The sequence below is a fragment of the Ottowia oryzae genome (genome assembly GCF_003008535.1).
Taxonomy (GTDB): Bacteria; Pseudomonadota; Gammaproteobacteria; order Burkholderiales; family Burkholderiaceae_C; genus Ottowia; species Ottowia oryzae.
This window is the reverse complement of the sequence record NZ_CP027666.1, coordinates 2697626-2752788: the sequence shown is the minus strand read 5'-3', so window position 1 is coordinate 2752788 and position 55163 is coordinate 2697626. Positions and strand designations below refer to the sequence as shown.

Genomic DNA, 55163 nt, shown 5'->3' with positions numbered 1-55163 from the left:
CTTTCACCTGAGCGTGGCGGCCACCGTGGGCAAGGGCATCGTGCAGCCTGGCGTGGTGGACGTGCACGTGGTGTTCGGCGCGCTGATCGGCGCCATCTCGTGGAACGTGATCACCTGGTACTACGGCATTCCCAGCAGTTCGTCGCACGCCCTGATTGGCGGCGTCGTGGGCGCGGTGATGGCCAAGTCGGGCGCCAGCGTGCTGATTGCCGGCGGCATCCTGAAGACAGTGGCATTCATCTTCATCTCGCCCCTGCTGGGCTTTCTGTTCGGTTCGCTGATGATGGTGGCCGTGGCGTGGATCTTCCGACGCGCCCGCCCCAGCAAGATCGACAAATGGTTCAGGCGACTGCAGCTGGTTTCAGCGGGCGCCTACAGCCTGGGCCACGGCGGCAACGACGCGCAAAAGACCATCGGCATCATCTGGATGCTGCTGATCGCCACCGGCTATTCGGCCGCCAGCGACACATCGCCGCCGCTGTGGGCCATCGTCTGCTGCTATGTCGCCATCGCCATGGGCACCATGTTCGGCGGCTGGCGCATCGTCAAGACGATGGGGCAGAAGATCACCAAGCTGAAGCCAGTGGGCGGCTTTTGCGCCGAGACGGGTGGCGCGATGACGCTGTTCATCGCCACGGCGCTGGGTGTGCCGGTGTCCACCACCCACACCATCACTGGCGCCATCGTGGGTGTGGGCTCCACGCAGCGTGCCAGCGCGGTGCGCTGGGGCGTGGCGGGCAACATCATCTGGGCCTGGGTGCTGACCATTCCGGCCAGCGCTTTCGTGGCTGCGGTGGCGTACTGGATCAGCCTCTGGCTGTTCTGAGGGCGGGGCCGTTCGCAGCGGGTTTCGGCCAACCCGCCCTAACGCACGGGGTTCAGACGACGGAGTGAGCCCGGCGCGGGCCTAGGCGCGAAGCTGCGGGCTTGGCACCTCTTGCGACGATATTGCCATTAGCTTCAAATTTGATAGCTGCCAGCGCTGATCCAGCGGGCGCTAGAGGCGCTGTTGACTCAAAATGAGCGGCTACTGCGAAATCTTGCGCGCCTCTTCAATCTGGTATTCAAAGTACCGCTGGAAGCTGAACGCCAGCGAGGCCATCAGCACCGCCGTGCCCACCATCAGCGCGGTGGCAATGCCGACCACGGTGAACCAGTTGGTGCGGCCGGGCAGGGCTTCAGGGTCGGCGCCGGGGTTGAACCGGGCGTTCCACTTCTCGGGCGCCATCAGGCCGTAGATGATGGCCATCAGCGCGCAGCCTGAGATGGTGAAGCCCACCAGCGGAATCAGCCACCAGCTCCACATATCGTCCTGGCCGAACTGCTGCACACGCTCGATGCCATAGAGGCCCAGGGCGGTGGGAATCGGCAGCAGCCAGCCCAGCAGGTCGCCGAAGCCGCGCAGGTAGAAGCGGTGCAGACCCAGCGGCCCACCCAGAAACGTGAGCCAGGTGGCGACGGTTTTGTTCTTTGGTTTCATACGATGGGAGGCTCGGGGTTGGGGCGTTCGGGGGGCGGCGCTGAACGCGCGATCAGGCGGACGGCGCGCCTTCAGCAGGTGGCTGCGAGGTACCTGGGCCGAGCGCTTTTTCCATCAGCACGATGTCCAGCCAGCGGTCAAACTTCCAGCCACAGCCGGTGATGACGCCCACGTCTTGAAAACCGACGGAGCGGTGCAAGCCGATGGAGCCCGCGTTGGCCGAATCGCCGATCACCGCGATCAGCTTGCGCACGCCGCGCGCCTGCGCCTGGCGCTCAAGCTCAGACAGTAGGGCGCGGCCCAGCCCTTGTCCTTGCGCTTCGGGGTGCAGGTAGATCGAATCCTCGGCCGAAAAGCGGTACGCCGCCCGAGGCTTGAACCAGTTGCAGTACGCATAGCCCAGCACGCGGCCATCGGCGCCTTCGGCCACCAGCCACGGCAGGCCGCGCGCCAGCACCTCGCGCCGTCGCTGCGCCATGTCGGCTTCGGTGGGCGGTTCGGTCTCGAATGTGCCCGTGCCGTGCAGAACGTGGTGGGCGTAGATCGCCTGCACGGCGGCGATGTCTTGTTCTTGGCTGGGGCGAATGAGTGGCATGGGGGCAATGAGGGGATCGGTACGGGGCAGCGCTGCGGCCTGTTAACCTAGGCCAAATACGCCAAACAACACGCCTTCGCCCGTCGAACTGTGGCGATTCGACCCCAAAAAAAGCGGGAAATGCAGGCGATCGGCTATGGCGGCAGCGGTTGGGGCGCAAGCGCAGCCTATAATCATAGGCTTTTCGGTGTGTCGCTGGCCGGGTGGCTATGTCGCGTGTCTCAACATCGGAAGAATCAGGCGCCCAAACCTTGGCCCCAACCCGAGGTAAACGGTGCCGACTCACCACCCACAGGATACTCAACACATCATGGTCGTTATTCGTCTCTCGCGCGGCGGCGCCAAAGCCCGTCCTTTCTACAACATCGTCGTGGCCGACAAGCGCGTTCGCCGCGATGGTCGCTTCATCGAGCGCGTGGGTTTCTACAACCCCGGCGCCGTTGGCGGTGCTGAAGGCCTGCGCGTCTCCCAAGACCGCATCGCCTACTGGACCGGCGTGGGCGCCCAGGTGTCGCCTACCGTCGCGCGCCTAATCAAGCAGGCCGCCAAAGCGGTTCCTGCAGCCGCCTGATCGGTCGATGATTCCCGGCGCGTTGGAGCCGGCCGAGCTGCCACCCGATGCGGTGGAGGTTGGCCGCGTACTGGACGCCTGGGGCATCAAGGGCTGGTTCAAAGTCCAGCCCTACAGCGCCTCACCCGAGGCGCTTTTTTCATCCAAACGCTGGTTCTTGCAGCCGCCCGACCGTGGCGCGCGGCACTTCTCCGGCACCGTCGGCCTGTCGATCAAGCAGGCGCGCGAGCACGCCGACACCGTGGTCGCCACCGCGCACGAGGTGCCCGACCGCACTGCAGCCGAAGCGCTCAAGGGCGCTCGCATTTTCATTGCACGATCGTCATTCCCCACGCCGGCTGAGGGCGAATACTACTGGGTTGATCTGATCGGCTTGGCCGTGGTCAACCGCGAAGGCGTAGCGCTGGGCGAAGTGACCGATCTCATGGCCACGGGCCCGCAGCAAGTGCTGGTGCTTGGCTACCAGGAAGAGGGCAAGTCGCTTGAGCGGCTCATCCCTTTCGTCGATGCCTTCGTGGACGACGTAGATCTGGCCGCGCGCCGCATCACCGTCGACTGGCAGCCAGACTACTGACGCGCCCCAGGCGGGGGCGTAGCCACGCGCTCAGCGCGGCGTGACCTGCACAAAGATTTCGTTGGGCTTGACCATGCCCAACTCCATGCGCGCTTTTTCCTCGACCATCCCCAGCCCCGCCTTCAGGTCTTCGACCTCCGAGCTGAGCTGATCGTTGGTGAGCTTGGCTTGCGTATTGGCCGCCAACTGCGAATCCACCTTGCGCTGCAGCGAGGTGACATTAGGCAAGCTGCCCCGCCCGACCCACAGCTGCGCATGGACGATGACCAACAGCACGATCAAAACGGCTGGAACGACGCGGTTGGACATGCGATGGGTACGGCGGGGGCAATCTAAGTTGCTATAAGTTTAATAGAACTCAGCGCAGGTTGTAAAACGCGTCGCGGCCAGGGTACACGGCCATGTCGCCCAGGTCTTCCTCGATGCGCAGCAGCTGGTTGTACTTGGCCATGCGGTCCGAGCGCGACAGCGAGCCGGTCTTGATCTGCCCGGCATTCGTGCCCACGGCGATGTCGGCAATCGTGCTGTCCTCGGTTTCGCCCGAGCGGTGGCTGATCACGGCGGTGTAGCCCGCGCGCTTGGCCATCTCGATCGCCTGGAAGGTTTCGGTCAGCGTGCCGATCTGGTTGATCTTGATCAGGATCGAGTTGCCGATGTGCTTGTCGATGCCTTCCTTCAGGATCTTGGTGTTGGTGACGAACAGGTCGTCGCCCACCAGTTGCACCTTCTGGCCCAGCTTTTCAGTCAGTAGCTTCCAGCCGTCCCAGTCGCCTTCGGCCATGCCGTCTTCGATCGAGATGATGGGGTACTTGTCGCACCAGGTGGCGAGCATGTCCGTCCATTGGTCGGCCGACAGCTTCAAGCCGCCTTCGCCCTCCAGAACGTACATTCCGTCCTTGTAGAACTCGCTGCTGGCGCAGTCCAGCGCCAAAACGATGTCTTGGCCGGCGGTGTAGCCCGCATCGCTGATGGCTTGCAGGATCAGCTGGATGGCCGCTTCGTGGTTTTCCACGCTGGGCGCAAAGCCGCCTTCGTCGCCCACGGCGGTGCTCATGCCTTTGCCGTCGATGATTTTCTTGAGCGCGTGGAACACCTCGGCGCCGTAGCGCAGCGCTTCGCGGAAGCTGGGCGCGCCCACGGGCAGGATCATGAATTCCTGCAGGTCGAGCGAGTTGTTGGCGTGCGCGCCGCCGTTGATGACGTTCATCATCGGCACGGGCAGCATGTTGCCGTTCATGCCGCCGAAGTAGCGGTACAGCGGCAGGCCGGATTCTTCCGCCGCAGCGCGCGCCACGGCCATCGACACGGCCAACATGGCGTTGGCGCCCAGGCGACTTTTGTTGTCGGTGCCGTCCAGGTCGATCAGGGTCTTGTCCAGGAAGGCCTGCTCAGAAGCGTCCAGGCCCAGCACGGCTTCGCTGATCTCGGTGTTGATGTGCTCTACCGCCTTCAGCACGCCTTTGCCGCCGTAGCGCTGTTTGTCGCCATCGCGCAGTTCAATCGCTTCGCGGCTGCCGGTGGACGCGCCCGAGGGCACGGCGGCGCGGCCCATCACGCCGGATTCAAGCAGCACGTCGCATTCGACGGTGGGGTTGCCTCGGCTGTCCAACACTTCGCGGCCAACGATGTCAACAATGGCACTCATGGTCTGGTTTCCTGGAAGTTGAAAATCTAGAAGAAAAAGGCCGCTGGCGCTGGTGCAGCAAGCGCGAGCAGCTATACAAAAAATAGCATCTATTGGCGAGCGGTGCGGCGGTTTGGCGTACCGTCAGCGTGCCCGCCCGCAGCGCGTCACATGCCTTCGACCACCACCAGCCGCATGATGGCGGCGCCTTCGCGGGCCTTGCGGGCGCGCAGGTATTCGGCCGAGTCGTAGAACGCCTTGGCGGCATCGAAGCTGGGAAACTTGGCGACCACCACGCGGTCAGGTTGCCAATCGCCTTCCATCACCTCCACTTTGCCGCCGCGCACGCAGATCTCGGCGTTGTGCACGCGAAAGGCCTCGGTAGACCACTTCTTGTATTCCTCGTACTGCTCGGGGTTGGTGACGCTGACGTTGGCAATGACATAGCCGCTGGGCATGGGGTGGGCTCCTGGGTTTTGACGGGTCGATGGGGGAAGGGTGAGGGCCGCAAGGCGCTCAGTAAGTCTGGATGCGCTCTTCGAGAAAGCCGCTTCGGCGTGCCTGCTGTTTGGTGATCTGGTCCAGCGCCATCAGGGTTTCGAGCAGCTCGCGCATGTGGCTGAGCGGCACGGCATTGGGCCCGTCGCTCAGCGCCTTGGCCGGGTTGGGGTGGGTTTCCATGAACACGCCCGCCACGCCCACGGCAATGGCGGCGCGCGCCAGCACCGGAACGAACTCGCGCTGGCCGCCGCTGCTGGTGCCTTGTCCGCCGGGCAGCTGCACGCTGTGCGTGGCGTCAAACACCACGGGCGCATCGGTCTCACGCATGATGGCCAGGCCGCGCATGTCGCTGACCAGGTTGTTGTAGCCAAAGCTGGCGCCGCGTTCGCAGGCCATGAAGTTGTCGGTGGGTAGACCTTTCTCGGCCGCGGCCGCGCGCGCCTTGTCGATCACGTTCTTCATGTCGTGCGGCGCCAGGAACTGCCCCTTCTTGATGTTCACCGGTTTGCCCGACTGCGCCACGGCGCGGATGAAGTCGGTCTGACGGCACAAAAAGGCGGGGGTTTGCAGCACGTCGACGTGCTTGGCGGCTTCGGTGATGTCTTCTTCGGTGTGCACGTCGGTCAGCACCGGCACGCCCAGCTCGCGCTTGACGTGGGCCAGGATGTCCAGCCCCTTCTCGCGGCCCGGGCCGCGAAAGCTGCTGCCCGACGACCGGTTGGCCTTGTCGAAGCTGCTCTTGAAGATGAAGGGAATGCCCAGCTCGGCCGTGATTTCCTTCAGCTGACCAGCCACGTCCAACTGCAGTTGGTCGGATTCGACCACGCAGGGGCCGGCGATCAGGAAAAACGGCTCGCGTTGGCCAACTTCAAAGCCGCACAGCTTCATGACACGGCCTTCATCAGCTTGCCAGCGGGGGCGGCAGCGGCCGATTCGGCCGGCTTGCCGCCCTCGGCCGCGTGGTGCACCAGCGCGGCCTTCACGAAGGCGTTGAACAGCGGGTGACCGTCCCAGGGCGTGCTCTTGAACTCGGGGTGGAACTGCACGCCCACGAACCAGGGGTGCACGCTTTGCGGCAGCTCGACGATTTCGGTCAGGTGCTCGCGCTGCGTGAGGGCCGAGATCACCAGCCCGCTTTCGCGCAGGCGATCCAGGTAGTTGACGTTGGCCTCATAGCGGTGGCGGTGCCGCTCGGTCACCACCGGGCCGTAGATGCTGTACGCCAGCGTGCCGGGGGCCACATCCGAGCTTTGCGCGCCCAGGCGCATGGTGCCGCCCAGGTCGGATTTCTCATTGCGCTTTTGGATGCTGCCGTCGGCGTTCTTCCATTCGGTGATCAGCGCGATGACGGGGTCTGGCGTGGCGGGGTCGAATTCGGTGCTGTTGGCTTTGGCCAAGCCGGCGACGTGCCGCGCGTATTCGATCGTGGCCACCTGCATGCCCAGGCAGATGCCGAGGTAGGGCACCTTGTGCTCGCGCGCATAGCGGGCGGTAGCAATCTTGCCTTCCACGCCGCGCACGCCAAAGCCGCCGGGCACCAAGATGGCGTCGTAGGCGGCAAGCTGGTCGACCGTGTCGGGCGTGATGGTTTCGGAATCGATGTGGTCGATAAGTACGCGGGCGTGGTTGTGCATGCCCGCGTGGCGCAGCGCCTCGTTGACCGACTTGTAGCTGTCAGACAGCTCAACGTACTTGCCCACCATGGCGATGCGCACTTCGCTCAGCGGGTGTTCCACCTCTTTGACCAGCGCGTCCCAGCGCTTCAGATTGGCGGGTGGCGTGTTCAGGCGCAGCTTGTCGCAGATCAGGCCGTCCAGGCCCTGCTCGTGCAGAAGGCGGGGCACTTTGTAGATGGTGTCTACGTCCCACAGGCTGATCACGCCCCATTCGGCCACGTTGGTGAACAGGCTGATCTTCTCGCGCTCTTCCTCGGGGATAGGGCGGTCGGCGCGGCAGAGCAGGGCGTCCGGCTGAATGCCGATCTCGCGCAGCTTTTGCACCGTGTGCTGGGTGGGCTTGGTCTTCAGCTCGCCCGCCGCCGCGATATAGGGCAGGTACGTCAGGTGCACGAACGCAGAATTGTTGGGCCCCAGCTTCAGCGCCAGCTGGCGCACGGCCTCAAGGAACGGCAGCGATTCGATATCGCCCACGGTGCCGCCGATCTCGCAGATCGCCACGTCCACCGCTTCAGCCAGGCCAATGCCGGCGCCGCGGCGCACGAATTCCTGGATCTCGTTGGTGACGTGCGGGATCACCTGCACGGTTTTGCCGAGGTAGTCGCCGCGGCGCTCTTTTTCGAGCACGCTCTTGTAGATCTGCCCGGTGGTGAAGTTGTTCGCGCGCCGCATGCGCGTGGTGATGAACCGCTCGTAGTGGCCCAGATCCAGGTCGGTTTCGGCGCCGTCGTCGGTCACGAAAACCTCGCCGTGCTGGAACGGCGACATGGTGCCCGGATCCACGTTCAGATACGGGTCGAGCTTGATCAGGGTAACTTTGAGACCGCGCGATTCAAGAAGTGCGGCCAAGGAGGCTGAGGCGATCCCTTTGCCCAGGGAAGACACCACACCACCGGTGACGAAAACGAATTTGGTCATTTCGCTAACGGACAGCGCAAGGTGTCCGCCGGGTGGGAAATTCCGATTGTAGCGAAGCGCAAGCGACGCCGGCCCGCCATCGGCTTGCCCGCGCGGTCAACCCGGCCCTGCTGGGGGTGCTCTGCTACATTGCGCGCGATGAACGATCCTGCACACACCAATGAGTTGGCCGGGCGGCACATTTTGCTTGGCCTGACGGGCGGCGCGGCTTGTTACAAGGCGGCCGAACTGTGCCGGCTTTTCATCAAATCTGGCGCCACCGTGCAGGTGGTGATGACCGAAGCGGCCTGCCAGTTCATCACGCCCGTGGCGATGCAGGCGCTGTCCGGGCGGCCGGTGTTCGTGTCGCAATGGGACGCGCGCGCCGACAACAACATGGCGCACATCAACCTCAGCCGCGAGGCCGACGCCATGGTCATTTCGCCCACCAGCGCCGACTTCATTGCGCAGCTGGCACAGGGCCGCGCGGCGGATCTGCTGTCGCTGATGTGCCTGGCGCGGCCCATTGGGCGCGTGCCGCTGCTGCTGGCCCCGGCGATGAACCGCGAGATGTGGGCCCACCCGGCTACGCAGCGCAACTTGACGCAGGTGGCTGCCGACGGCGCCTTCGTGCTGGGCGTGGCGCGCGGCGATCAGGCTTGCGGTGAATTTGGCGATGGCCGCATGCTGGAAGCGGCCGAAATCCTGGAAGAAGTGATTGCCTATCTGGCGCCCAAATCGCTGGAAGGCGAGCGCGTGGTGGTCACGGCCGGCCCCACTTTCGAGGCGATAGACCCGGTGCGCGGTATCACCAATCTGTCCAGCGGCAAGATGGGTTTTGCCATCGCCCGCGCCGCGCGCGAGGCCGGTGCCGACGTCACCCTGATCGCCGGGCCGGTGCATCTGCCCACGCCGCGCGGGGTGCAGCGCATCAACGTTGATTCGGCATTGAATATGCGCTCAGCGGCCGTGCAGAGTGCGCAGGAAGCTAGTATTTTTATAGCGACTGCCGCCGTGGCCGACTGGCGCCCGGCAGTAGCGGCAGAGCACAAGATCAAGAAGGACGGCTCTGGCCAGGTGCCGCAGATGGCGTTTGTCGAGAACCCCGACATCCTGGCCGAAGTAGCGCATTCGCCGCGCGCCGTGGCGGGCGAGCTGTACTGCGTGGGCTTTGCCGCCGAGAGCGAGAACCTGCAGGCCAACGCGCAGGCCAAGCGCGTGCGCAAGGGTGTGCCTTTGCTGGTGGCCAACCTCGGCCCCGCCACGTTTGGCAAGGATGACAACGCGCTGCTGCTGGTCGACGACGAGGGCGTTACCGAGTTGCCGCGCGCCAGCAAACGCAGCTTGGCCCAGCAACTGGTGGCCGAGATCGCGCGCCGTGTGAAGGGCACTGATGTGAAGGAATTGGAATGAAGCTGGATGTCCGCATTCTGGATGAGCGCTTGCGCGAGCAGATGCCCGCCTACGCCACGCCGGGCAGCGCCGGTCTGGATTTGCGCGCGTGTCTGGCCGCACCGTTGACCCTGGCGCCCAACGCTTGGCATCTGGTGCCGACGGGCATGGCCATTCACCTGGGTGACCCGGGCTATGCGGCGCTGATCCTGCCGCGCTCGGGCCTGGGGCATAAGCACGGCATCGTGCTGGGCAATCTGGTGGGCCTGATCGACAGCGATTACCAGGGCCAACTGATGGTCAGTGCCTGGAACCGCAGCGACACCGCCTTCACCATTGAGCCGATGGAGCGCATCGCGCAGTTGGTGATCGTGCCTGTGGTGCAGGCCGAGTTCCGCATCGTCGAAGCGTTTCCGCCTACCGAGCGCGGTGTGGGCGGGTACGGCTCGACGGGGCGCGGCTAAGGCGCTGCGCGGGGCCACGGCTGTAGGCCGATTCTTATAGCCGCCAGGCGCGCCTGCTTACGTGGGGTAGGGCTTCGTGAACGTGTTCTTACACGTCGTTTGTGGGCCCAATGGGGTTCTGATGCGTTAGTCACTCAGGCAGCCGAGCCACCAAGTTCTGGCCTGACCGGTTTCCTTTAGAACACTTCGGAGAAATTCTTATGCCTATCCCAACCCGCTTGCTTTCATCCATCGGTGCCGTGGGCGCCGCCGTAGCGATGGCAGCGTGCTCCACATCGCCTCAGCCGGTTTACCCGCAGGGCGGCGGCTATCCACAGGGCGGTTACCCGTCGGGCGGCTATCCGCAGCAAGGGCAGGGCAATTACGCGCAGTTTGGTCGCGTGACCAACGTGGAATACCTGCGCGGCGGGCAATCGCAAGGCGTTGCGGGTGCCGTGGTCGGTGGTGCGGTGGGCGGCTTGGCCGGTCACCAGATCGGTGGTGGCTCCGGCCGTACGGCAGCCACGGTGCTGGGCGTGGTGGGCGGTGCGCTGATTGGGCGCGCCATCGAACAGAATACAAACCGCGGCGGCCAAGACTTCTACCGCGTGACTGTGCAAATGGACAACGGTGGCGTGCGCACGTTTGATTACGGCCAAGCGCCCGACGTGCGCATTGGCGAGCGTGTCCGCGCCGACGGCAACCAGTTGTTCCGTTGATGCGCTGGCCCGCGCTGGCGCGGGCTTGCAGCAAAAAGGGCACCTTGAAGGTGCCCTTTTTGCTGCTGATCGGGTTGCCGTCAGTGCAACTGGTCGTTGCCTGGCGCCATAGGCTGAAGGCGGAAAAAGCCTGAGCCTACCGTTCCGCTTTCGACTTCTTCCTCGGTCGCTTCGCGCACGGCCACCACCTTCAAGTCCAGCCGCAACGCAATGCCTGCCAGTGGGTGGTTGCCGTCCAGCACAGCGTGCTCGGGGTACAGCTCAGTGATGGTCAGCAGCGCGTCGGCCGCAGCGCCTTCCACCGTCTCCTTGGGCAGAGCGCTGGCTTCGACCAGCATGCCTTCTTCCACGGATTCGGGCAGTGTGGAGCGCGGCGCCAGGTAAACGAGCGTTTCGTCGTAGTCGCCGAAAGCGTCTTCCGGCTCGAGGTTGAGGTGCATTTCAGCGCCCGGCTCGTGGCCTTGCAGGGCGCGGTCGATCGCGGGCAGCAGGTCGCCACCGCCCACCAGAAACTCGACCGGCTCGTCCAGTTCATCGAGAGTTTCGCCCAGGCTGTCTTTGAGCTTCCAGGTCAGCGCGACCACGCAAGGGGTGTGAATTTCCATCGCGCCATTGTCGCATCGCAGAAAAACGCGCGCGCGACTTGCGTATGCTTTCGGCTATGGATGTGAACCAACCTCTGACCTTGCTGGGCGGCCTGACTGCGGCCCAGTTCATGAAGCGCCACTGGCAGAAGAAGCCGCTGCTGGTTCGGCAGGCGATTCCTGGCCTCAAGCCGCTGCTGTCGCGGTCCGAGCTTTTTGCGCTGGCGTCGCAGGATGGCGTGGAATCGCGCCTGATTGCGCGCACCGATGAATGGACTTTCCGCAAAGGCCCGCTGACAAGACGCGCGCTGCCCCCGCTGACGCAACCCGACTGGACGCTGTTGGTGCAAGGCGTGGATCTGCATGACGAGCGCGTTCACGCCTTGCTGCAGCAGTTTCGCTTCGTGCCCGACGCGCGGCTGGACGACGTCATGATCAGTTACGCCAGCCCCGGCGGAGGGGTCGGTCCGCATTTCGACAGCTACGACGTGTTTCTCATCCAGGTTCATGGGCAACGTCGCTGGCGTATCGGGCAGCAGAAAGATCTGAGCCTGGTGGAAGGGCTGCCGCTCAAGATCCTTTCCAACTTCACGCCGCAGGAAGAGTACGTGCTCGATCCTGGCGACATGCTGTATCTGCCGCCGCGCTGGGCGCACGACGGGGTGGCCGTGGGCGAGTGCATGACGTACTCGGTCGGTTTTCGCCAGCCTTCGCGGGGCGAAGTGGCGCGAGAGCTTCTGGAGCGTCTGGCCGAAGAGGCCACGGATATGGTGGGCGATGCGCCGTACCGCGACCCTGGTCAAGCGGCGACGACCAATCCTGCCGAGGTGCCCGCCGCGATGCGCGATTTCGCGCGAGATGCGCTGTCACGCGCGCTGCAAGATCCTGACCTCTTGGCCATGCTGATGGGCGAATGGCTGACCGAGCCCAAGCCCGACGTGTGGTTTGAGCCCGCAGCGCAGGGCGTTCACGCCAACACGGGCGTCAGCCTCGACCGCCGCACGCGCATGATGTACGACGAGCACCATGTCTTCATCAATGGCGAGGGTTTCGCTGCGTCAGGGCGAGACGCGCAGGCAATGCGTCTGCTGGCCGACCAGCGGGCCCTGGATCAGCGTGCAGTGCAAAAACTCAGCCATGCCGCCCAGGAGTTGCTGGCCCAATGGATAGAAGCAGGTTGGGTGCACCGTGCAGAATGACGTGCCCGAATCCGCGCCGCCTGGCCGTTTTGCCGGCCGCGAGGCGTTTCGCGAGTCGATCCGCCAAGCCATCTTCGCGGCTGCTGAGCAGCGCTGGCGCGAGATGGTTTTCAGTGACGTCGATTTCCAGGACTGGCCGCTGAACGAGCGCCCGGTCGTTGAAGCGCTGGGCGCCTGGGTGCGCGGCGACAGCCGCCTGCTGATGCTGGGCAAGCGTTACGACTTGGTGGTGCGTACGCAACCGCTGTTCACCGAATGGCGCCGCTTCTGGTCGCACAAGATCGAGTGCAGGCAGGTGACGCAGGCGGATCCGCAGGATTTGCCCAGCGCACTCTGGTCGACCAATTGGATCGTTCAGCGCATGGATCTGGTGCGCAGCGGGGGCATCAGCGGCCCCGAGCCCGAACGCCGTGTGGTGTTGCGCGAGTCGATTGATGAATGGGTAAGGCGCAGCGCCAGTGGCTTTCCCGCCACGACGCTGGGTTTGTGAGACTTTGTTTATCCGTGGCGCGGGTGCATCAGGGTTTGTAGCAATTGCAGCGCCGGTCGCTATAATCGCAGGTTGAGCGAGAGTCGGCGCAGGCTCGTTTCTCGCTTTTTGATCGGTCGGGGCGCCCCAGTTTTCTGCTTATTTCAGCGTCCTGAAACCTTCTGGATAACTATTCCGATTTTTTTGAGGACTTTTGAAATGAATAAATCGCTCGTTCTGGCCGCCCTGATCGCCGCTGCTGCTCTGGCCGCTTGCGGCAAAAAAGAAGAGGCAGCACCTGCTCCTGCCGCTGAAGCGCCTGCTGCCGTTGCATCGGCTGCCGATTCTGCTGCCAGCGCCGCTGACGCTGCTGCCAGCGCTGCCAATTCGGCTGCTACGTCCGCTGCTGCCGCTGCTGACACCGCCGCTTCTGCTGCTGGTACCGCCGTTGGCAACGCTGCCGACGCCGCTGGCGCCGCTGCTGCTGCCGCTACGAGCGCTGCCGCCAGCGCCGCTGCCGATGCAGCCCACGCTGCTGCCAGCGCTGCCTCCAAGTAAGCAGGTTCGGCCTGTTCAGCGACGGGTGACCGTCGGGCGCGGGCCGCATGCTTCACTGAGAAAAGCCACCTTCGGGTGGCTTTTTTGTTGCCGGGCGTTTTTGCGCCAACGCCTGGCGGATTGGTCGCAGTCCCAGTCGCAGTCGCCCCCGCGGAGCTTGGGCGAAGCAGGGCGATGGTTTCGTGTCTGGCGCGAGCAGGTGACCGGCTGAGTGCGCTCAAAAAGACCGCCGCATCGGCCGCCGTCAAACCGTCAGCCAACCCTCGGCCATGCCGTGCCGCTCGGCCACCAGCACGTCTTTGGGCGCGCAATTGAGCGCGCTGGCCAACGCCGATCGGGCCAGCATGGGCAAGTTGTTGCGTTCGCTGAGATGGGCAGCCACCAGGGTCGTGAGTGCGTCGTGGTTCAGGTACGCCAACGCGGCAGCGGCCTGATCGTTGCTCAGGTGGCCGTGTTCGCCGCCCACGCGCCGCTTCAGAAACGGCGGGTAGCGCGATGCGGCCAGCATGGCCGGGTCGTGATTGGCTTCCAGCATGAGTGCATGGCAGCGCGCCAGCTGCCGCAGCACATAGGGTGTGACGTGCCCCAGATCCGTCAGGATGCCCAGGTCGCGCGCGCCATCCGTGCAGCGAAGCTGCAGTGGCTCGCGCGCATCATGCGGCACGGTGAAGGGGCGGATCTGCAGCGCGCCGATCGCCAGCATCTGCCCGTCCCGCGCGATGTTCGCGGGCCCTTCGTAGCCCGCGTCGCGCAGGGCTTGCGCGGTGCCCGCGCTGGTCCACAGCGCTGCGCGGTGACGCTGCGCCAGCAGCGGCGCGCTGCCAACGTGGTCGCCATGCTCGTGGGTGATGAAGACGGCGTCGACGTCGTCGGCGCTCAGGTCGCAGCGCGCCAGCGCAGCCTGTAGCTGCCGCCAGCCCAGGCCGCAATCGATCAGCACCCGGGTGCGTTGCATTCCCTCGGTGGCCTCGACCAGCGTGGCGTTGCCAGCGCTGCCGCTGGCCAGACTGCGAAAGCGCAGCACCGCAGGGGCCGCGCCGCGTTTACTTCAGTTCGTCCGCCAGCACGCGCATGATGCGCTGCGAGTCGGCCAGCGGGGCAGGGCCGCCATTGCCGTCTTGCAGCGAGACGACGCTGGCCGTACCGCTGCCGCGCACCACCACCCGGTACTTCGTCGTGGGCAGCTGCTTGCTGGCGCTGCCGAAGAGCTTGCCGAAGAAGCCGGGCTCTTTCTTCTCGACGTTGGGTTCGACGTAGCGCACGAAGTACGTGCCCTGGCTGCGGTCGCGGTCTTCCACGGTGAAGCCGGTGCGATCCAGTGCCAGGCCCACGCGGCGCCAAGCGCGGTCAAAGTCTTCGTTGACCTGCACGGCGGGCTGGCCGCCGACGGTGGCCAGGGCCGCCGTCTTGGGCGCTGCGGCCGTGGTGCTGGTGGCGGCGCTGCCGCCGCTGGCGATCATGGCCTTGGACTGCTCTTGCGAAACGCCCAGGCGCACCATGAGGCGGCGCAGGAATTCGGCTTCCAGCTCGGGATCGCGCGGGCGCGGTTGCCAGATGGTGCTGTCTTTGGCGGCCGAGCTGAACACCTCTTCCATGCCACGGTGCGTGACGTAGATGTCGGTGCCGCCGTCGGCGGTGCGCTCCAGGCGCGTGCGGAAGCGGTCGCGCTCGCCGGTGGAGTAGAGCGAGTCGAACACTTTGCCGACCGTGTTGCGGATGAAATCCTGCGGAATCTTGGCGCGGTTTTCGGCCCAGTCGGTTTCCATGATGCCGGTGTTGGCCTGGTCGGTGGCGAGCAGGAAGCCGTTTTCCAGCCAGAAGTCGCGCACGGGGCTCCACAGCTTGTCGGGCGAACGGCTGACGTGCAGCCAGCGCTCAGTGCCGTCGCGCTTGTACTGCACGTCGGCAATGGTGTTGGCCGCTGCCTGGGTGCCGGTGGATTGCGTGGCGGCCTGGCCTGCCTGGTAGCCACTGGCGGTCACTGCGCCGCCGGAGACGCTGTAGCGCGACTGGCCGGGAAGCTGGGTCAGATCGGGGGGCACTTCCAGCGACACGCCGCGGCCCGCGGTTTTGTAGTCGATCTTGTCGGGCTCCAGCACCGAGCAGGCGCTGAGGGCCATCACGGCCGCGGCGCCCATCAGGGCCAGAGGAAAACGGCTATCAGCGACTTTCACGTGTGCGATCCTTTGAAGGGAAATCGGGTTCTGGCGCAGGTGGCACCTGCGCTGTCAGCTATCAATATCAGAGTAAACCGGCGTTTTGCAAGGCCTGCTCGACCACGGCCTCGTTGGCCTTGGCCAGCGGTGTCATGGGCAGTCGCATCGTCGGGCCGCAAAGGCCCATGCGCGCCATGGCCCATTTGACGGGGATGGGGTTGGCCTCCACGAACAGCTGTTTGTGCACCGGCATCAGCTTGAACTGGATTTCCATGGCCTTCTGGCGGTCGCCTGCGATGGCGGCCACGCACAGCTCGTGCATCAGGCGCGGCGCCACGTTGCCGGTGACGCTGATGTTGCCCTGGCCGCCGCAGAGCATCAGCGCCACGGCGGTGGGGTCGTCACCGGAATACACGGCAAAGTCTTTCGGCGTCTCGCGGATGAGCCACTGCGCGCGCTCGATGTTGCCGGTGGCTTCCTTCACGCCGAAGATGCCGGGCACCTGCGCCAGCCGCAGCACGGTCTCGGGCAGCATATCGGCCACGGTGCGGCCCGGCACGTTGTACAGCACCATGGGCAGGTCGCCCACGGCTTCGGCGATGGCCTTGAAGTGCTGGTACTGGCCCTCTTGCGTGGGCTTGTTGTAGTAGGGCACCACCTGCAGCTGGCAATCGGCGCCCACCTGCTTGGCAAAGCGCGCCAGCTCGATCGCCTCGGCGGTAGAGTTGGCGCCGCAACCGGCCAGGATGGGCACGCGGCCCTTGGCCTGCTCGACCGCGACGCGGATGATCTCCTGGTGCTCCTGCACGTTCACCGTGGGCGATTCGCCCGTGGTGCCGACCACGCTGACGCAGTCCGTGCCTTCGGCAACATGCCAGTCGATCAGCTTTCGCAGCGTGGGGTAGTCCACGCTGCCGTCTTCGAACATGGGGGTGACCAGCGCAACGATGCTGCCAGTTAGGGATTTCATAGCTACCGTGAAATTCAGCGGAAAACACGCATTTTAGTGTGCGCCCGCGTGGGCAGGGCACGACAGCGGGCGCGAGGACTGGGCTTTAAGCCTCAGTTCAGTGGATAACGCTCGACCACCGGCTCTGGTGCACCCGGTGGGCCGGATGGCGCCGGTGCGCGGCGCACGGCCGCGATGCGCTGCACGAAGCGGTCGGGGCCGGCCAGAAAACCGTCTTCGTAGGCCACCACGCGCCAGTCGGGGCCGCTGCACCAGTGCAGCAATTCGCCCGGCTGCAGCAGGAAGTCGGGGCGCGAAGGCTTACCCACGGTCTGGTTGCCAGCGGCGAAGGTTTCGTAGATCAGCACGCCGCCCTCGGCCACGCTGGCGAGCACCTGCGGCATCAGCGGGCGCCACAGGTAGTTGGTGACCACCACACCGCCAAAGCGCCGCCCGGGCAGGGGCCAGCTGCCCGCTTCGATGTCGGCCAGCACGGCTTCGCCCACGTTCTGCACCACGGCGATGGCGGCAGGGTCGCGATCCACGCCGGTCATGCGAAAACCCTGCTCGGCCAGCCAGCGCATGTGCCGCCCTTGGCCGCAGGCCAGATCCAGCACGCTGGCGCGTGGCGCGATCAGCGGAGCGAAGCGGCGCACCCAGGGTGAGGGCGGTGCGCTGTTGTGAGGGTGAACATCCGGCATGGCAGGGCAGTGGTGGACTATCAAAAATATAGCTGGTGGCGCAGGTGCAGCGGGCGCCAGTCGCTGGTTTTGTTCATGAAACTTTAAGCGCCAACCAGATGACGGACTGTATTTGCATACAGCGTACCACGGCGCGCTGAGTAGAATGCGAGGTTATGGCCAAATCGACTACGACCCCGGCTTCGGGCTATTCCGAGGGTTCGATCCGCGTTCTCAAAGGGCTGGAGCCCGTCAAGCAGCGCCCGGGTATGTACACCCGCACCGACAACCCGCTGCACGTCATCCAAGAAGTGATCGACAACGCCGCGGACGAGGCGCTGGCGGGCTTCGGCAAGAAATTCAAAGTCACGCTGCACGCCGATGGCTCGGTCAGCGTGGAAGACGATGGGCGCGGCATTCCCTTCGGCATGCACCCCGAAGAAAAGGCGCCGGTGCTGGAACTGGTCTACACCCGCCTGCACGCGGGCGGCAAGTTCGACAAGGGATCGGGCGGCGCCTACAGCTTCTCGGGCGGCCTGCACGGCGTGGGGGTCAGTGTGACCAACGCATTGGCCAAGCGCCTGGAAGTCACCAGCCACCGCGAAGGCCAGGTGGCGGCCATGGCGTTTTCGGGCGGCGACGTCGTCGACAAGCTGGCGCTGCGCCCGCAGGGCGATGGCGACCGCAAGCAGGGCACCACCGTGCGCGTGTGGCCCGATGCCAAGTACTTCGAATCGGCCGCACTGCCACTGGGCGAGCTGGTGCACCTGCTGCGCAGCAAGGCGGTGCTGATGCCGGGCGTCACCGTGCAGCTGGTGGACGAGAAGAAAAAGGAAACGCAAAGCTGGCAATACAAGGGCGGCCTGCGCGACTACCTGGAGCAAACGCTGACCGCCGACGCGGTGATCCCGATCTTCGAAGGCGAGGGCTACGCCGGCAAAGACGCCGACAGCTTTGCCGAAGGCGAGGGCGCCCAGTGGGCCGTGGCCTTCACAGAAGACGGCCACCCCGTGCGCGAAAGCTACGTCAACCTGATTCCCACCAGCGCGGGCGGCACGCACGACAGCGGTTTGCGCGAAGGGCTGTTCCAGGCCGTCAAGAGCTTCATCGAGCTGCACGCGCTGCTGCCCAAGGGCGTCAAACTGATGCCGGAAGACGTGTTTGCGCGCGCCAGCTATGTGCTGAGCGCCAAGGTGCTCGATCCGCAGTTCCAGGGCCAGATCAAAGAGCGGCTGAATTCGCGCGACGCGGTGCGCCTAGTGTCGGGCTATGTGCGCCCCGCGCTGGAGCTGTGGCTCAACGAGCACGTGGACTACGGCAAGCGCCTGGCCGAGCTGGCCATCAAGGCGGCGCAGACCCGCCAGCGCGCCGGCCAGAAGGTGGAAAAGCGCAAGGGCAGCGGCGTGGCCGTGTTGCCGGGCAAGCTGACCGACTGCGAAAGCCGCGACATCGCGCACAACGAGGTCTTTTTGGTTGAGGGCGATTCCGCCGGCGGCAGCGCCAAGATGGGCCGCGACAAAGAGACGCAAGCCGTGTTGCCCCTGCGCGGCAAAGTGCTGAACACCTGGGAGGTGGACCGCGATCTGCTGTTCAAGAACACCGAGATCCACGATATTTCGGTGGCCATCGGCGTTGACCCGCACGGCCCGGCCGATACGCCGGACTTGTCCGGCCTGCGCTACGGCAAGATCTGCGTGCTTTCAGATGCGGACGTGGACGGCTCGCACATCCAGGTGCTGCTGCTCACGCTGTTCTTCCGTCACTTCCCCAAGCTGATCGAGACGGGGCACGTGTTCGTGGCGCGCCCGCCGCTGTTTCGGGTCGATGCGCCGGCGCGTGGCAAAAAGCCCGCCGCCAAGATGTACGCGCTGGACGAGGCCGAGCTGGCGTCCATCCTCGACAAGCTGCGCAAGGACGGCGTGCCTGAAGGAAAATGGGCCATCAGCCGGTTCAAGGGGCTGGGCGAGATGAACGCGGAACATTTGTGGGAAACCACGCTCAATCCCGACACCCGGCGCCTGATGCCGGTGCAACTCGGCCGCTTCGACTTCCTTGAAACCGCGGCCGAAATGACCAAACTCATGGGCAAGGGTGAAGCCGCCGCGCGGCGCGAGCTCATGGAACTGCACGGCGATGCCGTCGAAATCGATATCTGAGCGGCCGGTCACACCAGCCGCACACCGCAAACTTGCCTATGACTAAGCCGCCGTTGCGCTTTGGCGCGCGCCGGGCGCCCACCTGGCTGGCGCCCGCGCTGGCCTGCCTGCTGGCGCTGGGCCACGCGCCCGCCCGCGCCGATTTGTGGAGCCACGTCGATGAACAGGGCGTGACCCATTTCGCCGCCGAGCAGATCGACGAGCGCTATCAGCTGTACTACAAGGGCGCCGACGTCTCCCGGCTGAGCCTGACGGCCGAGACCCGGCTGGCCAACCCCGGCGCGGCGCAGCGGGGCGGCGCCGTGGGCTTGCGCGCGTCGGCCGGCAGCGGCGACCCGGCCTTCAAGATGCCGCAGCGCTTTGCGGCCATCGACGATTCCCGCGGCTACAAGGCCGTGCAAAAGCACCTGCGCGAGGCAGCCAAGCAGCATTCGGTGGATTACGAGCTGCTCAAGGCCGTGGTGGCCGCCGAATCGGGCTTTGACCCGACGGCGGTGTCGCCCAAGGGCGCCGTGGGCCTCATGCAGCTGCTGCCCACCACGGCCACGCAGTACGGCGTGGTGGCCGACAAGGGCGGCCGCAAAGACCGCAAGGGCCACCCCATCGCCGCGCAAACCGTCGAGCAAAAGCTGACCGACCCGCGCACCAACATCTTCGCCGGGGCGCGCTACCTGTCGTACCTGCTCAAGCTGTTCAAGGGCGAGACCTCGCTGGCCGTGGCCGCCTACAACGCGGGCGAAGGCGCTGTGCAGCGCGCGGGCAACAAGATTCCCAATTTCAAGGAAACGCAGGGCTACGTGCGCACGGTCATGGGCTTGTACGGCGTTTTCAAACCCGCCCAGGAGGGCGTGCGGGTGGCCGCTGGCGATGCTGCGGCCAATGCCATCCCCGGCGGCGTAGCTTCGGTGGCCCGCGCCCTGGGCAAGGCCAGTGGGCGCGTGCGCGTCGAGCTGGAGCCGGGCGGCGGCGCCAAGCCCCGCGCCGCTGGCGCTGCGCCAGTGGCCGTACTTGGCCCGTCTGGCCCCGCGGATGCTGCGGCGACAAGCAGCGACTCGCCCTGGGCACCGTTGGCTTACACACCGCCGCCGGCGGGCCTTTCGCCGGGCGAATAGTCTTTTTTCTTTGTGGTTCTCTGAATGAACGATCAAACGGTCCTCGATCTGACCGGGGCCAACGACGGGCCCGGTGACGACCTGGCCTTGGCCACCTACGCGCAACGCGCCTACCTCGAATACGCTTTGTCTGTGGTCAAGGGGCGGGCGCTGCCCGACGTGGCCGATGGGCAAAAGCCGGTGCAGCGCCGCATCCTGTACGTCATGGACCAGATGGGCCTGGGCTACGGCGGCGCGGGCGGCAACACGGCGGCCTCGCCCGTCAAAAGCGCCCGCGTGGTGGGTGACGTGCTGGGCAAGTTCCACCCTCACGGTGACACAGCGGCGTACGACGCGCTGGTGCGCATGGCGCAGGATTTTTCCCTGCGCTACCCGCTGGTGGACGGGCAGGGCAACTTCGGCAGCCGCGACGGCGATGGCGCCGCCGCCATGCGCTACACCGAGGTGCGCCTGGCCAAGATCACCCGCCTGCTGCTCGAGGAAATCGAGCAGGGCACGGTGGACTTCGTGCCCAACTACGACGGCCGCCAGGAAGAGCCGCGCCAGCTGCCGGCGCGGCTGCCGTTCGTGCTGCTGAACGGCGCCAGCGGCATTGCCGTGGGTATGGCGTGCGAGATTCCCAGCCACAACCTGCGCGAGATCGCCGATGCCTGCGTGGCCCTGGTCAAGAACGCCAACCTGGGCGACGACGAGCTGTTCGGCCTGCTGCCCGGGCCGGATTACCCCGGCGGCGGCCAGATCATCAGCCCCGCCACCGACATCCACGACGCCTACCGCACCGGCCGCGGCAGCCTGAAAGTGCGTGCGCGCTGGAAGATCGAAGACCTGGCGCGCGGCCAGTGGCAACTGGTGGTGACCGAGCTGCCGCCCGGCGTCAGCACCCAGCGCGTGCTGGAAGAGATCGAGGAAATCACCAACCCCAAGGTCAAGAACGGCAAGAAGGCGCTGACGCAGGACCAGAACCAGCTCAAGGCCACCGTGCTGGCCGTGCTGGACGAGGTGCGTGACGAATCCAGCAAGGATGCGGCCGTGCGCATCGTGTTCGAGCCCAAGAGCCGCACCGTCAGCCAGGACGACCTGGCGCGCACGCTGCTGGCGCACACCAGCCTGGAAACCTCGGCCTCGATCAACCTGACCTGCGTCGGCCTGGACGGCCGGCCCACGCAGAAGTCGCTGCGCGATCTGCTGACCGAGTGGATCGCCTTCCGCCAGACCACCATCACCCGCCGCAGCCAGCACCGCCTGCAGAAGGTGCTGGACCGCATCCACATCCTCGAAGGGCGGCAGCTGGTGCTGCTGAACATCGACGAGGTGATCGCCATCATCCGCGAAAGCGACGAGCCCAAGGCCGCACTGATCGCCCGCTTCAAGCTGACCGACCGGCAGGCCGACGACATCCTGGACATCCGCCTGCGCCAGCTGGCCCGGCTGGAAGCCATCAAGATCGAGCAGGAGCTGGCCGAGCTGCGCAAAGAGCAGGGCAGCCTGGAAGACATCCTGAACAGCCCCGCCAGCCTGCGCCGCCTGATGGTCAAGGAGATCGAGGGCGACGCCAAGCAGTTTGCCGACGAGCGCCGCACGCTGATCCAGGCCGAGAAAAAAGCCGTGGTCGAGGTGAAGGTGGTGGACGAGCCCGTCACCGTCGTCATCAGCGAAAAAGGCTGGGTGCGCGCGCGCCAGGGCCACGGGCACGACGCGGCGGCCTTCGCCTTCAAGGCGGGCGACGGGCTGTACGGCACGTTTGAATGCCGCACGGTTGACAACCTGCTGGTCTTCGGCACAGCGCAGAACGGCGTCGGCCGCGTGTACACGGTGCCGGTGGCCAACCTGCCAGGCGCGCGCGGCGACGGCCAGCCCGTCACCACGCTGATCGAGCTGGAAGCGGGCAGCCACCCGCAGCACTACTTTGCGGGGCCGGAGGGCGCCACGCTGCTGCTGTCGGGCTCTGGCGGCTACGGATTTCTGGCGCGCGTGGAGCACATGCTGAGCCGCCAGCGCGGTGGCAAGGCGTTCATCACCGTGGGCGAGGGCGAGCAGATCTGCAGGCCATCCCTGGCGGCGTGGGATTCCAAGGGAAATAACCCGCCAGCGCCCGAGCAGTCTGCGCAGGCAGCTATGCAATCCGTAGCGGCTACGCATGTGGCCTGCGCGTCGACCGGCGGGCGCATCCTCACTTTCGAGATCGGCGAACTCAAGCTGATGGAAAAAGGCGGGCGCGGCCTGACGCTGATCGACCTGGACGACAAAGACCGGCTGGCGGGCGCCGCGGCCTACACGCGCAGCGTGCGCATCAGCGGCATCGGCAGGGGCGGCAAGGCGCGCGATGAAACGCTGGAAATCCACAGCCTGAACAACGCCCGCAGCACCCGGGGGCGCAAAGGCAAGGCGGCCGACTTGGGCTTCAAGCCCAACGACGTGCAGCGGGTGCTGTGATGGGCGGCCAGCTGTCGCCCATCGGCCTGCTGCTGATGCTGGTGGGCGCCGCCATCAGTTTTGCGCTGGGCCGCTACCTGTCGCGCGGCTGGCGCGCCAAGCGGCAGCAAAAGCAGCAGGCCGCCAAGCTGGCCAGCGAAACGCGCCAGCAGCGCCGCGCCCGGGAGCGGCGCGAGCGCAAGTGAGCACCGTAAGGCGGTAGCCGCGCTGAGTCGCGCGCTGACACGTGCACGGGCATGGCGATAGGCCTCGCCATGGCTTGGCTTGCCGCTGGGCGGCTGATTGTTCGATCAGCCCCGAATCGAGAAATACTGCACGCGCGTGTTGTCTTGAAGCACTCGGCTTTGTGACGATTTGATACGCCTGCCCATATGATCGGCGCGCCCAAAGGCAGAGGGTGCGCGCCCTGATCGGGTGCCGAATAACCTCCTGGCGCCCGTACCACGGTCGCTGGCAGCTATCGAATCTGAAGTGAATCCCGTGACCTCAACGTTTCAAGCCCGCCGCGCTGCAGATGGCGTGGTGGCCGGCGCGCCCCACGCCTGCGATGACTTTCCTGCAAGCAGCCCGGCCAGCGCGCAACCCACCTTGCCTTCAGCCCGCGCGGCGTTGCTGCGCCGACTGAGCGCCGCCGTCGCCCTGTCGCTGATGGGCGCGGCCATGGCGCAAACGGCGCCCGCGCCGGCCGCCCCAACGCCTGCTTGCGACAAGCCGGTGTACCTGAGTTTTCGCACCGGCTCGATGGAGGTGGCCCCGTTGGTGGCCGTGGTGTTGAAGCGGCACAAGGTGCGCGCCACGTTCTTTGCGTCGGCCGACCCGACGCCCCAGGGCGGCGATGCGCTGGACAGCACCTGGGCGCCCTGGTGGAAGGCGCGTGGCGATGAAGGGCACGCCTTCGCGTCGCAAACGCGCGATGAGGTGCTTTGGCTGGGCGACGTGCGCGGCAAGCCGCCGGGGTTCCTGGTGCGCCCGCAATTGGGCGCCTTCGCGGGGCGCACCTTTACCTGGAGCGCGGCCAAGTACTGCGAAAACATCGACGTAACGGCCGACCGGCTGGCACATATCACCGGCGTGAATGCGATGGCGGCCTTCCGTGCGCCCGGCGACCGCGTCTCGCCCGCGCTGGTGGCGGCGGCCAAGACGTGCGGCTTTCGGCATGTGCCGACGGTGCCGGTGGCTTTCCTGGCCGAAGGGGCAAACGCCCCGCGGTCGCCCACCGACAAGCAGGTCGCGCAAACCGTGGCCCGCGTGAGGCCCGGCGACGTGCTTTTGGCGCACCTGGGCGTGTGGTCGCGCGAAGTGCCGCAGGTGCCGGTAGGGCTGGAGCCGCTCATCACCGGCCTGCAAGCGCAGGGCTTTTGCTTTCGCACCTTGAGAGAGCACCCCGTGTACGGCTCGGCGGGTTCTTAAGTTTGATTTCGAACCCAATCGGCCTCTAGCGCTCTACCAGCCTGCGCTGGCAGCTATGAAAATTAGAGTAACCCCGATGCGCGCGGTGTCACGCGTGAGGTGAAAGACCCGGCACTTCGACCTCGGTGCTAGTGAGGCGCAGCAGGGAACGCAGGCCGATCAACCCAGCAACTCATCGCCTTGAAGTAGCGTGGCGCCTGCACTGCGCCCGCAGTGCTCCCGGGGCCTGCGCGCACCGGGGCACGAATCGCGTAGCCGCGACGTCAAGCACTTGGCCGCAGCTGCCTTACCTGCCCGAAGGCGCAGGGCAATCCGGTTCCTTCACCACCGGGCAGACGGCGAATGCTTCGGGCCGCACCACGCCCTTGGCGGCGCGAAAGCCGTCCAGGCACCGGTAGGCGGCGCCGTAGCGGTCCCACTGCGCGGCGCAACTCTGGTTGCCACTGGGCGCCGCCGCAACGGGGCGGCGGGGCTGGGGCGCGGATGCGGCTGGAGACGAGGCAGGCGCGCCCGGCACCTTGGCCAACTGCTGCTCGTACTGGCTCATCAAGTCGCGCGCCTTGGCTTGTTCGGCGGGCGTGAGCGGCGGCACCTTGGCGATTTCGGTGACGTTGGCGCGCGCGCTGGATGGCGGCGGCGCGTCGCTGAAATGCACCACGCCGCGTTCGTCCACCCAGCGCTTGATCGTCGGCGCGGGTGGCTTGGCTGGGGCGCTGGCGGCGGAAGCGGGCGCCGCCGTGGGTGCAGGCGTCGGCGCTGCAGTTTGCGCCCAGGCCACCGGCGCCGCCGCCAGCGCGGTGAAGGCGGCCAAACGCGCCAGGCGCCAAGGATTCATGCGAGCGACTGTGCGCGCCCATGCAGCGCGCTTAGGCGAAGGGGCTGCCGGCGGGGGCGGCGCCATGTTGGGCGACATTGCACCCAAGAAAGACATCGGGTGCGTGGACAAAATGCGGATACGGGTCATGCCCGCATCTTGCCCGCGCGGGCAGGGCTTGCCAAGCGCTTGTCTGAGGGGCGGGCGCTTGCTGCAGATGGGCGGCGGAGGGCGGTGCCCATCACCTCGGCGTGCGGCTCCGAGCCGGTAGGTTCTATCGAGTGGCCGCGCGCTGCGGCGCACCCGGGCCGCTCAGGCAAGGCGCTGCATCGCCGTGCGCTTCAACACAGTCACTCGTTGACCAGCACCAGCTTGCCCTTCACTTCGCGCGAACCCATGCGGGCGTACGCGGCTTTCAGCTCACTCATGGGCATTTCGCGGTCGATCACGGGTTTGATCTTGCCCTTCAGGTACCAGGTGGCCAGCTCCTGCATCATTTTGGCGTTGGCCTCGGGCTCGCGCCGGGCGAAATCGCCCCAGAACACGCCGACGATGCTGGCGCCCTTGACCAGCGCCAGGTTGATCTTGATGGCCGGGATGTCGCCCGCGGCAAATCCCACCACCAGGTGGCGCCCGCGCCAGGCGATCGAGCGGAAGGCCGGCTCGGTGAACGGGCCGCCCACGGGGTCGTAGATGACGTCAGGGCCGTGGCTGCCGGTCAGCTCCTTCAGCCGCTCGCGCAGGTCTTCGGTGCTGTAGTTAATGGTTTCGTCGGCACCCAGCTGCTTGCAGAACGCCAGCTTTTCGTCGCTGGATGCGGCGGCAATCACCTTGGCGCCCGCCAGCTTGGCGATCTGGATGGCCGACATGCCCACGCCACCTGCGGCGCCCAGCACCAGCACCGTTTCGCCGGGCTGAAGCTGGCCACGGTCCATCAGCGCGTGGTGGCTGGTGGCGTAGATCATGATGAAGGCCGCCGCGTCCACCGGCGAAAAGCCCTTGGGCAACGGCATGCACAGCTTGGCGGGCGCCAGCGTGTGCGTGGCAAAGCCGCCCGTGCCCGACAGGCAGGCCACCGCGTCGCCCACCTTCAGGTGCGTAACGCCTTCGCCCACCGCCTCGACGATGCCCGCGTACTCAGAGCCCGGCACGAAGGGCAGCTCCGGCTTCATCTGGTACTTGTTCTGCACGATCAGCAGATCGGGAAAGTTCAGGCTGGCCGCCTGGATGCGGATCAGCACCTGGCCCTTGGCCGGCTGCGGCGTGGGCAGCTCTTTCCAGGTCAGGGCGTCGACGCCGATGGGGTTTTCGCAAAGCCAGGCGTGCATGGGCGGGCGCTCCTCAATGTCATGTCAAAAGGGTGATGGGCGGATGATAGGTTCGGCCCCGGCGGCAAGCGTGTCCCTGTCGTGACGGCCTGGGGCACCCCGGCGCCCGGGTGCGAAGACCATCGCGGCAACGCGCCTACAATCGGTTGCAGTTCTCCGCGCACCATGAAGATTCTGCTCAGCAACGACGATGGTTACCAGGCCCCAGGCATCGTGGCCCTGTACGAAGCACTTGCCGCCATCGCTGATGTGGAGGTGGTTGCGCCTGAGCACAACAACAGCGCCAAGTCCAACGCGCTGACGCTGCATTCGCCCCTCTACGTGCACACCGCGCCCAACGGCTTTCGCTACGTCAACGGCACGCCTGCCGACTGCGTGCACATCGCCCTGACCGGGCTGCTGGACTACCGGCCCGACCTGGTCGTCTCGGGCATCAACAACGGCGCCAACATGGGCGACGACACCATTTATTCCGGCACCGTGGGCGCGGCCATGGAAGGCTATCTGTTTGGCATTCCGGCCATCGCCTTTTCGCAGGTGGAAAAGGGCTGGGGCGAGTTGGGCGCCGCTGCTTCCACCGCCGCCGACCTGGTGCAGCGCGTGGCCGCGCAGCACTCGGGCGGCAAGCCGTGGCTGCTGAACGTGAACATTCCCAATTTGCCGCTGGACCTGCTCAAGCCGCCCAAGGTGTGCCGCCTGGGGCGCCGCCATGCGGCCGAGCGCGTCATCACCATGGACAGCCCGCGCGGCGACACGATGTACTGGATCGGCGGCGCAGGGGCTGCCGCCGACGCGGCCGAGGGTACCGATTTTTACGCCACCGCCGCCGGCCATGTCGCGCTGACGCCGCTGAAGGTGGACCTGACCGACCACGACGCGCTGGCCTATTGGTCGCAAGGGATGAAGCAGATGCTGCAAGGGGATTTGGGCTGATGGCCACGCCGCCGCAACGACCGGGCTTTCCGGCCCGCATCGACCTGGGCCGTGGCGGGACCACGCCGCCCGCACGCGCCGCTGCACCTCGGCCCGCGCCGGTGCGCGCTGCGGTGACTGGCGACGGCCTGCCCGTGGTGCCAGCGGCCGCATCCACGGTGCGCGACAGCATTCCGGCCCGCGCGCGCATGGTGCAGCAGCTGATGGCCGAGGGCATCAGCGACCCGCTGGTGCTGCGCGCCATGGGCACGGTGGATCGGCACCACTTTGTTGACGGCGCACTGGTGCCGCAGGCCTACGAAGACACGGCGCTGCCCATTGGCCTGGGCCAGACGATTTCAAAACCCAGCGTGGTGGCGCGCATGCTGGAGCTGCTGATGCAGGGCGGCCTGCGAGGCGACAACGGCAAGCTGGGCCGCGTGCTGGACATCGGCACCGGCTGCGGCTACCAGGCGGTGGTGATGGGGCAGATCTGCGAAGAGGTGTACAGCATTGAACGCCTGCGCGACCTGCACGAGAAAGCCCGTGCCAACCTGCGCCCGATGCGCATCGCTAACGTGCACCTGATTCTGGGCGACGGGATGGCCGGTTTTGCCAAGGGCGCACCCTATGCGGGCATCGTCGCGGCGGCCGGCGGCGAAGCCGTGCCTGACGCCTGGATCGACCAGCTGGCCTACGGCGGGCGCATCGTCGCGCCGGTGGCCGCGGCGCCCGGGCAGCAGGCGCTGATCGTCATTGACAAATCCCGCCAGGGGATTCGGCAGACGGTTTTGGAGGCGGTCAATTTCGTGCCCTTAAAATCAGGAGTTGCCTGACGGCATTCACGAGAAGGTATTGCTATGCAGTTCTCCGGTCGCAAGACTTGGATTTCCCTCACATTGGCCCTGGCTGCGTTGGTGACCGGGTGCTCGATGACATCCACCACCCGCGCCCCGGTGGAAGACCGCACGGCGGGCAGCAGCAGCGCGCCCCGGGTCGACCCGGCCACGTTGCCCGGCTATGAAAACACGGGCAAGCCGGGCTATTACACGGTGCGCCAGGGCGACACCATCATGAAGATCGCCAATGAGGTGCACCAGCCTTGGCGTGACGTGGTGCGCTGGAACAATCTGGACAACCCCAACCAGATCGAAGTCGGCCAGGTGCTGCGCGTGGTGCCCCCTACGGGCACCGCGGTGGCCAGCGCCCCCGTCACCGAAACGCGCGCGCCGGCGGGCTCGGCCAGCTCAGCGCCCAGCAAGCCTGCGGTGCCCGTGGCCACGCAAACCACGCCGGGCGTGCCGCCCAGCACGCCTTCCACCCCCGCAGCACCTTCGGCGGGCGCGGACGACGTGGACTTCATCTGGCCGGCCAGCGGCCCGCTGATCGCCGGGTTTGATGAGGCCAAGAACAAGGGCCTGGGCATCGGCGGCAAGGCTGGTGACCCGGTGGTGGCCGCGGCCGATGGCAAGGTGGTCTACGCCGGCGCGGGCCTGCGCGGCTACGGCAACCTGATCATCCTCAAGCACAACAACACCTTCCTCACGGCCTACGCGCACAACCAGACGCTGCTGGTCAAGGAAGACCAAAGCGTGAAGAAGGGCCAGAAGATCGCTGAAATGGGCTCGACCGACGCCGACCGCGTCAAGCTGCATTTCGAGATCCGCCGCTCTGGCAAGCCGGTGGACCCGGCGCGCTACCTGCCCGCGCGCTGAGCGGCAGGCCCGCGCCGCCGCCAACACCCCGACGGGCGCTGTCAGCAGCGCCCGTTGTCATTGGGCGGTGCGAGCTTCCTCAAAACTATGAATTTGATAGCTGCCTGCGCAGGCAGACAGAGCGCCAGAGGCCGATTTGACCGATAAAACACCCCACGACGAAGCGCCACCGCCAAGCCCGGCTGACGACGCCAACCCGGCCGAGGTCGAGGCCAGCGTACTGCCCCAGGCCGCCGCCTACCCCCGGCCCGCAGGCCTGCCCGAAGACGCGCTGCGCATCGACTCGATCGACCTGGACGCCCAGGGCATCGCCCGCCGCGCGGACGGCAAGGTGGTCTTCATCGACGGCGCGCTGCCCGGCGAATGGGTCAGCGCCCAGGTCACCAAGCGCAAGAACCAGTGGGAAGCGGCCACGCTGACCGTGCTGCACCGCGAATCCAGCCTGCGCGTGCAGCCCCGCTGCCCGCATTTCGGGCTGCACCAAGGCGCGTGTGGCGGCTGCAAGATGCAGCATCTGGAGGCCAGCGCGCAGGTCGCCGTCAAGCAGCGCGTGCTGGAAGACAACCTGTGGCACCTGGGCAAGGTCAAGCCCGAGCTGATGCTGCGCCCCATCCAGGGCCCCACGTGGGGCTACCGCTACCGCGCGCGCCTGTCGGTGCGCTACGTCGTCAAGCGCGGTGAGGTGCTGATCGGCTTTCACGAGCGCAAAAGCCGCTACGTGGCCGACATGCGCACCTGCGACGTGCTGCAGCCCAAGGTCAGCGCGCTTTTGATGCCGCTGCGCGCGCTGATCGAAAGCCTGCAGGCGCGCGAAACCTGCCCGCAAATCGAGCTGGCCGCCGGCGACGAAGTCACCGCGCTGGTGCTGCGGCATCTTGAGCCGCTGTCCGACGCCGACCAGCAAAAGCTGCGCGACTTTGGCGCCGCGCACGGCGTGCAATGGTGGCTGCAGCCCAAGGGGCCGGACACGGTGCGGCTGCTGGACGAGGGCGGGGCGCAGCTGGCCTACGCGCTGCCCGAATTCGGCATCACCATGCCCTTCAAGCCGACCGATTTCACCCAGGTCAACCCGCACATCAACCGCGTGCTGGTCACCCGCGCGCTGCGCCTGCTGCAGGCGCAAAAGCACGAGCGCGTGATCGACTGGTTCTGTGGCCTCGGCAACTTCACCCTGCCCATCGCCACCCAGGCCGGCCAGGTGCTGGGCGTGGAAGGCAGCGATGCGCTGGTCGCCCGCGCACGCCAGAACTTTGAGCGAAATCAGGCTTCAGCGCCCGCTGGACAAGCGCTGGCAGCTACCGACTTTGTAGCGCGCAACCTGTTCGACATGACCGCCGCGCAACTGGTGGCCGACGGCACAGCGGACCGTTGGCTGGTCGACCCGCCACGCGAAGGTGCCTTCGCCCTCGTCAAGGCACTGGCCGCCATCCATCAGGCACGCATTGGCGCCGAAGACGCCGAGCCACTGCCGCCCGGCGCCGAAGCCTGGCAGCCGCCCCAGCGCATCGTCTACGTCAGCTGCAACCCCGCCACGCTGGCGCGCGACGCGGGCTTGCTGGTGCACCAGGCGGGCTACCGCTGCACGGCGGCGGGCGCGGTCAACATGTTCCCGCACACCGCCCACGTGGAAAGCATGGCGGTGTTTGAGCGCGTGGGCGACTGAGCTGGGCTGCTGCCCAATCGCCTCCCCCCGCACCGCGCGAAGCGGGTCGGTCAAGCGCGCCGGCCTGGCTATGGCCGAATAGAAGCACAGGCAGAACTGCGCCGTGCCCGCGCGCCGGGCCAGCCCGCCGGATGGCCGGCACCTTATGATGCCAAAATGACATTCAGGCACATTTTGGTGTTAAGGATTCTGGATGCGGTCGCAGAAAGCAGCGCGGGCCAGGGCCGATTCGTCTTCCGAACTGGCCTTTTTGCTCAATCGCCGAAGTGTTGGCACTCAAGCCTCGGCGCTTAAACCTGTCTCACGCGGGACTGTTTGGCCTGAAGCCGTTGGACTGCATTCGTTTTGCAGCTTGGTTTTTATCTTTTAACCAAAAAAATTAATCTGATGATGAAAAGCGGGAAAAGAATTCTTTGGGTTGCAGCGGCTTTACTCGCTGCCGCCGGGGGCGCGAGTGCGCAGTCATTCAACGCGGCGCCGCGGCTGACATGCGGTTCGTCCACCACCATGGCCACCACGCAGGTCAATCTCAACACGGGTTATTTGCCGGATAGGTCGGCTGAATTGGCGGTGGGTAATTCCGACAACTAGTGGCAGGTGAACGAAAATGGTTGGGGCTGGGGGCCAGCCTATGCACGCGGGTTGCCTCAACTCAATCCGCCGCCTGCGCAACCACCGTGGGTGGCACTGCCCACGTCCGGCTGGATTGGCGGGCGAACATTTACAGGGCCTAGCAACAGCAACATCGAATTTGCAGCGGGGTTTAGTGCGGACAGCACCATCGACCTGAGCAGCGTTCGCGTCACCTACACCGCGTTGGTGGACGATGCCCTGGATTACATTTCTTTCAACGGCGGTACGCCATACAGTGCCGCCAATTTGAATGTCACCCCGCCATTGGCTTCAGGTTTCAGCTCGCCCGTTAATCGGGATTTCTTGGTTTCGGCCATTACGCCTGCAGCCCCCACTTTGAATGTGGGCAGCAACTATATTTCGTTTCACGTGAGGAACGCGGGCTGGAACTACGGCCTGAACATGGCTTTGCAGATATCGGCCAATTGCGTCAATTACCAACCGCCCGCACTCGTGCCCGCCAATTCGTGGTGGGCTCTGACCGGCCTGGGCGCAGCCATCGGCTTGCTGGCGGCCTGGCGCAGCCGGCGGCGGTACGCCAGCTGAGTGGCTCAATGAAAGTCAAAGCCCCTGAATCGCCTTTCAGGGGCTTTTTTGTTTGGCCAGGTGCCAAGGTACCTAAAGCTATGTAAATGATAGCTGCCGGCGCTGATGGGCAGGGCGCTGGCGGCATTTTTAACCGCAGGCCAATAACGCACGACAGAAGCGAATCGGGTGCTGTGCTTCGGCGCAAACCGCCGTTCCTACCGCCGTTGTTACCGCTGCTGCCCCCAGCGCCGCACGGTGAGTCGCTCCAGCGTGGCGAACACCAGCGTCTCGACCGCCAGGCCAATCAGCACCACCAGCGCCAGGCCGGCAAATACGTTGTCGGTGTGCAGCTCATTGCGGTTCTGGAAGATGTACCAGCCCAGCCCGCCCTGGCCGGACGAGGCGCCGAAGACCAGCTCAGCAGCGATCAACGTGCGCCAGGCGAAGGCCCACGCGATCTTGAGACCTGAGAGGATGGATGGCAGCGCGGCGGGCACCAGGATCTGCACCACATAGCGCGCGCCGCGCAAACCGTAGTTGCGCCCGGCCATGCGCAGCGTCTCTGGCACCGCCTGAAAGCCTGCGTAGGTGTTCAGCGCCAGTGGCCACAGCACCGAGTGAATCAGCACGAACACCAGGCTGCCGCGCCCCAGGCCGAACCACAGCAGCGCCAGGGGCAGCAGCGCGATGGCAGGCAGCGGGTTGAACATGGACGTCAGTGTGCTGAGCAAGTCGCGCCCCAGCTGCGTGGACACGGCCAGCGTGGTGAGGCCCAGCGCCAGCAATACCCCCAGCACGTAGCCCTGTAGCAGGATGCCCAGCGAGATGGCCGCCTTGCCGAGCAACTCGCCGCTGGCCAGGCCTTGCACCAGCGCCTGGGCCGAGGCGGTGAAGGTTGGCAGCAGCAAGTCGTTGTCTTGCCACAGCGCGGCAAGCTGCCACGCCAGCGCCAGTGCAACCAGGATGAGCCCTTTGCGCACCCAGCCGTGCGACCAAATCCGCGCGCCCGCGGGCAGGCGGCGCAGCTGCGCAGCGGCGGCCACGGGCTCCAGTGGCAGATCGCGTTCCGGCCGCACGGCGGGGGAGGGTGCGGTGCTGGCGGTGGCACGCGATTCGGGGGCCGCGCTGCCTTCGCTGCGGCTCGGTAGGGCGCCCAGGTGGATCAGGGTGCCGCTCATGCTGCGGCCTCCAGCGCGCTGGTGCGGGCGGTGCTCTGCGGCCGCGCATCGCGATCAGGGGCAGGGGTTTCCGCTTGATCGTGTTCGTGTTCGAACAGCAGGTGGTGGATGCGCTGCGCCGTGGCCTGGAAAGCGGGGCTGCCCGCGCTGCTCAGGTCGAAGTCGTGGCTGTTCAGCTCAGCGCGCAGGCGACCGGGGTGGGGTGACAGCACGGCGATGCGGCTGCCGACCACCAGCGCCTCCTCAATCGAATGGGTGACAAAGAGCAGGGTAAAGCGCACGTCGTCCCACAGCTGCAGCAGCAGCTCTTGCATGCGGCGGCGGGTCAGTGCGTCCAGCGCGGCGAAGGGCTCATCCATCAGCAGCACGCGCGGCTGCATGGCCAGCGCGCGGGCGATGGCCACGCGCTGCTTCATGCCGCCAGACAATTCGTGCGGGTGCGCGTGCGTGAATTTGCTCAGCCCTACCTTGTCGATGTAGTGCAGGGCGCGCTCTTGCGCCGCCGCGCCGCGCAGCGTGCGCGAGGCCTGCAGGGGGAACATGACGTTTTGCAGCACTGTCTTCCAGGGCGGCAACTGGTCGAATTCCTGAAACACCACCACGCGGTCGGGCCCCGGGCCGCCCACCTCGCGGCCATCCAGGCGGATGGCGCCTTCGCGCGGTTGCAAGAAGCCGGCGGCGGCCTTCAGCAAGGTGGATTTGCCGCAGCCCGACGGGCCCAGCAGCACGTAACGCTCGGCCTCATGCACCTCAAAGCTGACGCGCTGTGTGGCCTGCACTACATGCCGTGGCGTGCGGTATTCCAGGCTGACCTGGTCCACCGACAGCAGCGGTGCGCGTGGGTGCGATGCCTGGAGCTGAGGCGCGTCTTGCTGCGTTTGGCCGGTGGCTTGGGTGGTCGCGCCACTTGGCCGCCGCGTGGCAGCCGGGCTGCGCTGGTAGGCGCTACCGATGCGCGGCGCTGCGGCGGGTTGCGCCGTCGGTTCACCGTGCCGGCGCGCCTGACCGTAGGCCGCCATGCGGGCCCAACTGCTGGCATCTGCCCAGCCGATGGGGTCGTCGGTCAGGCCGCCCTCGTTGGCGCGCCATGCGCCCCAGCGGCTGGTCCAGGTGGCGGGGTGGCTCATCAGTCGCCCTTTGCGCTGTGCGCGTCGTCAAAGAAATAGTCGCGCGCCGAAGCGGGCTGGTTCTTGATGGCGCCCACGCGGTGCATGAAGGCGGCCAGGGGGTAGGTGTTTTGGGGTGCGGTCTTGAACTGCACCTGCGGGTTCTTGATGATCTTGAGCAGCAGGTCGCGGTCGATCTTGGCGCCGGATACCTTCAGGTAAATGTCGGCGGCCTTCTCGGGGTTGGCAGCGATGAACTGCGCCGCCTCGTCCAGCGCGGCGACGAAGGCCTTGTAGGTCTTGGGGTTCTCGGTACGGTACTTTTCGGTGGCGTACAACACGGTGGCCGAACTGGGGCCGCCCAGCACGTCGTAAGAGCTGAGCACGATGTGCGCGTTGGGGTTGCCGGCCAGTTCCTGCTCCTGGAAGGGCGGGTTGCCGAAGTGGGCGGTGATCTCGGTGCCGCCCTTGATGATGGCCGCTGCCGCGTCGGGGTGCGGCAGTGCCACGCTGAACTTGTCCAGCCGCGCAAAGTCCTTGTCGCCCCACAGCTTGGCCGACGCCAGCTGCAGCACGCGCGACTGCACCGAGACGCCCACGGCGGGCAGGGCGATGCGGTCTTTCTCGGTGAAGTCGGCAATCGTCTTCACCGCCGGGTTGTTGCTGACCAAGTAGTAAGGAAAGTTACCCAGCGAAGCCACGCCACGCACGTTCTGCTTGCCGCGCGTGCGATCCCACAGCGTCAGCAAAGGCCCAACCCCGGCGCCTGCAATATCAATGTTGCCGGACAGCAGCGCGTCGTTGACGGCGGGGCCGCCAGACAGCTGGACAAACTCCACCTTAGCGTCCACCCCCGCAGCCTTGGCGTGCTTCTCGATGAGTTTCTGGTCTTGCGCCACGTTCAGCATCAGGTAGACGATGCCGAACTGCTGTGCAATGCGAACGCGGCCTTCCGCTTGCGCACTCAGGGTGGTGCCGGCCAGCGCCAGGCCGGTGGCGATCAGTGTCAGGCGTCGGGTGATCTTCAAAACGCGGGGCTTGTGCATGGTGGTTTCCTCCTCAGTCAGTCCAGGCGACGGGCAAATGTGGTTTAAGGATGTGCGTTGCCGAACGAGCGCGCAGCTCAGTAAGGCCGGTCGCCCTCGATCGTCGTGCGGTACAGCTTGCGGCGCAGGTGGTCGGGCGTGCCCGCAGCCAGGTGCACGACCGAGCGGTTGTCCCAAAACACCAGGTCGTGCGGCTGCCAGCGATGGCGGTATTGCAAGCGGGGCTGCGTGCTGGCGGCAAAGAGCTCTTGCAGCAGCAGGTGGCTGTCCGACTCGGCCAGGCCCAGGATGCGGGTGGTGAAATGCTCACTGACGAACAGCGCCTTGCGCCCGGTTTCGGGGTGGGTGCGCACCACGGGGTGGATCACGGGGCGCACTTCGTCGATCTGCGCCTGCGTCAGCGCGGGCCGCCACGGGTTGCGCGCACGCAGCTCGTCGTAACGCGCCAGATAGCTGTGTTCGGCTTGCATCTTGTCGATGCGCGCCTTCAATGCCGACGGCAGCGCTTCATACGCAGCGTGCTGGTCGGCGAACAGCGTGTCGCCGCCTTCCGAGGGTAATTCCTGCGCATGCAGCAGAGAGCCCAGGCTGGGCCGCTCTTTGTACGACAGGTCGGAATGCCAGAAGTGGCCGGCGTCGCCCAGTCCGATGGGCTGGCCGTTCTCACGGATGTTCGAAACCACCAGCACAGGCGGATGGCCCGCCAGCTGAAACTTGCGCTGCACATGAATCTGCAGCGGCCCAAAGCGCTGACTGAAGCGCACATGCTCGTCGGGAGTAATGCGCTGATCGCGGAAAACCAGCACGTGGTGCGCCAGATGCGCGCGGTGGATGCGCGCAAAGTCTTCGTTGGCGAGCGGTACGGAAAGATCCAGCCCGACCACCTCGGCCCCAAAGGGGCCAGGGATGCGGCGAACGTCGAAACTTTGATGAGCGGCGGGCGCGGCGCCAACGGGCGGCGTGCGCGTTGCAACAGGTGCGGAGTCAAGCAGGGTGGACATAGCGCAATCGACACAAGGGTCGGTGGTGAAGCAGTCCTGCCCACTCTAGGCGCCAGCCTCCGCGGCGCAAACGACATTTTTGGAAAGAGCTTATGCGCTGGCTGATCGACCTGGATGCGCCCGCGTGGGGCTTGCCGTGCCCTTGCCTGGCGGGGTGCCGCGCGGCCTCAGCGCCTTGCGCGCGAGGATGCCATCGTCTCAAAAATGCCTGAGTCCGGGCTGAAACGGGCGATGCACATTGCGCAGCGTCGCCAACGAAAAAGCCCCGCACTTTCGTGCGGGGCTTTGCGTTTTTTGGCTCCCCGACCTGGGCTCGAACCAGGGACCTGCGGATTAACAGTCCGTCGCTCTACCGACTGAGCTATCAGGGAACAAGCCTCGCAGTATATGCTGAAAATGGACCTTTTTCCAGTCGCAGCCAAAAAAGTGTCAAAAAAGTTGCGATCCGCGCTGCGCGGCGGCGGCAGCGCTATGATGCCGCCACACTCCGGGGTGCCCGCTGTAGGCGAGCTGAGATGGTCGATCTGGTCGACCGAACCCGTCAACTTGATCCGGTTAGTACCGGCGTAAGGAAGAGAAGGCTTTTCAGGCGGGCGCCCCCTCAACGGCGCCGGCGTCCTGTCATCGGCCCCCGGGGTCCACCCACGGACCACCTGGAGACCACCGATGAACGCCCCCGACAAGATCGCCGAAATGCTCGCCCTCACGCGTGAGCCCTTGCCTGCCTCCACCAAAGGTGCCATCGTCGGCAGCCGACCCGACCTGCGTGTGCCGGTGCGCGACGTGCGGCTGACCAATGGGCGCGAAGTGTCTTTCTACGACACGTCCGGCCCTTACACCGACCCCACCGCCTCCATCGACATCCGCCAGGGCCTGCAGCCGCTGCGTGCCGCCTGGATAGCCGAGCGCGGCGATACCGAGGCGTACGAAGGCCGCCTGGCGCACATCCTGGACGATGGCGGCAAGCACGACGGGCGTGATGGCGAACGCATCGAGCAGCTGCGCCGCGAAGCCGCTGCCCTGCAGCGCCAGCCGCGCCGCGCCAAGGCCGGCGGCAATGTCACGCAGATGCACTACGCACGCAAGGGCATCATCACCCCCGAGATGGAATACATCGCCCTGCGCGAAAACGGCCGCATGGAATGGGCGCAGGAGTTCCTCAGCCAGCGCGAGCGCGAAGCCCGCCGGCGCGGTAACCCGATGGGCGCCGTCATGCCCGAGCGCATCACGCCCGAATTCGTGCGCGACGAAGTGGCGCGCGGGCGCGCCATCATCCCGGCCAACATCAACCACCCCGAGGTGGAGCCGATGATCATCGGCCGCAACTTCCGCGTGAAGATCAACGCCAACATCGGCAACAGCGCCGTCACCAGCAGCATCGAGGAAGAAGTGGAAAAGCTGGTGTGGGCCATCCGCTGGGGCGCCGACAACGTGATGGATCTGTCCACCGGCAAGAACATCCACACTACGCGCGACTGGATCGTGCGCAACAGCCCCGTGCCGATTGGCACCGTGCCCATCTACCAGGCGCTGGAAAAGGTGGGCGGCATCGCTGAGGACCTGACCTGGGCCATCTTCCGCGACACGCTGATCGAGCAGGCAGAGCAGGGCGTGGACTACTTCACCATCCACGCTGGGGTGCGCCTGCCGTTCATCCACCTCACGGCCGACCGCGTGACGGGCATCGTCAGCCGGGGTGGCTCCATCATGGCCAAGTGGTGCATTGCGCACCACCAAGAGAGCTTTCTGTACACGCACTTCGAAGAGATCTGCGAAATCATGAAGGCGTACGACGTCAGTTTCAGCCTGGGTGACGGCCTACGCCCCGGCTGCGCGGCGGACGCGAACGACGACGCCCAGTTTGCCGAGCTGCGCACGCTGGGCGAGCTGACCCAAACCGCGTGGAAGCACGACGTGCAAACCATGATCGAAGGCCCTGGCCACGTGCCCATGCATATGATCCAGGCCAACATGGACGAACAGCTCAAGCACTGCCACGAAGCGCCGTTCTACACGCTCGGGCCGTTGACGATCGACATCGCCCCGGGCTACGACCACATCGCCAGCGCCATCGGCGCCGCCATGATTGGCTGGATGGGCACGGCCATGCTCTGCTACGTCACGCCCAAGGAACACCTGGGCCTTCCCGACCGCGACGACGTGAAGCAGGGCATCATTGCCTACAAGATCGCCGCCCACGCTGCCGACGTGGCCAAGGGGCACCCTGCCGCCCGCGCGCGCGACGACGCGATCAGCCACGCGCGCTTTGAATTCCGCTGGGAAGACCAGTTCAACCTGGGCCTGGACCCCGAAACCGCGCGCGAATTCCATGACGAAACCCTGCCCAAGGACGCCTCCAAGACCGCGCACTTCTGCAGCATGTGCGGCCCCAAGTTCTGCTCGATGAAAATCACGCAGGAAGTGCGCGACTTTGCCGCCGCCAAGGGGGTGAGCGAGCAGGAAGCGCTAAACGCGGGCATGGCCGCGAAGTCGCAAGAGTTCAAGGCGGCGGGCGGCGAGTTCTACGTGCCGATTCAGCCGGTGTGACCGGCGCTTGGCGCGCTGGCGGCGCGCGGTGTTGAGCGCCCGCAAAGCCCGCAGCGCGGGCGCCGCCCACAATCCTGACGTTTTCCAAGAAAAGCGCTATGCAATCACTACCCACCGTCGGCATTGCCGGCGCCGGCCTGCTGGGCCGCCTGCTGGCCTGGCGACTGGCACACGCGGGTTGGCGCGTCAGCGTCTTTGATCCGGCCGAGGGCGCCGGCCCCGTGTTTCGCAGCCAGGCCCCTGACCCGTATGTGCCCACGGCGGCCGGCTTTACGGCGGCGGGCATGCTCAGCCCCCTGGCCGAGCTGGACAACGCCGAACCGGGCGAGGCCGCCCTGGGCTGGCGCTCCATCGAGTTGTGGCGCGACATCGCCGCCAACTTGCCGCAAGCGCCGTACTTTCGCGCGGAAGGCAGCCTGATGCTGGCGCACCGCACCGATCTGGGCGCGGCGCAGCGCGTGCTAGAGCGGCTTCGCGCCGCCACCGCCACGCCCGAATGGCAGCGCCTGTCACCGCCGGAGGGCGTGCAGGCGCTGGACTTGCCCACCCTGCGCACGCTGGAGCCCGCCATCCAAGGGCCGGCCCTGGCCTGGCTGCTGCCGGGTGAGGCGCAGGTCGACACCGTGGCGATGATGGCCGCGCTGCACGACGACGCGCCCGGCGTCGACTGGCATTGGCGCGCGCCCGTGCTGGCCGCGCGGGCAGGCGGGCAGGGCGGTGTGCTGCAAATGGGCGACGGCCGCCTGCTGGCGTTTGACCGCGTGATCGACGTGCGGGCCGTGGGCGCCAAGCCCGAGCTGCCCGTGCGTGGTGTGCGCGGCGAAGTCGCCTGGCTGCATTGCCCCGGCCACGGCCTGACGCGGCCCACGCGCCTCTTGCACCCGCGCCACCGCGTGTACCTGGTGCCGCGCCCGGGGGATGTGCTGATCGTCGGCGCCAGCGAGATCGAAAGCGAAGACCGCAGCCCCGCCAGCCTGCGCACCGTGGTCGAGCTGCTGGCTGCCGCGCACAGCGTGGTGCCGGCGCTGGCCGAGGCGCGCATCCTGCGGCTGGACGTCAACCTGCGCCCCGCGCTGCCCGACAACAACCCGCGCATCGACCACGAAGGCGCGCTGCTGCGCATCAACGGCTTGTTCCGCCACGGCTGGCTGCTGGCGCCCGCGCTGGCGGAGAAGGCGCTGCGCGACAATGGGTGGCTGGGCAGCGAATTCACTATGAATTGCGTAGCTGACAGCGCTTGATGCACGGGCGCTAGAGCCTTGTTGGACTTATGAATCACGCTTCTTCCCCCGCCGCCGGCCAGGGCGCTTCGGCCATCACCATCCAGCTGGACGGGCAGCCGCGCCAGTTGCCTGCGGGCACCAGCCTGGCCGACCTGGTGGCGCAAATCGGCCACGCGCCCGAATCCGTCAGCTCTGCCGTGAATGGCGACTTCGTGCCGCGCGGCCAGCGCGCCGAACGCCTGCTGGCCGAGGGCGACGCGGTGCTGCTGTTTCAGCCCATCGTGGGGGGCTGAGCGCGGTGGCGCCCCAGCCGCCGGAGGGCGCGCCGCAGCGCCATGAGGCGACCATGACCTACAGCGTCGCCTTGCTGCGCCGCGCCACCTGGCGCAAATGGCAGGCGCTGTTTTCATGGCGCTACGCGCTGGCCGTGCTGCTGATGGGCGGCGCGGGCGCCTACCTGTGGCTGCAGGGCGAGCGCGGCTGGACCATTGGCGTGCTCGGCCTCGCGCTGGGCTTGGCGCTGGTCATGCCGGTGGTGGTCTGGCTGCAGCTGTGGCGCGCGGCGCAGAACGCGCTGCGAGCGCTGGGCCCCACCGCATCGGCCGCGCTGGTGGCCGACGAAGCGGGCCTGCAGATCACCAGCGCCGCAGGCAGCGCAGCACTGCCGTGGCCCCGCATCACCGAGTTGCGCCCGTACCCCCAGTTCTGGCTGATGCAGACCGACGACGCGGCCTGGGCCACCTTGCCCACGGGCGGCCTGAGCGCGCAGGCTAGGCAGTACATCGCCGATCAGGCCAGCGCGCACGGCGCCAAGGTGCGGCGCGGCTAGCGAGCAGCCTCGCGCCTGCGCTCGCGGCAATCCCGCCCTGCTTGGGCAAGCGTGCCGGTAACGCGCGGGCATCAGACGGTCATTCGCTCAAGACTGTCTGCTATGAAGTAAATAGCTGCTTGCGCAGGTGCAGCGTGCGCTGGAGCGAGATTTGCTTGGCCACGCAGTCGTCTATAGATCGGACCAAGGCGCGCGGATGCCGGTCGGCCAGGCCACCCACTTACACTGCCGTCACATCCAGAACAGCTTGGGTTTTTGGGCGGGGCGAAGGGCCGCTGAATTGGGCGGCTCTTTTGGGCTTCGACGGGTTTGATGACCGCGCTCAGGGCGAGCCGCAGCAGGCCATGGCCAAGAGCCGGAGGGAGAAAGATTTGATGGCATGGCGATTCAACGGCGCGCGCAAGGCGTGCCGAGGCAGGGTGGCGCCCACGCAAGGGCGGGTGCGACTGAAAACGGCGTTCGGCCATTGGTCGGCGCTGCCAGAACCCGGTAAGGATTGCCACATGCACTCACTCAATACGCCCTTCGGCCGCGCCGGCTTGGTCATCCCGATCAGTGCGCAGGTGGCGTCTGCATCTGACGCGCTTGCGCCGCACGCCGCGTTGCCACTGACGCACGTACCGGCCACGCACCCCATCCGCAGCGCCCAAGGGGCTGCCCTGTGAACGCGCCAAGCAAGCTGCGCCTGGGCCCGCTCACGGCGCTGGTGGTGGGGTCCATGGTCGGCGGCGGCATCTTTTCGCTGCCGCAGAACACCGCCGCAGGCGCCGGGGTTGGCGCCACGGTGCTGGCGTGGTGCATCACCGGGCTGGGCATGCTGGCGCTGGCGCTGGTGTTCGTCAACCTCACGCTGCGCCAGCCCCAGCTGGATTCGGGTGTGTACGCCTACGCGCGCGCCGGGTTTGGGCCGTTCGTGGGTTTCAGTTCGGCCTGGGGCTACTGGTTCATGGCGGTGCTGGGCAACGTGGGCTACTACGTGCTGCTGTTCAGCACGCTGGGTCACTACCTGCCGGTGTTTGGCGACGGCAACACCCCGGTGGCGGTGGCAAGCGCGTCGGTCATGCTGTGGGGCATGCACTTTCTGGTGCTGCGCGGCATTCGTGAGGCCGCTTTCATCAACCAGGTGACCACGGTGGCCAAGCTGGTGCCGCTGGCGCTGTTCGTGCTGCTGGTGGGGCTGGCGTTTCGCACCGATGTGTTCACGCAAGACATGTGGGGCCACGCCAACCCGGCACTGGGCAGCGTGACCGACCAGGTGCGCAGCATGATGCTGGTCACCGTGTGGGTGTTCATCGGGGTGGAAGGCGCCAGTGTGTGCTCAGCCCGCGCCGAGCGGCGGGTGGACGTGGGCCGCGCCACCTTGCTGGGTTTTCTGTTCACGCTGGCGTTGATGGTCAGCGTCAGCCTGTTCTCGCTCGGGGTGATGACGCAGCCGGAGCTGGCGGTGCTCAAAAACCCGTCCATGGCCCATGTGCTGGCGCACGTCATCGGGCCCACGGGTGCGGCGCTGATCAGCCTGGGGCTGCTGATTTCGCTGTCGGGCGCCTTGCTGTCGTGGCTGATGCTGTCCAGCGAAACGCTGTACATGGCCGCGCGCGATGGCGCCGCGCCCGCGTGGCTGGCCCAGGCTAACGCACGCGGCGCGCCCACCAAGGCCATGTGGCTGACCAGCGGCTGCGTGCAGACCTTCTTGCTGATCACCCTGGTCAGCAATTCCACCTACCTCTCGCTGGTTAACCTGGGTACTTCGATGGTGCTGCTGCCCTACAGCTGGGCCGCGCTGTACGGGCTGGGCCTGGCGTGGCGCGGGCAGGGGTACGGCCCGGCGCAGACCAGCCTGCGCCGTCGTGACTTGGCCATCGCCACCGTGGCCGTGGTCTACGCCGCCTGGCTGCTGTACGCGGGCGGGGTGAAATACCTGCTGCTGTCGGCGCTGCTGTACGCCCCCGGCGCCGTGCTGTACGCAGCGGGCCAGCGCGCGCAGGGCAAACCCATGCTGTCGCGCAGGGAATGGCCGATGGCCGTTGCCGTGCTGGCGGCAGCGGCCGTTGCTGGTTGGGGCCTGAAGGCGGGTTGGCTGAGTTTGTAGTGAAATCGGCTGCTGGCGCTGGCTGCACCTGCGCCAGAAGCTATTCAATTTAGAGCAAAAAGGGCCGTGCGTGCGCAGTGGCCTGGCGCGCAGACACCGTCATCGCTACGGCAAGCTGCGCCAGATCAGCCGCCGCCCCGGCCGCCGCGCGAAAATCAGGCGTACAGCGCGCTGCCAAGCCTTTGCGCCGCACACGCGCCCCCTTTGCGTTATCCCTCGTTTTAAGAAGCAGATCAATGACGGATGTAGGTTTCAACAATCAGGCCCAAGACGCCTGGGCCGTGGGCGATGTCACCCTGACCAGCCGCTTCCTCCTCGGCACCGCCGGCTACCCTTCGCCGCAGGTGCTGGGGCAGGCGATCGCCGCGTCCGGCTCGCAGATCGTCACGGTGGGCCTCAAGCGCCAGCTGGCGGCGGGCGGCGACAACGGTTTTGTCGACATCATCCGCGCCGCCCTCAAAACGCAAGGCGCGCGCCTGCTGCCCAACACCGCCGGCTGCACCACCGCGCGCGAGGCGATTCAGCTGGCCCACATGGCGCGCGAGCTGTACGACACCGACTGGGTCAAGCTGGAAGTGGTGGGCGACGAATACACGCTGCAGCCCGACCCGGTGGAGCTGGTCGAGGCCGCGCGCCAGCTGGCCAAGGACGGCTTCACCGTGTTCCCGTACTGCACCGACGACCTGGTGACCTGCAAGCGCCTGCTGGATGCGGGCTGCCCCTTGCTCATGCCCTGGGGCGCGCCCATCGGCAGTGGCCAGGGTTTGGTCAACCCCTTCGCGCTGCGCCTGCTGCGCGAGCGCCTGCCCGGCGTGGTGCTGATCATCGACGCGGGCATTGGCGCGCCCAGCCACGCCGCGCAGGCGATGGAGATGGGCTTTGACGCCGTGCTGCTGAACAGCGCAGTCAGCCAGTCGCCCGACCCGGTGCGCATGGCCGCTGCGTTTGGCCAGGCGATTGAAGCGGGCCGCGCCGCGTACCTGGCTGGAGTGATGGCCAAGCAAGACTTCGCCACCGCCACCACGCCCGTCACCGGCAACCCGTTTTTGATCAATTGAGGCCGGTACGTGAAAGCGAATGCCATTGAATTGCTTCAACTGTTGGCCAATGCACCACAGTTTGAAATTCCGATCTATCAGCGCAACTATTCCTGGAACCGTGGGCAATGCGAGCAACTGTGGCAAGACATTTTGCGAGCAGGGCGGCAGGACGCTTTGCAAGCGCACTTCCTAGGTTCGGTCGTCTACGTACAGGGCAACTCCACCATGGGGCACAAGGAGCCCCTGCAGGTCATTGACGGGCAGCAGCGTCTGACCAGCGTCACCCTGCTTATTCTTGCGCTGGCGCAGCATTTTGAGAAGCACGGCGTGGGTGAATTGCTGGGTGCTTTCTCAGCGCCCAAGCTGCGTGGGTACTACCTGGTCAACAGCCTGGAGACGGGGGATCGGCACTACAAACTTTGCTTATCCGAGTCGGACAATGCCACTTTGCGTGCGCTGATCACTGGCACGCCGCTGCCGTCGACGCCGGCAGAGCGTGTGCGGGCCAACCATGGGTTTTTTGCCCAACAGATCGAAGAGCATGCGCATGAGCTTGAAGCGCTGTGCAAGGGCTTGGGAAAACTGATGGCGGTGGAGGTGGCGCTGGAGCGCAGCGACAACCCGCAACTCATCTTTGAAAGCATGAACTCCACCGGCCTGGATTTGACCCAGGCCGACTTGATTCGCAACTACATACTCATGGGCCTGCCACCGGCAGAGCAGGCACGCTTGTACCAAAGCCATTGGCGCCCCATGGAGCAGGTCTTTGGAAGTCAAGGCTACGCCGAGCATTTCGACAACTTCATGCGCCACTACCTGACGCTGAAAACGGGTGAGATACCCAACGTCCGGCAGGTGTACAGCGCCTTCAAGTCCTTTGCGCCGCACGGAAGCGACGCCAAGGCGCTCGAAGCACTGGTGTCTGACTTGCATGCTTTTGCCAAGCACTACGCGATGATGGCGCTGGGGCAGGAGACGCAAACAAGCTTGCGTGACGCGTTCGCTGATCTGCGCGAGTTGCGTGTGGACGTGGCCTACCCGTTTTTGTTGAAGGCGTACGCGGACTACGCCGCCGCGCGGCTGAGCGCCGATCAACTGCTGCAACTGGCCCGCACGGTGGAGAGCTACGTATTTCGGCGTGCCATTTGCAACCTGCCCACCAATTCGCTGGCCAAGACCTTCTTGCGCTTGGTGCGTCTGGTCGACAGCGAGCACTACTTGACCAGCGTGCAGGCTGCGCTGCTGCGCGAGCAGTCCTATCGCGCCTTCCCGTCGGACGACGAGTTTCAAGGTAAGCTAAAGACCAAGGATTTGTACCGCTTTCCCAGGCGCAACTATTGGTTGCGGCGCCTGGAAAACCACGGCAAGAAAGAGCGTGTGGCGGTAGAGAACTACACCATTGAGCACATCCTGCCGCAGAGCACGGATTTGTCTGTCGCGTGGCGACAAGACTTGGGTGCTGACTGGGCGCGCGTGCAGTCTCAATGGCTGCACACTTTGGGCAACCTCACACTCACGGCTTACAACAGCCAGTACAGCGACAAGTCGTTCGTCGACAAGCGCGACCTGCGCGATACAGAGGGTCATCACATCGGCTTTGGCGCCAGCCCGTTGAAGCTCAACCTCGGACTTGGTCTGCTGAATTCGTGGGACGAAGCCGCCATTGCGGCACGCGCGCAGCGTTTGAGTGAAGAGGCCAGCCGCGTCTGGGCGCGGCCCACGCTGAGCGCTGATGTGTTGGACCAATTCGACAAAAAACGCTTAGCTGCCAACCTGGTACGCACCCGTGCGGATTTTCCGGCGCTGAACAAGGCGCCGGTGGACCACCTGTTTGATGCGTTGCGCCGCGAAGTGCTGGCACTGGACGCCGCCGTAACCGAGGAGTACTTCAAGCTCTATGTTTCTTACAAGGCCGAATACAACTTTGTGGACGTGGTGCCGCAAGCCAAACAGCTCAAGCTGTTTTTGAATATGAAGTTTGCCGACTTGGACGACCCTCAAAAGGTCGCAAAAGACGTGTCCAATGTCGGCCATTGGGGCAATGGCGAGGTGCAGCTCGCGCTCTCGTCCGAGCAGGAGTTGCCCTATGCAATAGGCTTGATCCGCCAGGCTTTAGAACTGCAAATGGGGGACGTGCCAAATGACTGACGTGATGCGGCCCCTCAATCCGGTCATCTGGAGCATCGCCGGCAACGACAGCGGCGGCGGCGCCGGGCTGAGCGCCGACGCGCGCGCCGCAGCCGCCTTCGGCGTGCACCTGTGCCCGGTGGTCGCGGCCATCACGGTACAGAACTCGGTGGCCGTCACGCAGGTTGAGCCGGTGTCGCCCGAGCTGCTGGATGCGCAGCTGGCCGCCCTCGCCGCCGATATGCCGCCCGCCGCCATCAAAACCGGCCTGCTGGGCGGCGCCGCGCAGATCGCCGTGGTGGCGCGCTGGGTGGATCGCCTGCGCCAGGCCAATCCGCAGCTGGCGCTGGTGGTGGACCCGGTGCTGCGCTCCAGCACCGGCGCCGCGTTTGCGGACAACGACACGCTGCGCGCCTACCGCGAGCTGCTGCTGCCCCGCGCCACGCTGGTCACCCCCAATCGGCGCGAAGCGCTGCGGCTGACTGGCCTGCCAGACGGCACGCCCGTGCCCGCGCTGGCCGCCGCCTTGCAAGCCCCGAATGCGCAAGTCGCCGGGGCGCAGGCCGTGGTCATCACTGGCGGCGACGATGGCGCGGCGCAACCCGCCTGGTCGCTGGACTGGGTGCAGACCGATCTGGCCAACGGCTGGCTGGCCCTGCCGCGCCTGCCCACCCCGCACACCCACGGCACGGGCTGCACCTTTGCCACCAGCGCGGCTGCTGCATTGGCACTGGGCTTTGTCGCGCCCGATGCGCTGGTGCTGGCCAAGATGGCCACCACCTGGGCGCTGCGCCACGGCTACGCGGCCGGGCAGGGCGCCGGGCCGGTGGCGGCGCCAATGGGCTTTGGCACGCAGCCTGGCCTGATGCCCCTCATGTCATGGGGTGAAGACTCTGATTTTGATAGCTGCTTGCGCAGGCTGGACGGGCGCCAGCAGCTGAATTCATGGCCAGAAGTGGATCTGGGCCTGTACGGGATTGTGGACAGCGCCCAGCGCGTGGCCAGTGCGCTGGAGGCCGGCATCACCACCGTGCAGCTGCGCATCAAGACGCCCGCCGACCATGCGGCCGACGCGGCGTGGGCACTGCGGCTGGATACGGAGCTGCGCGCTGCCTTGGCCGCCTGCCGCGCGGCGGGCGCCACCCTGGTCGTCAACGACCACTGGCAGCGCGCGCGCGACATGGCCGCGCAAGACCCGGGCGCCGCGCCGCACCTGGCGCTGCACCTGGGCCAGGAAGACCTGCAAGCCCTGGGCGCCGATGGTCGTGCCGCGCTGGCGGCCACGGGGCTGCAGCTGGGCATCAGCAGCCACAGCTTGTGGGAACTGGCCCGCGCCCGCAGCCTGCACCCCTGGTACGCCGCCTGCGGCCCGGTGTGGCCCACGCTGACCAAAGACATGCCCTGGCGCCCGCAGGGGCTGGACAACCTGGCTTGGTGGGTGCACATGGCCGGCGCGCCCGTGGTGGCGATCGGCGGCATTCTGGAACACGCGCAGGCCGAGGCCGCGGCCGCCAGCGGCGCTGCGGGCGTGTGCGTGGTGCGCGGGCTGGGCGAAGACCCGGCCGTGCTAGCGCCCGGCTGGCGCGCCGCCATCGCACGCGGGCGCGCAGCGGCGCGGCTGCCGGTGCCTGCGCTGCCGCATCCGTCTTTGGCGAGAAACTGATCGGGATCGGCGCAACTGCCGGGGGCTGGCGCCTGTGAGCTTCGTAGGGAATACGCAGGGCCAGAGTCAGCGCGCCGTGGCGCGACGTGCACGGCGCCGAGCCTGTGGCGCCAGCGGCGCCGCATCGCTGGCAAGGTCGCCCGCACACCTGCTCTAATGGCGGTCTGGGCTCGTTTGTGTGTGACCAGAAGGCCAGTCAAATGTCGATGACGACGGAGTTTTTCCCCCCCATCCATGAATATGTGCGCGTGCTGGTGATCGCCGGCTCGGATTCCGGCGGTGGCGCCGGCATCCAGGCCGACCTGAAGACCCTGAGCGCGCTGGGCTGCTACGGCATGACCGCCATCACGGCGCTCACGGCGCAGAACACGCAAGGCGTGCGCGCCATCCACGGGGCGCCGGCCGATTTTCTGGCGGCGCAAATCGACGCGGTGGCCTCGGACATCGGCGCGCACGCCGTCAAGATCGGCATGCTGCACAGCGCCGAGCTGGTCGACACCGTGGCCCACGCCATCGACCGCCACGGCCTGCAGCACATCGTGCTGGACCCGGTGATGGTCTCGGCCACCGGCGCCAGGCTGATCGAGGCCGACGCGGTTCAGGCGCTGGTCACGCAGCTTTTCCCGCGCGCCGATCTGATCACGCCCAACCTCGATGAAGCCGCACTGCTGCTGGCCCGCCCGGTGCAGACAGCCGACGACATGCCCGCCGCCGCGCAGGCGCTGCTGCAGATGGGTGCGCGCGCCGTGCTGCTCAAGGGCGGGCATCTGCCCGGCGAAGAGGTGCGCGACTATTTGCTGGAGCGCGGCAAAGACCCGCACGTGATGCAGTCTGAACGCGTGCACACGCCCAACGTGCACGGCTCGGGCTGCACGCTGTCGTCAGCGCTGGCGGCATTTTTGGCGCAGGGCTTGCCGCTGGTGCTGGCGGCCGAGGCAGCGCGCAGCTTCGTGATCGACGCGCTCAAAAGCGGCGCGGGCGTGCGCACCGGCCACGGCGCCGGCCCGCTGAACCATGGGTTTTCGCCCAAGGCTATGGTGTTCCGCGAGTTGGCGAACCCGTCTTGATCGCGCGCTGACCGACACGCGACTGCACGCATAGCGCGTCGCACCCGCGACAAAAAGCCCGCTTCATGCGGGCTTTTTTGCTGGGCGGCGCGGTGGCGGGCAAAGACCCGCGCCACGCCAAATGGGCCGGGCGGCTTACTTGCCCTTGGCCGCTTTCACGGCGCTGGTGTGGGCTGCCTTGGCGTCTTTCTTGCAGGCGCTCTTGGCGTCGCCGCTCAGGTCGTCGCACTTTTCCTTGGCCACGTCATAGTCGGCGTCGGCGCGGGCTTCACGCGCTTTTTCCTGGTTGCGGGGCGTGGGTTCGTGCTGGGCCTTCAGCTCGGCCTTGGCCACATGTTCCTTGCCCTTGGCTTCTTTCTCGCACACGTCTTTGGCGTTGCCAGCCAGGCTCTTGCACTGTTCCTTGTCGGCCTTGTAGGTGGCTTCGACGCGGTCTTTCTCGGCGTCGTACTCGGCCTTGGTCAGCGCCATGGCCTGGCCAGACACAAAGCCGGCTGCCATCAGGGCGACGAGGGTGGGGTAAAGCTTGGTCATGCGGTATCTCCTGTGTGTAGATAAGTGGTGGGGCGCACCTGTCTGGTGCGGCCTGGGCTTGACTGTAGGCAGCGCCGCGTCCACCACGGGTCGGCCAGCTCGCCACGCGGGGGTAGGGCGCGGGGCGCTGCGGGCGTCGGCGCTGTCCGACACCGCTGCGTGCTTGCCGAGGGCCGCCAAAGTGCCCGGCAAAGCTGCGAAGATCGGCGGGTTCACCAGGCTTTACCCATGCGCATCTTCAACAACCCCGACCAATCCGGGCACAACCCGCGCGATGAGTTCTACCGCGGCCAGCGCGTGCCATGCTTTGAGAACCCCACGCGCGCCGATCACGTTCTGCAAGCGCTGGCCGCGGCTGGCGCCGCCGTAGAGGCGCCCACGCACGACAGCGCTGCGGCCTTGGCACAGGTGCATGCGCCGCGCTACCTGGCTTTCCTGCAAGACGCCTGGCGCCAATGGCTGGCGCTGGATGCGGCCAATGCCAACCTGCAGCCGTTTCCGTCCGTCTGGCCGGTGCGCACGCTGCGCAGCGATGTGGAGCCTGGCAACTTCATCGCGCGCCTGGGTTTGTACTCAATGGACAACGGCACGCCGCTGGCCGCCGGCACCTGGGCCGCGGCCAAGGGCGGGGCCGATGCGGCCGCCAGCGCCGCGCATGCCCTGCTGGCGGGCGAGCGCGCCGCCTTTTGCGCCACCCGCCCGCCCGGCCACCACGCCGGGCCGGATTTCATGGGCGGCTACTGCTTCTTGAACAACGCGGCCGTCGCCGCGCAAGCGCTGCGCCTGGGCGGCGCGCAGCGCGTGGCCGTGCTGGACGTGGATTACCACCACGGCAACGGCACGCAGGCCATCTTCTACGACCGCGCCGACGTGCTGTTCGTCAGCCTGCACGGAGATCCGCTGACCGAATACCCGTTCTACCTGGGCCACGCCGACGAAACCGGCGCGGGCGAGGGCGCCGGCTTCAACCTGAACCTGCCGCTGCCCGCCGGCACGGGCGCCGCCGCGTGGCTGGATGCGCTGGAAGTGGCCTGCCAATGCGTGGCAGCCCACCGCGCCGACGCGCTGGTCGTTTCGCTCGGCCTGGACACCTTCGGCGGCGACCCCATTGGTGGCTTTGGCCTGCAGCAAGGCGAATTCGCTCGCCTGGGCGCGCGCCTGCGCCGCCTGGGCTTGCCGACTGCCTTCGTGCTGGAAGGCGGCTACGCCAGCGCCGAATTGGGGCACAACGCCTGCCACGTACTTGAGGGGTTTGAAGCAGCATGAGCCAGACAGACGAAGCGAATGTGGAGGCCGTGGACGCGGTCGTGATCGGCGCGGGCGTGGTTGGGTTGGCGGTGGCGCGCGCGCTGGCGCTGGCCGGCCGCGAGGTCATGCTGTTAGAGGCCGCCGACGCCTTTGGCACCGGCACCAGCGCGCGCAACAGCGAGGTGATTCACGCCGGCATCTACTACCCGGCCGGCTCGCTGAAGGCGCGGCTGTGCGTGCAGGGCAAGGAGCAGCTGTACGCCTACTGCGCCGAACGTGGTGTGGCGCACCAGCGCTGCGGCAAGCTGATCGTGGCCACCAGCGCCGCGCAGGTCGATGAACTGCGCGCCATTCAGCAGCGCGCCGCGGCCAACGGCGTGAACGACCTGCGGCTGATCAGCGCCGACGAAGCCCGCGCGCTGGAGCCCGCGCTGGCCTGCCATGCGGCGCTGCTGTCGCCTTCTACCGGCATCGTGGACAGCCACGGCCTCATGCTCAGCCTGCTGGGCGACATGGAAAACGCGGGCGGCATGCTGGCCGTCAATTCCAAAGTGAATCGGCTTGTAGCGCAGGCGGCACCAGCGCCGGCAGCTATCGATGTGATAGTGGATGCAGAAGGCGCCCAAGCGACGGTGCTGCGCGCGCGCACCGTCGTCAACGCGGCCGGGCTGCACGCGCCGGCGTTGGCCGCAGCCACGCACGGACTGGACGCGCGCCACGTGCCCACCGCCTATTTCGCCAAGGGCAACTACTTCACGCTGAGTGGCCGTGCGCCCTTCAGCCGCCTGATTTACCCCGTGCCAGAGCCCGGTGGCCTGGGGGTTCACCTCACGCTGGACCTGGGTGGCCAGGCCAAGTTTGGCCCCGATGTGCAGTGGGTAGATTCCCCCGACGCGCCCGACGCCTACCTGGTAGACCCCCGCCGCGGCGACGGCTTCTATGCCGAAGTGCGCCGCTACTGGCCGGCGCTACCCGATGGCGCGCTGCAGGCGGGCTATGCCGGCATTCGCCCCAAAATCAGCGGCCCCGGCCAGCCGGCGGCCGATTTCGTGATCCAAGGCCCGGCAGAGCACGGCATTACCGGGCTGGTCAACCTGTTCGGCATCGAATCGCCCGGGTTGACAAGCTGCCTGGCCATTGGCGACTGGGTGGCGCGCATCGCCACCGATATTCAATCTTGAGGAGCTGGAACGTTGAGAACGCCACTTGCCATCATCACCCTGAGCCTGGCCGCGCTGCTGGCGGGCTGCCAGGCGCTGCCCGTCAAAGTACTGGCCAAGGCCATGGACAACGCGCAGACCGAAGAAAACGTGAAGTACCTGCGCCAGTACGCGGACGAGCACATTCGCCAAGAAATCACCGTGCAGGCCAATCGGGCTTACGGCGAGCTGCCCAGCCAGCGGCTGGACGTGGTGTACCCCGCGCAACACGCGCAGGCCAAGCTGCCGGTGGTCTTTTTGGTGCACGGGGGCGGCTGGGTGGCTGGCCACAAAGAGGCGATGCAGCCCTACGCCAGGCTCATCGCTGACCGCGGGTTGGCCGTGGTCAACGTGGAATACACGCTGGTGCCCAAGGCGGCCTACCCGCAGCAGGTGCAAGAACTCAACCAGGCCGTGCGCTACGTGCTGCAGAACGCGGCGCGCTGGCCCATCGACACGGGCCGCGTCTTTCTCAGCGGCGACTCTGCTGGCGCCAACATCGTCAGCAGCAACGTGGCGGCTGTGAATTCACCCGAGATGGCTGGCCAGCTGGCGCTGTCGCCCGCCTTGGCGGCGCCGCAGATCAAGGGCCTGGTGCTGCACAGCGGCGTGTACGACGTGAAGGTGCTGTACCACGCGGCAGACAAGGCCGGCGCGATCATGAGCTGGGGCACGCATTCGGTTCTGGCTCAGTACAGCGGCGAGCGCCAGCCCAGCGACGCTACGCTGGACCGCATGTCCGCCTACCCGTGGCTGAATACGCATTTTCCGCCCGTGTACATCAGCGCCTCTGAGGCAGACACGCTGACCAAAACCCAGACCCTGCCGCTGATCGAGCGGCTCAAGCAGCTCAACGTGCCGGTCACGGCGCAGATCTACCCGCTGAGCTACCGCGAGGCCATCAACCACGACTTCAACTTCAACATGCGCTTTGACGGCAGCCGCGAAGTGTTCGATCAGTCGATGAAGTTCTTGGCCCAGCACGCGCGGTAACGGGCTGGCCGCTGGCCCCAGGCGGCGCCCAGCGCCCAGCGCAGGCGGCAGCAACGCCGCCCTGCGCGCAGGCGCGCAACCGATCAGCGCGCGGCCCGCAGCGCCTGCGCCACTTCTTGCACCAGCGCCGGCCCTTTGTAGATCAGGCCGGTGTACAGCTGCACCACGTCGGCGCCCGCGCGGATCTTGGCCACGGCGTCGGCGCCGCTCAGGATGCCGCCCACGCCGATGATCGGAAACTGCGGCCCCAGCGCCGCGCGCAGCCCGGCGATCACGCGGTTGCTGGCTTCGCGCACCGGCGCGCCGGAAAGCCCGCCAGTCTCTTGTGCGTGCGGCATGCCTTGCACCGCCTCGCGCGACAAGGTGGTGTTGGTGGCGACCACGCCGTCGATGCCGTGGCGCAACAGCGCATCGGCAATGGCCTGCACTTGGTCGCCGTCCAGATCGGGCGCGATCTTCAGGAACAGCGGCACCTCGCGCGCGTGCTCGTCGGCCAGCTCGCGCTGGCGCGACTTCAGAGCGCCCAGCAGCGCATCCAGCGCGGCATCGCTTTGCAGGTCGCGCAGGTTCTTGGTGTTGGGGCTGGAGATGTTCACCGTCACGTAGTCGGCGTAGGGGAAAACGCCCGCCAAGCCGATCAGGTAATCGTCGGTGGCGCGCTCTATCGGCGTGGCGGCGTTCTTGCCGATGTTCAAGCCCAAAACCATGCGCTGGCGCCCGCCGGACGTGCGCTGGCTGCTATACAAACGAGAGCTTTTGACGTTGCGCACAAACGCATCCAGCCCATCGTTGTTGAAGCCCATGCGGTTGATCAGCGCATTGGCCTCGGGCAGGCGGAACATGCGCGGCTTGGGGTTGCCCGGCTGCGCCAGTGGCGTAACGGTGCCCACCTCGACAAAACCGAAACCCATCCCCGCAAAGCCGTCGATGGCGCGGGCGTTCTTGTCCAGCCCCGCCGCCAGGCCAACGCGGTTCGGCAACTGCAGCCCGGCCAGGGTGATCGGGTCGTTCACCCGGCTGTGGCACCAGGCCCATTGCAGCGGCGTGCCAGCGCCGCGCGCCAGGCTGTCGATGGTCAGGTCGTGCGCCGCTTCGGGGTCGAGGTTGAACAAAAACGGGCGCGCCAGACCGTAGGGAATCAGGGCCATTGGATAATTCTCAGCAAGACTTTGTGTAGGTGTGGAGGAATTGTCGCAAATGACCCAGGACGAATTGAAGGCCCTCGTGGGCCAGGCTGCGCTGGACTACGTGGTGCCGGGCGAAATCGTGGGCGTGGGCACCGGCTCAACGGTGAACAAGTTCATTGACGAGCTGGGCCTGATCAAGGACCGCATTGCGGGCGCAGTGTCGTCGTCAGAGGCATCCACGCGGCTGCTGAAGGCGCAGGGCATTCCGGTGTTCGACGCCAATCAGGTGGGCGAGCTGGCGGTGTACATCGACGGCGCGGACGAGATCGACCCGCGCGGGCACCTCGTCAAAGGCGGCGGCGCCGCGCTGACGCGCGAGAAGATCGTCGCCGCGCAGGCGCGCCGCTTTGTCTGCATCGCCGATGAATCGAAGCTGGTGGATGCGCTGGGGCAGTTTCCGCTGCCTGTGGAAGTGATTCCGATGGCTGCGCAGCGCATCACGCGGCAGTTTGAAAAGCTGAACGGCCTGGCCACGCTGCGCCTGAAGGACGGCAAGCCCTTGGTAACCGACAACGGCCAGCACATCCTGGACGTGCGCGGCCTGCTGATTCTGGATCCGCTGGGCTTCGAGAGCGAAGTGAACCAGTGGCCCGGCGTCGTCACCGTGGGGGTATTCGCGCACCAGAAGGCCGACGTCTGCCTGATCGGTACCGCCGATGGGGTGCGTACGCTGTCGTACTGAGCGCGTTGCGCGGCGTGGTCAGGTCAAACTCTGGCCCGAATCCGCCTTTGTCGGACGCCTACGTCGGAATCGGCGCACAGGCGCTGCCGGCGCACCGCCAGATACTGTGGGTCTCCAATTCATAGTCAAAACCAAGGGACCCATCGTCATGAAACTGATCAAACTGCTCGCTCTGGCCGCCGCCGTCATGGCGGCCAAGAAGGCCTATTCGAGCGGCAAGGCGCCGAAGTCTGAAGACGAAGGAAAAGTCGCGCGTGCGGTGCGTGCCACGCGCACCGGGCGTCAGGCGGCGCGGCGCTCTTGAACCCACGGCGCGCTGCAACGTGTAATGCAGCGCGCCACGGAACGCATATCGATAGTCGAGTTTCGAGCCACGCCGCGCGCCCTACAGCGCTCTAATGCCCATGCGCCCCGCTTTTTGAATGGGCGTGCACCGTTGCAAGGTGCCACATGGGTCGAAGAGGATGTTCGATGGGTCAGAAAAAACTCAAGGTGGTCGCGGTGGCCGGAAGTGTCAACCGGCCTTCAAAGACATGGGCGCTGGTGGAGCAGATTTTGCATACGCTGGCTGAGGCGCACCCCATTCAGGCGCGCGTGGTCGAACTCGGCGCCATCGCACCCCACTTGGGCAGT

General features: G+C 66.5%; 56 protein-coding genes, 1 tRNA gene and 1 riboswitch (2 of these 58 running past the window's edge). Of the genes, 36 read left to right on the top strand and 21 right to left on the bottom strand.

The window, feature by feature from the left end; translation table 11 throughout:
- A protein-coding gene (locus C6570_RS12560; RefSeq protein ID WP_106703520.1) for an inorganic phosphate transporter crosses the window boundary here: on the top strand, positions 1-826 show its 3' portion. Its footprint begins 185 nt before the window's first position; only the last 826 of its 1011 coding nucleotides appear in the window; the start codon falls outside the window, past its left edge; its stop codon occupies positions 824-826.
- A gap of 201 nt (positions 827-1027) precedes the next feature.
- Here C6570_RS12560 and C6570_RS12555 read toward each other — a convergent pair whose 3' ends face one another.
- On the bottom strand, positions 1028-1480 hold the full coding sequence (locus C6570_RS12555) for a TM2 domain-containing protein (protein ID WP_106703519.1): 453 nt from the start codon (positions 1478-1480) through the stop codon (positions 1028-1030).
- 52 nt (positions 1481-1532) lie between these two features.
- Complete coding sequence (locus C6570_RS12550; protein ID WP_106703518.1) at positions 1533-2075, bottom strand: GNAT family N-acetyltransferase; 543 nt, start codon at positions 2073-2075, stop codon at positions 1533-1535.
- A gap of 310 nt (positions 2076-2385) precedes the next feature.
- Here C6570_RS12550 and rpsP point away from each other — a divergent pair, with 310 nt between their 5' ends.
- Complete coding sequence (gene rpsP / locus C6570_RS12545; RefSeq protein WP_106703517.1) at positions 2386-2646, top strand: 30S ribosomal protein S16; 261 nt, start codon at positions 2386-2388, stop codon at positions 2644-2646.
- Between the two features lie 7 nt (positions 2647-2653).
- Positions 2654-3220, top strand: a complete 567-nt coding sequence (gene rimM, locus C6570_RS12540; protein WP_106703516.1) for a ribosome maturation factor RimM — start codon at positions 2654-2656, stop codon at positions 3218-3220.
- Between the two features lie 30 nt (positions 3221-3250).
- Here the strand turns inward: rimM and C6570_RS12535 are convergent, their stop codons facing one another.
- From C6570_RS12535 to C6570_RS12515, 5 genes are all read right to left on the bottom strand, one after another.
- On the bottom strand, positions 3251-3529 hold the full coding sequence (locus C6570_RS12535) for a septum formation initiator family protein (protein WP_106703515.1): 279 nt from the start codon (positions 3527-3529) through the stop codon (positions 3251-3253).
- Positions 3530-3578: 49 nt separating this feature from the next.
- Positions 3579-4865, bottom strand: a complete 1287-nt coding sequence (gene eno / locus C6570_RS12530) for a phosphopyruvate hydratase (protein ID WP_106703514.1) — start codon at positions 4863-4865, stop codon at positions 3579-3581.
- A gap of 146 nt (positions 4866-5011) precedes the next feature.
- Complete coding sequence (locus C6570_RS12525; protein ID WP_106703513.1) at positions 5012-5302, bottom strand: DUF1330 domain-containing protein; 291 nt, start codon at positions 5300-5302, stop codon at positions 5012-5014.
- Between the two features lie 58 nt (positions 5303-5360).
- Positions 5361-6233 carry a 3-deoxy-8-phosphooctulonate synthase gene (gene kdsA / locus C6570_RS12520; RefSeq protein WP_106703512.1) on the bottom strand — a complete coding sequence of 291 codons (873 nt, stop codon included), beginning with the start codon at positions 6231-6233 and terminating at the stop codon, positions 5361-5363.
- The gene (locus tag C6570_RS12515; protein WP_106703511.1) at positions 6230-7939 is read right to left on the bottom strand and encodes a CTP synthase; all 1710 of its coding nucleotides are present in this window, start codon (positions 7937-7939) and stop codon (positions 6230-6232) included. Before C6570_RS12515 ends, kdsA begins: the two co-directional genes overlap by 4 nt.
- 138 nt (positions 7940-8077) lie before the next feature.
- On the opposite strand from C6570_RS12515, the gene coaBC reads away from it, so the two are divergent.
- The 3 genes from coaBC (at position 8078) to C6570_RS12500 (ending at position 10472) form a co-directional block, all read left to right on the top strand.
- On the top strand, positions 8078-9331 hold the full coding sequence (gene coaBC, locus C6570_RS12510; protein WP_106703510.1) for a bifunctional phosphopantothenoylcysteine decarboxylase/phosphopantothenate--cysteine ligase CoaBC: 1254 nt from the start codon (positions 8078-8080) through the stop codon (positions 9329-9331).
- The gene (dut, locus tag C6570_RS12505) at positions 9328-9774 is read left to right on the top strand and encodes a dUTP diphosphatase (RefSeq protein WP_106703509.1); all 447 of its coding nucleotides are present in this window, start codon (positions 9328-9330) and stop codon (positions 9772-9774) included. The genes coaBC and dut overlap by 4 nt, the downstream gene beginning before the upstream one ends.
- Before the next feature lie 200 nt (positions 9775-9974).
- The gene (locus C6570_RS12500) at positions 9975-10472 is read left to right on the top strand and encodes an outer membrane lipoprotein (RefSeq protein ID WP_106703508.1); all 498 of its coding nucleotides are present in this window, start codon (positions 9975-9977) and stop codon (positions 10470-10472) included.
- 80 nt (positions 10473-10552) lie between these two features.
- Here the strand turns inward: C6570_RS12500 and C6570_RS12495 are convergent, their stop codons facing one another.
- Positions 10553-11077 (bottom strand): FKBP-type peptidyl-prolyl cis-trans isomerase, encoded by a 525-nt coding sequence (locus tag C6570_RS12495; protein WP_106703507.1) that lies wholly within the window; start codon positions 11075-11077, stop codon positions 10553-10555.
- A gap of 56 nt (positions 11078-11133) precedes the next feature.
- Between C6570_RS12495 and C6570_RS12490 the strand changes: the two genes are divergently transcribed.
- The 3 genes from C6570_RS12490 to C6570_RS12480 all read left to right on the top strand — a co-directional run bounded on the left by C6570_RS12490 (position 11134) and on the right by C6570_RS12480 (position 13282).
- On the top strand, positions 11134-12255 hold the full coding sequence (locus C6570_RS12490; protein WP_106703506.1) for a cupin domain-containing protein: 1122 nt from the start codon (positions 11134-11136) through the stop codon (positions 12253-12255).
- The gene (locus tag C6570_RS12485) at positions 12245-12745 is read left to right on the top strand and encodes a hypothetical protein (protein WP_211297597.1); all 501 of its coding nucleotides are present in this window, start codon (positions 12245-12247) and stop codon (positions 12743-12745) included. The genes C6570_RS12490 and C6570_RS12485 overlap by 11 nt, the downstream gene beginning before the upstream one ends.
- Positions 12746-12817: 72 nt before the next feature.
- Positions 12818-13282 carry a hypothetical protein gene (locus C6570_RS12480; protein WP_245896186.1) on the top strand — a complete coding sequence of 155 codons (465 nt, stop codon included), beginning with the start codon at positions 12818-12820 and terminating at the stop codon, positions 13280-13282.
- A gap of 244 nt (positions 13283-13526) precedes the next feature.
- Here C6570_RS12480 and C6570_RS12475 read toward each other — a convergent pair whose 3' ends face one another.
- The 4 genes from C6570_RS12475 to C6570_RS12460 form a co-directional block, all read right to left on the bottom strand.
- Positions 13527-14306: an MBL fold metallo-hydrolase gene (locus C6570_RS12475; RefSeq protein ID WP_106703504.1), complete on the bottom strand. Its 780-nt coding sequence runs from the start codon at positions 14304-14306 to the stop codon at positions 13527-13529.
- A 19-nt stretch (positions 14307-14325) separates the two neighbouring features.
- Positions 14326-15420 carry an outer membrane protein assembly factor BamC gene (gene bamC, locus C6570_RS12470; RefSeq protein WP_106703503.1) on the bottom strand — a complete coding sequence of 365 codons (1095 nt, stop codon included), beginning with the start codon at positions 15418-15420 and terminating at the stop codon, positions 14326-14328.
- Positions 15421-15523: 103 nt separating this feature from the next.
- Complete coding sequence (gene dapA, locus C6570_RS12465) at positions 15524-16408, bottom strand: 4-hydroxy-tetrahydrodipicolinate synthase (protein WP_106703502.1); 885 nt, start codon at positions 16406-16408, stop codon at positions 15524-15526.
- A 92-nt stretch (positions 16409-16500) separates the two neighbouring features.
- The gene (locus C6570_RS12460; RefSeq protein WP_106703501.1) at positions 16501-17088 is read right to left on the bottom strand and encodes a class I SAM-dependent methyltransferase; all 588 of its coding nucleotides are present in this window, start codon (positions 17086-17088) and stop codon (positions 16501-16503) included.
- A gap of 155 nt (positions 17089-17243) precedes the next feature.
- On the opposite strand from C6570_RS12460, the gene C6570_RS12455 reads away from it, so the two are divergent.
- The 5 genes from C6570_RS12455 (at position 17244) to C6570_RS12435 (ending at position 24178) form a co-directional block, all read left to right on the top strand.
- Positions 17244-19223 (top strand): DNA topoisomerase IV subunit B, encoded by a 1980-nt coding sequence (locus C6570_RS12455; protein WP_106703500.1) that lies wholly within the window; start codon positions 17244-17246, stop codon positions 19221-19223.
- 38 nt (positions 19224-19261) lie between these two features.
- The gene (locus tag C6570_RS12450) at positions 19262-20335 is read left to right on the top strand and encodes a lytic transglycosylase domain-containing protein (RefSeq protein ID WP_106703499.1); all 1074 of its coding nucleotides are present in this window, start codon (positions 19262-19264) and stop codon (positions 20333-20335) included.
- 24 nt (positions 20336-20359) lie between these two features.
- The gene (gene parC, locus C6570_RS12445) at positions 20360-22768 is read left to right on the top strand and encodes a DNA topoisomerase IV subunit A (RefSeq protein WP_106703498.1); all 2409 of its coding nucleotides are present in this window, start codon (positions 20360-20362) and stop codon (positions 22766-22768) included.
- Positions 22768-22953, top strand: a complete 186-nt coding sequence (locus tag C6570_RS12440; protein WP_106703497.1) for a hypothetical protein — start codon at positions 22768-22770, stop codon at positions 22951-22953. Before parC ends, C6570_RS12440 begins: the two co-directional genes overlap by 1 nt.
- A 463-nt stretch (positions 22954-23416) precedes the next feature.
- The gene (locus C6570_RS12435; RefSeq protein WP_106704677.1) at positions 23417-24178 is read left to right on the top strand and encodes a polysaccharide deacetylase family protein; all 762 of its coding nucleotides are present in this window, start codon (positions 23417-23419) and stop codon (positions 24176-24178) included.
- A 286-nt stretch (positions 24179-24464) separates the two neighbouring features.
- Here C6570_RS12435 and C6570_RS12430 read toward each other — a convergent pair whose 3' ends face one another.
- Entirely contained in the window at positions 24465-25013 is a 549-nt protein-coding gene (locus tag C6570_RS12430; protein ID WP_211297596.1) for a DUF4124 domain-containing protein, read from the bottom strand.
- A gap of 329 nt (positions 25014-25342) precedes the next feature.
- Positions 25343-26320 carry an NADPH:quinone oxidoreductase family protein gene (locus C6570_RS12425; protein WP_106703495.1) on the bottom strand — a complete coding sequence of 326 codons (978 nt, stop codon included), beginning with the start codon at positions 26318-26320 and terminating at the stop codon, positions 25343-25345.
- A 165-nt stretch (positions 26321-26485) separates the two neighbouring features.
- Between C6570_RS12425 and surE the strand changes: the two genes are divergently transcribed.
- The 6 genes from surE to C6570_RS18005 all read left to right on the top strand — a co-directional run bounded on the left by surE (position 26486) and on the right by C6570_RS18005 (position 31789).
- Entirely contained in the window at positions 26486-27253 is a 768-nt protein-coding gene (surE, locus tag C6570_RS12420) for a 5'/3'-nucleotidase SurE (RefSeq protein WP_106703494.1), read from the top strand.
- Positions 27253-28068: a protein-L-isoaspartate(D-aspartate) O-methyltransferase gene (locus C6570_RS12415; protein ID WP_106703493.1), complete on the top strand. Its 816-nt coding sequence runs from the start codon at positions 27253-27255 to the stop codon at positions 28066-28068. Before surE ends, C6570_RS12415 begins: the two co-directional genes overlap by 1 nt.
- 24 nt (positions 28069-28092) lie before the next feature.
- The gene (locus C6570_RS12410) at positions 28093-28947 is read left to right on the top strand and encodes a peptidoglycan DD-metalloendopeptidase family protein (RefSeq protein ID WP_106703492.1); all 855 of its coding nucleotides are present in this window, start codon (positions 28093-28095) and stop codon (positions 28945-28947) included.
- Between the two features lie 256 nt (positions 28948-29203).
- Positions 29204-30610: a 23S rRNA (uracil(1939)-C(5))-methyltransferase RlmD gene (gene rlmD / locus C6570_RS12405; protein WP_425437929.1), complete on the top strand. Its 1407-nt coding sequence runs from the start codon at positions 29204-29206 to the stop codon at positions 30608-30610.
- 345 nt (positions 30611-30955) lie between these two features.
- A complete protein-coding gene (locus C6570_RS18010) occupies positions 30956-31201 on the top strand; it encodes a hypothetical protein (RefSeq protein WP_123812261.1) in 246 nt (81 codons plus the stop codon).
- A 90-nt stretch (positions 31202-31291) separates the two neighbouring features.
- Positions 31292-31789: a hypothetical protein gene (locus C6570_RS18005; RefSeq protein WP_123812260.1), complete on the top strand. Its 498-nt coding sequence runs from the start codon at positions 31292-31294 to the stop codon at positions 31787-31789.
- Positions 31790-31998: 209 nt separating this feature from the next.
- On the opposite strand, the gene C6570_RS12395 is transcribed toward C6570_RS18005, so the two are convergent.
- The 5 genes from C6570_RS12395 to C6570_RS12375 all read right to left on the bottom strand — a co-directional run bounded on the left by C6570_RS12395 (position 31999) and on the right by C6570_RS12375 (position 36473).
- A complete protein-coding gene (locus C6570_RS12395; RefSeq protein WP_106703490.1) occupies positions 31999-32949 on the bottom strand; it encodes an ABC transporter permease in 951 nt (316 codons plus the stop codon).
- The gene (locus C6570_RS12390; RefSeq protein ID WP_106704675.1) at positions 32946-33968 is read right to left on the bottom strand and encodes an ABC transporter ATP-binding protein; all 1023 of its coding nucleotides are present in this window, start codon (positions 33966-33968) and stop codon (positions 32946-32948) included. Before C6570_RS12390 ends, C6570_RS12395 begins: the two co-directional genes overlap by 4 nt.
- Before the next feature lie 107 nt (positions 33969-34075).
- Positions 34076-35101 (bottom strand): ABC transporter substrate-binding protein, encoded by a 1026-nt coding sequence (locus C6570_RS12385; protein WP_106703489.1) that lies wholly within the window; start codon positions 35099-35101, stop codon positions 34076-34078.
- A gap of 77 nt (positions 35102-35178) precedes the next feature.
- The gene (locus C6570_RS12380; RefSeq protein WP_106703488.1) at positions 35179-36102 is read right to left on the bottom strand and encodes a TauD/TfdA dioxygenase family protein; all 924 of its coding nucleotides are present in this window, start codon (positions 36100-36102) and stop codon (positions 35179-35181) included.
- Between the two features lie 295 nt (positions 36103-36397).
- Positions 36398-36473: transfer RNA gene (locus C6570_RS12375), tRNA-Asn, on the bottom strand.
- Positions 36474-36580: 107 nt separating this feature from the next.
- Positions 36581-36693: riboswitch (TPP riboswitch) on the top strand.
- Between the two features lie 75 nt (positions 36694-36768).
- Between C6570_RS12375 and thiC the strand changes: the two genes are divergently transcribed.
- From thiC to thiD, 10 genes are all read left to right on the top strand, one after another.
- Entirely contained in the window at positions 36769-38649 is a 1881-nt protein-coding gene (thiC, locus tag C6570_RS12370; protein WP_106703487.1) for a phosphomethylpyrimidine synthase ThiC, read from the top strand.
- A gap of 98 nt (positions 38650-38747) precedes the next feature.
- Positions 38748-39890 (top strand): FAD-dependent oxidoreductase, encoded by a 1143-nt coding sequence (locus C6570_RS12365; protein WP_106703486.1) that lies wholly within the window; start codon positions 38748-38750, stop codon positions 39888-39890.
- 29 nt (positions 39891-39919) lie between these two features.
- Positions 39920-40165 carry a sulfur carrier protein ThiS gene (thiS, locus tag C6570_RS12360; RefSeq protein WP_106703485.1) on the top strand — a complete coding sequence of 82 codons (246 nt, stop codon included), beginning with the start codon at positions 39920-39922 and terminating at the stop codon, positions 40163-40165.
- A gap of 53 nt (positions 40166-40218) precedes the next feature.
- A complete protein-coding gene (locus C6570_RS12355; protein WP_123812259.1) occupies positions 40219-40701 on the top strand; it encodes a hypothetical protein in 483 nt (160 codons plus the stop codon).
- Positions 40702-41204: 503 nt separating this feature from the next.
- Positions 41205-41366 carry a hypothetical protein gene (locus C6570_RS18180; protein ID WP_164675542.1) on the top strand — a complete coding sequence of 54 codons (162 nt, stop codon included), beginning with the start codon at positions 41205-41207 and terminating at the stop codon, positions 41364-41366.
- A 53-nt stretch (positions 41367-41419) separates the two neighbouring features.
- Positions 41420-42790, top strand: a complete 1371-nt coding sequence (arcD, locus tag C6570_RS12345) for an arginine-ornithine antiporter (protein ID WP_245896480.1) — start codon at positions 41420-41422, stop codon at positions 42788-42790.
- A gap of 236 nt (positions 42791-43026) precedes the next feature.
- Positions 43027-43848 (top strand): thiazole synthase, encoded by an 822-nt coding sequence (locus C6570_RS12340; protein WP_106703481.1) that lies wholly within the window; start codon positions 43027-43029, stop codon positions 43846-43848.
- A 9-nt stretch (positions 43849-43857) separates the two neighbouring features.
- Positions 43858-45978, top strand: coding sequence for a DUF262 and DUF1524 domain-containing protein (locus C6570_RS12335; RefSeq protein WP_106703480.1), 2121 nt, complete (start codon positions 43858-43860; stop codon positions 45976-45978).
- Between the two features lie 4 nt (positions 45979-45982).
- Positions 45983-47620, top strand: a complete 1638-nt coding sequence (locus tag C6570_RS12330) for a PfkB family carbohydrate kinase (RefSeq protein WP_164675541.1) — start codon at positions 45983-45985, stop codon at positions 47618-47620.
- 206 nt (positions 47621-47826) lie between these two features.
- Positions 47827-48687: a bifunctional hydroxymethylpyrimidine kinase/phosphomethylpyrimidine kinase gene (thiD, locus tag C6570_RS12325; protein WP_106703478.1), complete on the top strand. Its 861-nt coding sequence runs from the start codon at positions 47827-47829 to the stop codon at positions 48685-48687.
- A gap of 135 nt (positions 48688-48822) precedes the next feature.
- Here the strand turns inward: thiD and C6570_RS12320 are convergent, their stop codons facing one another.
- Positions 48823-49221, bottom strand: coding sequence for a hypothetical protein (locus tag C6570_RS12320; protein WP_106703477.1), 399 nt, complete (start codon positions 49219-49221; stop codon positions 48823-48825).
- A 228-nt stretch (positions 49222-49449) separates the two neighbouring features.
- On the opposite strand from C6570_RS12320, the gene C6570_RS12315 reads away from it, so the two are divergent.
- From C6570_RS12315 to C6570_RS12305, 3 genes are read left to right on the top strand one after another with little or no spacing between them, the layout of a single operon-like run.
- Positions 49450-50487 carry a histone deacetylase family protein gene (locus C6570_RS12315; protein WP_106703476.1) on the top strand — a complete coding sequence of 346 codons (1038 nt, stop codon included), beginning with the start codon at positions 49450-49452 and terminating at the stop codon, positions 50485-50487.
- Positions 50484-51650 carry an NAD(P)/FAD-dependent oxidoreductase gene (locus C6570_RS12310; RefSeq protein ID WP_106703475.1) on the top strand — a complete coding sequence of 389 codons (1167 nt, stop codon included), beginning with the start codon at positions 50484-50486 and terminating at the stop codon, positions 51648-51650. Before C6570_RS12315 ends, C6570_RS12310 begins: the two co-directional genes overlap by 4 nt.
- A gap of 12 nt (positions 51651-51662) precedes the next feature.
- A complete protein-coding gene (locus tag C6570_RS12305; RefSeq protein ID WP_211297595.1) occupies positions 51663-52661 on the top strand; it encodes an alpha/beta hydrolase in 999 nt (332 codons plus the stop codon).
- A gap of 83 nt (positions 52662-52744) precedes the next feature.
- On the opposite strand, the gene C6570_RS12300 is transcribed toward C6570_RS12305, so the two are convergent.
- Positions 52745-53809, bottom strand: coding sequence for a quinone-dependent dihydroorotate dehydrogenase (locus C6570_RS12300; protein WP_106703474.1), 1065 nt, complete (start codon positions 53807-53809; stop codon positions 52745-52747).
- A gap of 49 nt (positions 53810-53858) precedes the next feature.
- Here C6570_RS12300 and rpiA point away from each other — a divergent pair, with 49 nt between their 5' ends.
- The 3 genes from rpiA to msuE all read left to right on the top strand — a co-directional run.
- On the top strand, positions 53859-54530 hold the full coding sequence (rpiA, locus tag C6570_RS12295) for a ribose-5-phosphate isomerase RpiA (RefSeq protein ID WP_106703473.1): 672 nt from the start codon (positions 53859-53861) through the stop codon (positions 54528-54530).
- Between the two features lie 148 nt (positions 54531-54678).
- The gene (locus tag C6570_RS18175) at positions 54679-54834 is read left to right on the top strand and encodes a hypothetical protein (RefSeq protein WP_164675540.1); all 156 of its coding nucleotides are present in this window, start codon (positions 54679-54681) and stop codon (positions 54832-54834) included.
- Positions 54835-55001: 167 nt separating this feature from the next.
- Positions 55002-55163, top strand: partial view of an FMN reductase gene (msuE, locus tag C6570_RS12290; protein ID WP_106703472.1) — the beginning only. The gene runs 408 nt beyond the window's last position; only the first 162 of its 570 coding nucleotides appear in the window; the start codon lies at positions 55002-55004; its stop codon lies beyond the right edge, outside the window.

Excerpts from the sequence above, each read along its gene's own strand:
- C6570_RS12555 (WP_106703519.1), bottom strand. The coding sequence starts at position 1,480 with ATGAAACCAAAGAACAAAACCGTCGCCACCTGGCTCACGTTTCTGGGT.
- C6570_RS12550 (WP_106703518.1), bottom strand. The coding sequence starts at position 2,075 with ATGCCACTCATTCGCCCCAGCCAAGAACAAGACATCGCCGCCGTGCAG.
- rpsP (WP_106703517.1), top strand. The coding sequence starts at position 2,386 with ATGGTCGTTATTCGTCTCTCGCGCGGCGGCGCCAAAGCCCGTCCTTTC.
- rimM (WP_106703516.1), top strand. The coding sequence starts at position 2,654 with ATGATTCCCGGCGCGTTGGAGCCGGCCGAGCTGCCACCCGATGCGGTG.
- C6570_RS12535 (WP_106703515.1), bottom strand. The coding sequence starts at position 3,529 with ATGTCCAACCGCGTCGTTCCAGCCGTTTTGATCGTGCTGTTGGTCATC.
- eno (WP_106703514.1), bottom strand. The coding sequence starts at position 4,865 with ATGAGTGCCATTGTTGACATCGTTGGCCGCGAAGTGTTGGACAGCCGA.
- C6570_RS12525 (WP_106703513.1), bottom strand. The coding sequence starts at position 5,302 with ATGCCCAGCGGCTATGTCATTGCCAACGTCAGCGTCACCAACCCCGAG.
- kdsA (WP_106703512.1), bottom strand. The coding sequence starts at position 6,233 with ATGAAGCTGTGCGGCTTTGAAGTTGGCCAACGCGAGCCGTTTTTCCTG.
- C6570_RS12515 (WP_106703511.1), bottom strand. The coding sequence starts at position 7,939 with ATGACCAAATTCGTTTTCGTCACCGGTGGTGTGGTGTCTTCCCTGGGC.
- coaBC (WP_106703510.1), top strand. The coding sequence starts at position 8,078 with ATGAACGATCCTGCACACACCAATGAGTTGGCCGGGCGGCACATTTTG.
- dut (WP_106703509.1), top strand. The coding sequence starts at position 9,328 with ATGAAGCTGGATGTCCGCATTCTGGATGAGCGCTTGCGCGAGCAGATG.
- C6570_RS12500 (WP_106703508.1), top strand. The coding sequence starts at position 9,975 with ATGCCTATCCCAACCCGCTTGCTTTCATCCATCGGTGCCGTGGGCGCC.
- C6570_RS12495 (WP_106703507.1), bottom strand. The coding sequence starts at position 11,077 with ATGGAAATTCACACCCCTTGCGTGGTCGCGCTGACCTGGAAGCTCAAA.
- C6570_RS12490 (WP_106703506.1), top strand. The coding sequence starts at position 11,134 with ATGGATGTGAACCAACCTCTGACCTTGCTGGGCGGCCTGACTGCGGCC.
- bamC (WP_106703503.1), bottom strand. The coding sequence starts at position 15,420 with ATGGGCGCCGCGGCCGTGATGGCCCTCAGCGCCTGCTCGGTGCTGGAG.
- dapA (WP_106703502.1), bottom strand. The coding sequence starts at position 16,408 with ATGAAATCCCTAACTGGCAGCATCGTTGCGCTGGTCACCCCCATGTTC.
- C6570_RS12460 (WP_106703501.1), bottom strand. The coding sequence starts at position 17,088 with ATGCCGGATGTTCACCCTCACAACAGCGCACCGCCCTCACCCTGGGTG.
- C6570_RS12455 (WP_106703500.1), top strand. The coding sequence starts at position 17,244 with ATGGCCAAATCGACTACGACCCCGGCTTCGGGCTATTCCGAGGGTTCG.
- C6570_RS12450 (WP_106703499.1), top strand. The coding sequence starts at position 19,262 with ATGACTAAGCCGCCGTTGCGCTTTGGCGCGCGCCGGGCGCCCACCTGG.
- parC (WP_106703498.1), top strand. The coding sequence starts at position 20,360 with ATGAACGATCAAACGGTCCTCGATCTGACCGGGGCCAACGACGGGCCC.
- C6570_RS12440 (WP_106703497.1), top strand. The coding sequence starts at position 22,768 with ATGGGCGGCCAGCTGTCGCCCATCGGCCTGCTGCTGATGCTGGTGGGC.
- C6570_RS12435 (WP_106704677.1), top strand. The coding sequence starts at position 23,417 with ATGGGCGCGGCCATGGCGCAAACGGCGCCCGCGCCGGCCGCCCCAACG.
- C6570_RS12430 (WP_211297596.1), bottom strand. The coding sequence starts at position 25,013 with ATGAATCCTTGGCGCCTGGCGCGTTTGGCCGCCTTCACCGCGCTGGCG.
- C6570_RS12425 (WP_106703495.1), bottom strand. The coding sequence starts at position 26,320 with ATGCACGCCTGGCTTTGCGAAAACCCCATCGGCGTCGACGCCCTGACC.
- surE (WP_106703494.1), top strand. The coding sequence starts at position 26,486 with ATGAAGATTCTGCTCAGCAACGACGATGGTTACCAGGCCCCAGGCATC.
- C6570_RS12415 (WP_106703493.1), top strand. The coding sequence starts at position 27,253 with ATGGCCACGCCGCCGCAACGACCGGGCTTTCCGGCCCGCATCGACCTG.
- C6570_RS12410 (WP_106703492.1), top strand. The coding sequence starts at position 28,093 with ATGCAGTTCTCCGGTCGCAAGACTTGGATTTCCCTCACATTGGCCCTG.
- C6570_RS12395 (WP_106703490.1), bottom strand. The coding sequence starts at position 32,949 with ATGAGCGGCACCCTGATCCACCTGGGCGCCCTACCGAGCCGCAGCGAA.
- C6570_RS12390 (WP_106704675.1), bottom strand. The coding sequence starts at position 33,968 with ATGGCGGCCTACGGTCAGGCGCGCCGGCACGGTGAACCGACGGCGCAA.
- C6570_RS12385 (WP_106703489.1), bottom strand. The coding sequence starts at position 35,101 with ATGCACAAGCCCCGCGTTTTGAAGATCACCCGACGCCTGACACTGATC.
- C6570_RS12380 (WP_106703488.1), bottom strand. The coding sequence starts at position 36,102 with ATGTCCACCCTGCTTGACTCCGCACCTGTTGCAACGCGCACGCCGCCC.
- thiC (WP_106703487.1), top strand. The coding sequence starts at position 36,769 with ATGAACGCCCCCGACAAGATCGCCGAAATGCTCGCCCTCACGCGTGAG.
- C6570_RS12365 (WP_106703486.1), top strand. The coding sequence starts at position 38,748 with ATGCAATCACTACCCACCGTCGGCATTGCCGGCGCCGGCCTGCTGGGC.
- thiS (WP_106703485.1), top strand. The coding sequence starts at position 39,920 with ATGAATCACGCTTCTTCCCCCGCCGCCGGCCAGGGCGCTTCGGCCATC.
- C6570_RS12355 (WP_123812259.1), top strand. The coding sequence starts at position 40,219 with ATGACCTACAGCGTCGCCTTGCTGCGCCGCGCCACCTGGCGCAAATGG.
- C6570_RS18180 (WP_164675542.1), top strand. The coding sequence starts at position 41,205 with ATGCACTCACTCAATACGCCCTTCGGCCGCGCCGGCTTGGTCATCCCG.
- arcD (WP_245896480.1), top strand. The coding sequence starts at position 41,420 with ATGGTCGGCGGCGGCATCTTTTCGCTGCCGCAGAACACCGCCGCAGGC.
- C6570_RS12340 (WP_106703481.1), top strand. The coding sequence starts at position 43,027 with ATGACGGATGTAGGTTTCAACAATCAGGCCCAAGACGCCTGGGCCGTG.
- C6570_RS12330 (WP_164675541.1), top strand. The coding sequence starts at position 45,983 with ATGCGGCCCCTCAATCCGGTCATCTGGAGCATCGCCGGCAACGACAGC.
- thiD (WP_106703478.1), top strand. The coding sequence starts at position 47,827 with ATGACGACGGAGTTTTTCCCCCCCATCCATGAATATGTGCGCGTGCTG.
- C6570_RS12320 (WP_106703477.1), bottom strand. The coding sequence starts at position 49,221 with ATGACCAAGCTTTACCCCACCCTCGTCGCCCTGATGGCAGCCGGCTTT.
- C6570_RS12315 (WP_106703476.1), top strand. The coding sequence starts at position 49,450 with ATGCGCATCTTCAACAACCCCGACCAATCCGGGCACAACCCGCGCGAT.
- C6570_RS12310 (WP_106703475.1), top strand. The coding sequence starts at position 50,484 with ATGAGCCAGACAGACGAAGCGAATGTGGAGGCCGTGGACGCGGTCGTG.
- C6570_RS12300 (WP_106703474.1), bottom strand. The coding sequence starts at position 53,809 with ATGGCCCTGATTCCCTACGGTCTGGCGCGCCCGTTTTTGTTCAACCTC.
- rpiA (WP_106703473.1), top strand. The coding sequence starts at position 53,859 with ATGACCCAGGACGAATTGAAGGCCCTCGTGGGCCAGGCTGCGCTGGAC.
- C6570_RS18175 (WP_164675540.1), top strand. The coding sequence starts at position 54,679 with ATGAAACTGATCAAACTGCTCGCTCTGGCCGCCGCCGTCATGGCGGCC.